56 protein-coding genes and 2 tRNA genes (2 of these 58 cut by a window edge) are annotated in these 55435 nt (G+C 66.8%); 15 read left to right on the plus strand and 43 right to left on the minus strand.

All coding sequences use genetic code 11. The features are described 5' to 3' along the window. The 13 genes from K1T73_RS10010 to K1T73_RS10065 all read right to left on the minus strand — a co-directional run. A protein-coding gene (locus tag K1T73_RS10010) for an amidase (RefSeq protein ID WP_220600576.1) crosses the window boundary here: on the minus strand, window positions 1-127 show its 5' portion. 1319 nt of this gene lie to the left of the window's left edge; only the first 127 of its 1446 coding nucleotides appear in the window; its start codon is at window positions 125-127; the stop codon falls past the left edge of the window. Window positions 128-266: 139 nt separating this feature from the next. Next, window positions 267-1394: a peptide chain release factor 2 gene (gene prfB / locus K1T73_RS10015; RefSeq protein ID WP_220600577.1), complete on the minus strand. Its 1128-nt coding sequence runs from the start codon at window positions 1392-1394 to the stop codon at window positions 267-269. Between the two features lie 137 nt (window positions 1395-1531). Continuing rightward, window positions 1532-1608 (minus strand) — tRNA-Arg (locus K1T73_RS10020). A 127-nt stretch (window positions 1609-1735) separates the two neighbouring features. Next, complete coding sequence (locus K1T73_RS17910; RefSeq protein ID WP_259400212.1) at window positions 1736-1870, minus strand: hypothetical protein; 135 nt, start codon at window positions 1868-1870, stop codon at window positions 1736-1738. A gap of 125 nt (window positions 1871-1995) precedes the next feature. Beyond that, window positions 1996-3216 carry a cysteine desulfurase gene (locus K1T73_RS10025; RefSeq protein WP_220600578.1) on the minus strand — a complete coding sequence of 407 codons (1221 nt, stop codon included), beginning with the start codon at window positions 3214-3216 and terminating at the stop codon, window positions 1996-1998. A gap of 3 nt (window positions 3217-3219) precedes the next feature. Then, a complete protein-coding gene (locus tag K1T73_RS10030) occupies window positions 3220-3822 on the minus strand; it encodes a Yip1 family protein (RefSeq protein WP_220600579.1) in 603 nt (200 codons plus the stop codon). Continuing rightward, complete coding sequence (locus K1T73_RS10035) at window positions 3819-4310, minus strand: YIP1 family protein (RefSeq protein ID WP_220600580.1); 492 nt, start codon at window positions 4308-4310, stop codon at window positions 3819-3821. Before K1T73_RS10035 ends, K1T73_RS10030 begins: the two co-directional genes overlap by 4 nt. Continuing rightward, the gene (gene sufD / locus K1T73_RS10040; protein WP_220600581.1) at window positions 4310-5614 is read right to left on the minus strand and encodes a Fe-S cluster assembly protein SufD; all 1305 of its coding nucleotides are present in this window, start codon (window positions 5612-5614) and stop codon (window positions 4310-4312) included. Before sufD ends, K1T73_RS10035 begins: the two co-directional genes overlap by 1 nt. A 2-nt stretch (window positions 5615-5616) precedes the next feature. After that, a complete protein-coding gene (gene sufC / locus K1T73_RS10045) occupies window positions 5617-6372 on the minus strand; it encodes a Fe-S cluster assembly ATPase SufC (protein ID WP_220600582.1) in 756 nt (251 codons plus the stop codon). A gap of 29 nt (window positions 6373-6401) precedes the next feature. Then, a complete protein-coding gene (locus K1T73_RS10050; RefSeq protein WP_220600583.1) occupies window positions 6402-6998 on the minus strand; it encodes a hypothetical protein in 597 nt (198 codons plus the stop codon). A 47-nt stretch (window positions 6999-7045) separates the two neighbouring features. Beyond that, window positions 7046-8569 carry a Fe-S cluster assembly protein SufB gene (sufB, locus tag K1T73_RS10055; RefSeq protein WP_220600584.1) on the minus strand — a complete coding sequence of 508 codons (1524 nt, stop codon included), beginning with the start codon at window positions 8567-8569 and terminating at the stop codon, window positions 7046-7048. 18 nt (window positions 8570-8587) lie between these two features. Continuing rightward, window positions 8588-9631: a cysteine desulfurase family protein gene (locus K1T73_RS10060; RefSeq protein WP_220600585.1), complete on the minus strand. Its 1044-nt coding sequence runs from the start codon at window positions 9629-9631 to the stop codon at window positions 8588-8590. Between the two features lie 118 nt (window positions 9632-9749). Continuing rightward, window positions 9750-10211, minus strand: a complete 462-nt coding sequence (locus tag K1T73_RS10065; RefSeq protein ID WP_220600586.1) for an Rrf2 family transcriptional regulator — start codon at window positions 10209-10211, stop codon at window positions 9750-9752. 155 nt (window positions 10212-10366) lie between these two features. Here K1T73_RS10065 and K1T73_RS10070 point away from each other — a divergent pair, with 155 nt between their 5' ends. Together K1T73_RS10070 and K1T73_RS10075 are read left to right on the plus strand one after the other, a co-directional pair. Further along, window positions 10367-11020, plus strand: a complete 654-nt coding sequence (locus tag K1T73_RS10070; RefSeq protein ID WP_220600587.1) for an alpha/beta hydrolase — start codon at window positions 10367-10369, stop codon at window positions 11018-11020. A gap of 3 nt (window positions 11021-11023) precedes the next feature. Continuing rightward, a complete protein-coding gene (locus K1T73_RS10075; RefSeq protein WP_220600588.1) occupies window positions 11024-11272 on the plus strand; it encodes a hypothetical protein in 249 nt (82 codons plus the stop codon). Between the two features lie 86 nt (window positions 11273-11358). Here K1T73_RS10075 and nhaC read toward each other — a convergent pair whose 3' ends face one another. The 3 genes from nhaC to K1T73_RS10090 form a co-directional block, all read right to left on the minus strand. Next, window positions 11359-12885 carry a Na+/H+ antiporter NhaC gene (nhaC, locus tag K1T73_RS10080; protein ID WP_220600589.1) on the minus strand — a complete coding sequence of 509 codons (1527 nt, stop codon included), beginning with the start codon at window positions 12883-12885 and terminating at the stop codon, window positions 11359-11361. 103 nt (window positions 12886-12988) lie between these two features. Next, window positions 12989-16510, minus strand: coding sequence for a transcription-repair coupling factor (mfd, locus tag K1T73_RS10085; RefSeq protein WP_220600590.1), 3522 nt, complete (start codon window positions 16508-16510; stop codon window positions 12989-12991). A gap of 5 nt (window positions 16511-16515) precedes the next feature. Next, entirely contained in the window at window positions 16516-17040 is a 525-nt protein-coding gene (locus K1T73_RS10090; RefSeq protein WP_220600591.1) for a component of SufBCD complex, read from the minus strand. 135 nt (window positions 17041-17175) lie between these two features. On the opposite strand from K1T73_RS10090, the gene hemB reads away from it, so the two are divergent. Continuing rightward, complete coding sequence (hemB, locus tag K1T73_RS10095; RefSeq protein ID WP_220600592.1) at window positions 17176-18174, plus strand: porphobilinogen synthase; 999 nt, start codon at window positions 17176-17178, stop codon at window positions 18172-18174. Between the two features lie 137 nt (window positions 18175-18311). Then, entirely contained in the window at window positions 18312-18872 is a 561-nt protein-coding gene (locus K1T73_RS10100) for a YSC84-related protein (RefSeq protein ID WP_220600593.1), read from the plus strand. A 120-nt stretch (window positions 18873-18992) separates the two neighbouring features. Here K1T73_RS10100 and K1T73_RS10105 read toward each other — a convergent pair whose 3' ends face one another. Then, the gene (locus K1T73_RS10105) at window positions 18993-19274 is read right to left on the minus strand and encodes an usg protein (protein ID WP_220600594.1); all 282 of its coding nucleotides are present in this window, start codon (window positions 19272-19274) and stop codon (window positions 18993-18995) included. 222 nt (window positions 19275-19496) lie between these two features. On the opposite strand from K1T73_RS10105, the gene gyrA reads away from it, so the two are divergent. From gyrA to K1T73_RS10120, 3 genes are read left to right on the plus strand one after another with little or no spacing between them, the layout of a single operon-like run. Beyond that, window positions 19497-22241: a DNA gyrase subunit A gene (gene gyrA / locus K1T73_RS10110; protein ID WP_220603695.1), complete on the plus strand. Its 2745-nt coding sequence runs from the start codon at window positions 19497-19499 to the stop codon at window positions 22239-22241. 1 nt (window position 22242) lies between these two features. Further along, a complete protein-coding gene (locus K1T73_RS10115) occupies window positions 22243-22821 on the plus strand; it encodes a hypothetical protein (protein WP_220600595.1) in 579 nt (192 codons plus the stop codon). Window positions 22822-22827: 6 nt separating this feature from the next. Next, complete coding sequence (locus K1T73_RS10120) at window positions 22828-23370, plus strand: CIA30 family protein (RefSeq protein WP_220600596.1); 543 nt, start codon at window positions 22828-22830, stop codon at window positions 23368-23370. Between the two features lie 20 nt (window positions 23371-23390). Here K1T73_RS10120 and K1T73_RS10125 read toward each other — a convergent pair whose 3' ends face one another. The 3 genes from K1T73_RS10125 to K1T73_RS10135 are packed head-to-tail and all read right to left on the minus strand — an operon-like array spanning window position 23391 to window position 26788. Beyond that, a complete protein-coding gene (locus K1T73_RS10125) occupies window positions 23391-24857 on the minus strand; it encodes a carboxypeptidase M32 (protein ID WP_220600597.1) in 1467 nt (488 codons plus the stop codon). Window position 24858: 1 nt separating this feature from the next. Then, complete coding sequence (gene ctaA / locus K1T73_RS10130) at window positions 24859-25992, minus strand: heme A synthase (protein ID WP_220600598.1); 1134 nt, start codon at window positions 25990-25992, stop codon at window positions 24859-24861. A gap of 52 nt (window positions 25993-26044) precedes the next feature. Next, window positions 26045-26788: an RNA methyltransferase gene (locus K1T73_RS10135; protein ID WP_220600599.1), complete on the minus strand. Its 744-nt coding sequence runs from the start codon at window positions 26786-26788 to the stop codon at window positions 26045-26047. A gap of 155 nt (window positions 26789-26943) precedes the next feature. Here K1T73_RS10135 and K1T73_RS10140 point away from each other — a divergent pair, with 155 nt between their 5' ends. Beyond that, complete coding sequence (locus K1T73_RS10140) at window positions 26944-27558, plus strand: thiamine phosphate synthase (RefSeq protein ID WP_220600600.1); 615 nt, start codon at window positions 26944-26946, stop codon at window positions 27556-27558. Between the two features lie 100 nt (window positions 27559-27658). On the opposite strand, the gene K1T73_RS10145 is transcribed toward K1T73_RS10140, so the two are convergent. From K1T73_RS10145 to K1T73_RS10155, 3 genes are all read right to left on the minus strand, one after another. Continuing rightward, window positions 27659-28492 carry a 1-acyl-sn-glycerol-3-phosphate acyltransferase gene (locus K1T73_RS10145; RefSeq protein ID WP_259400213.1) on the minus strand — a complete coding sequence of 278 codons (834 nt, stop codon included), beginning with the start codon at window positions 28490-28492 and terminating at the stop codon, window positions 27659-27661. Continuing rightward, window positions 28489-29262 (minus strand): GNAT family N-acetyltransferase, encoded by a 774-nt coding sequence (locus tag K1T73_RS10150; protein WP_259400214.1) that lies wholly within the window; start codon window positions 29260-29262, stop codon window positions 28489-28491. The genes K1T73_RS10145 and K1T73_RS10150 overlap by 4 nt, the downstream gene beginning before the upstream one ends. A gap of 118 nt (window positions 29263-29380) precedes the next feature. Continuing rightward, complete coding sequence (locus tag K1T73_RS10155; protein WP_220600602.1) at window positions 29381-29563, minus strand: DUF3553 domain-containing protein; 183 nt, start codon at window positions 29561-29563, stop codon at window positions 29381-29383. Window positions 29564-29593: 30 nt separating this feature from the next. Here K1T73_RS10155 and K1T73_RS10160 point away from each other — a divergent pair, with 30 nt between their 5' ends. Beyond that, window positions 29594-30190 carry a histidine phosphotransferase family protein gene (locus K1T73_RS10160; protein WP_220600603.1) on the plus strand — a complete coding sequence of 199 codons (597 nt, stop codon included), beginning with the start codon at window positions 29594-29596 and terminating at the stop codon, window positions 30188-30190. Here the strand turns inward: K1T73_RS10160 and K1T73_RS10165 are convergent, their stop codons facing one another. The 9 genes from K1T73_RS10165 to K1T73_RS10205 all read right to left on the minus strand — a co-directional run bounded on the left by K1T73_RS10165 (window position 30191) and on the right by K1T73_RS10205 (window position 37789). Further along, entirely contained in the window at window positions 30191-31456 is a 1266-nt protein-coding gene (locus tag K1T73_RS10165) for a glutamate-5-semialdehyde dehydrogenase (RefSeq protein ID WP_220600604.1), read from the minus strand. A gap of 14 nt (window positions 31457-31470) precedes the next feature. Next, window positions 31471-32577, minus strand: a complete 1107-nt coding sequence (proB, locus tag K1T73_RS10170) for a glutamate 5-kinase (RefSeq protein ID WP_220600605.1) — start codon at window positions 32575-32577, stop codon at window positions 31471-31473. After that, window positions 32565-33605 carry a GTPase ObgE gene (obgE, locus tag K1T73_RS10175; RefSeq protein WP_220600606.1) on the minus strand — a complete coding sequence of 347 codons (1041 nt, stop codon included), beginning with the start codon at window positions 33603-33605 and terminating at the stop codon, window positions 32565-32567. Before obgE ends, proB begins: the two co-directional genes overlap by 13 nt. Window positions 33606-33636: 31 nt before the next feature. Then, a complete protein-coding gene (locus tag K1T73_RS10180) occupies window positions 33637-34176 on the minus strand; it encodes a GNAT family N-acetyltransferase (protein WP_220600607.1) in 540 nt (179 codons plus the stop codon). After that, window positions 34173-34781, minus strand: a complete 609-nt coding sequence (locus K1T73_RS10185) for a LysE family translocator (RefSeq protein ID WP_220600608.1) — start codon at window positions 34779-34781, stop codon at window positions 34173-34175. The genes K1T73_RS10180 and K1T73_RS10185 overlap by 4 nt, the downstream gene beginning before the upstream one ends. A 105-nt stretch (window positions 34782-34886) precedes the next feature. Continuing rightward, complete coding sequence (gene rpmA / locus K1T73_RS10190; RefSeq protein ID WP_220600609.1) at window positions 34887-35156, minus strand: 50S ribosomal protein L27; 270 nt, start codon at window positions 35154-35156, stop codon at window positions 34887-34889. Window positions 35157-35167: 11 nt separating this feature from the next. Then, the gene (locus tag K1T73_RS10195; RefSeq protein ID WP_220600610.1) at window positions 35168-35911 is read right to left on the minus strand and encodes a 50S ribosomal protein L21; all 744 of its coding nucleotides are present in this window, start codon (window positions 35909-35911) and stop codon (window positions 35168-35170) included. Between the two features lie 217 nt (window positions 35912-36128). Continuing rightward, entirely contained in the window at window positions 36129-36947 is an 819-nt protein-coding gene (locus K1T73_RS10200) for a DUF2059 domain-containing protein (RefSeq protein WP_220600611.1), read from the minus strand. Continuing rightward, the gene (locus K1T73_RS10205) at window positions 36947-37789 is read right to left on the minus strand and encodes a DUF2059 domain-containing protein (protein ID WP_220600612.1); all 843 of its coding nucleotides are present in this window, start codon (window positions 37787-37789) and stop codon (window positions 36947-36949) included. Before K1T73_RS10205 ends, K1T73_RS10200 begins: the two co-directional genes overlap by 1 nt. 134 nt (window positions 37790-37923) lie before the next feature. Between K1T73_RS10205 and K1T73_RS10210 the strand changes: the two genes are divergently transcribed. Further along, window positions 37924-38013 (plus strand) — tRNA-Ser (locus tag K1T73_RS10210). Window positions 38014-38312: 299 nt separating this feature from the next. Here K1T73_RS10210 and K1T73_RS10215 read toward each other — a convergent pair. Together K1T73_RS10215 and K1T73_RS10220 are read right to left on the minus strand one after the other, a co-directional pair. After that, window positions 38313-39029: an RlmE family RNA methyltransferase gene (locus K1T73_RS10215; protein ID WP_220603697.1), complete on the minus strand. Its 717-nt coding sequence runs from the start codon at window positions 39027-39029 to the stop codon at window positions 38313-38315. Beyond that, window positions 39029-40144, minus strand: a complete 1116-nt coding sequence (locus K1T73_RS10220; RefSeq protein ID WP_220600613.1) for a Ppx/GppA phosphatase family protein — start codon at window positions 40142-40144, stop codon at window positions 39029-39031. The genes K1T73_RS10215 and K1T73_RS10220 overlap by 1 nt, the downstream gene beginning before the upstream one ends. Window positions 40145-40390: 246 nt before the next feature. Between K1T73_RS10220 and K1T73_RS10225 the strand changes: the two genes are divergently transcribed. Genes K1T73_RS10225 through K1T73_RS10235 form a run of 3 tightly spaced genes read left to right on the plus strand, consistent with a single transcriptional unit; the run spans window position 40391 to window position 42715 of the window. Beyond that, window positions 40391-40687 carry a virulence factor gene (locus tag K1T73_RS10225; protein ID WP_220600614.1) on the plus strand — a complete coding sequence of 99 codons (297 nt, stop codon included), beginning with the start codon at window positions 40391-40393 and terminating at the stop codon, window positions 40685-40687. A gap of 26 nt (window positions 40688-40713) precedes the next feature. Next, window positions 40714-41643, plus strand: a complete 930-nt coding sequence (locus K1T73_RS10230; protein ID WP_220600615.1) for a methylenetetrahydrofolate reductase — start codon at window positions 40714-40716, stop codon at window positions 41641-41643. Between the two features lie 10 nt (window positions 41644-41653). Then, complete coding sequence (locus tag K1T73_RS10235; protein WP_220600616.1) at window positions 41654-42715, plus strand: methyltetrahydrofolate cobalamin methyltransferase; 1062 nt, start codon at window positions 41654-41656, stop codon at window positions 42713-42715. A gap of 310 nt (window positions 42716-43025) precedes the next feature. On the opposite strand, the gene K1T73_RS10240 is transcribed toward K1T73_RS10235, so the two are convergent. Then, window positions 43026-43898 (minus strand): NAD(P)-dependent oxidoreductase, encoded by an 873-nt coding sequence (locus K1T73_RS10240; RefSeq protein WP_220600617.1) that lies wholly within the window; start codon window positions 43896-43898, stop codon window positions 43026-43028. Window positions 43899-43976: 78 nt separating this feature from the next. Here K1T73_RS10240 and K1T73_RS10245 point away from each other — a divergent pair, with 78 nt between their 5' ends. Continuing rightward, the gene (locus tag K1T73_RS10245) at window positions 43977-46454 is read left to right on the plus strand and encodes a penicillin acylase family protein (RefSeq protein ID WP_220600618.1); all 2478 of its coding nucleotides are present in this window, start codon (window positions 43977-43979) and stop codon (window positions 46452-46454) included. Window positions 46455-46464: 10 nt separating this feature from the next. On the opposite strand, the gene K1T73_RS10250 is transcribed toward K1T73_RS10245, so the two are convergent. The 5 genes from K1T73_RS10250 to trkA form a co-directional block, all read right to left on the minus strand. Beyond that, complete coding sequence (locus tag K1T73_RS10250; RefSeq protein WP_220600619.1) at window positions 46465-47403, minus strand: calcium/sodium antiporter; 939 nt, start codon at window positions 47401-47403, stop codon at window positions 46465-46467. 76 nt (window positions 47404-47479) lie between these two features. Beyond that, on the minus strand, window positions 47480-48757 hold the full coding sequence (gene hflX, locus K1T73_RS10255) for a GTPase HflX (protein WP_220600620.1): 1278 nt from the start codon (window positions 48755-48757) through the stop codon (window positions 47480-47482). Next, window positions 48754-48993, minus strand: a complete 240-nt coding sequence (gene hfq / locus K1T73_RS10260; protein WP_220600621.1) for an RNA chaperone Hfq — start codon at window positions 48991-48993, stop codon at window positions 48754-48756. Before hfq ends, hflX begins: the two co-directional genes overlap by 4 nt. Before the next feature lie 149 nt (window positions 48994-49142). After that, the gene (locus K1T73_RS10265; protein ID WP_220600622.1) at window positions 49143-50663 is read right to left on the minus strand and encodes a TrkH family potassium uptake protein; all 1521 of its coding nucleotides are present in this window, start codon (window positions 50661-50663) and stop codon (window positions 49143-49145) included. A gap of 9 nt (window positions 50664-50672) precedes the next feature. Then, a complete protein-coding gene (trkA, locus tag K1T73_RS10270; protein WP_220600623.1) occupies window positions 50673-52049 on the minus strand; it encodes a Trk system potassium transporter TrkA in 1377 nt (458 codons plus the stop codon). A gap of 103 nt (window positions 52050-52152) precedes the next feature. Between trkA and K1T73_RS10275 the strand changes: the two genes are divergently transcribed. Then, window positions 52153-52620, plus strand: a complete 468-nt coding sequence (locus tag K1T73_RS10275) for a hypothetical protein (RefSeq protein ID WP_220600624.1) — start codon at window positions 52153-52155, stop codon at window positions 52618-52620. A 9-nt stretch (window positions 52621-52629) separates the two neighbouring features. Here K1T73_RS10275 and K1T73_RS10280 read toward each other — a convergent pair whose 3' ends face one another. The 3 genes in view from K1T73_RS10280 to K1T73_RS10290 are tightly spaced (at most 12 nt apart) and all read right to left on the minus strand, a layout consistent with a single transcriptional unit that may run on beyond the window. After that, window positions 52630-52950, minus strand: a complete 321-nt coding sequence (locus K1T73_RS10280) for a hypothetical protein (protein ID WP_220600625.1) — start codon at window positions 52948-52950, stop codon at window positions 52630-52632. Further along, window positions 52950-54356 carry a sigma-54 dependent transcriptional regulator gene (locus K1T73_RS10285; protein WP_220600626.1) on the minus strand — a complete coding sequence of 469 codons (1407 nt, stop codon included), beginning with the start codon at window positions 54354-54356 and terminating at the stop codon, window positions 52950-52952. Before K1T73_RS10285 ends, K1T73_RS10280 begins: the two co-directional genes overlap by 1 nt. 12 nt (window positions 54357-54368) lie before the next feature. Further along, a protein-coding gene (locus tag K1T73_RS10290) for a PAS domain-containing sensor histidine kinase (protein ID WP_259400215.1) crosses the window boundary here: on the minus strand, window positions 54369-55435 show its final stretch. 1195 nt of this gene lie beyond the right edge of the window; only the last 1067 of its 2262 coding nucleotides appear in the window; its start codon lies beyond the right edge, outside the window — the gene reads right to left on this strand; it ends in the stop codon at window positions 54369-54371.

Genomic DNA, 55435 nt, shown 5'->3' on the forward strand with positions numbered 1-55435 from the left:
CGATGCGCTCCAGCGTCGCCTCCATCAGGGCGACGGCGGTCAATCGACCGGCCGCAATGCGATCGCGTTGGTCTGCGGCGCCGATCCTCAGAATATCTTCCACAATGGCTCCTGTGCGTTGCTGCATTGATCTCGAGACAAGAACGATCACAGCGTTGATAGGACCAAATCGCCCGCGATGTCACGACCCGTGAACACGGACAAACATTCGACGCTCGGTATCGTCGGTGCGTGGTATGGTACGGCCGCTTCTGGGGGGGGGGTCATCAATCCTCGCCCTGCGCCTCGGCCCGGCTCTTGCCGCTCACATCCATGGCCAGGGTCGCCGCCATGAACTGATCCAGGTCGCCGTCGAGCACGCCCTTCGTGTCGCTCGTCTCGACGCCCGTGCGCAGATCCTTCACCATCTGGTAGGGCTGCAGCACGTATGACCGGATCTGGTTGCCCCAGCCCGCGTCGCCCTTGGCCTCATGCGCGGCGTTGATATCCGCGGTCCGGCGATCGAGCTCAAGCTGGTAGAGCCGCGATTTCAGCGCCTTCATCGCGATATCGCGGTTCTGGTGCTGCGACTTCTCGGAACTCGTCACGACGATGCCCGTGGGATGGTGCGTGATCCGCACGGCCGAGTCGGTCGTGTTGACGTGCTGCCCGCCCGCGCCCGAGCTGCGATAGGTATCCACGCGAATATCCGCCGGGTTCACCTCGATCTCGATATCGTCATCCACCACCGGATAGACCCAGACCGAACAGAACGACGTGTGCCGCTTGGCCGCGCTGTCGAAGGGGCTGATCCGCACGAGGCGATGCACACCGCTTTCCGACTTGAGCCAGCCATAGGCGTTGTGCCCGCTGATCTTGTAAGCCGCCGACTTGATGCCGGCTTCCTCGCCCGGGCTTTCGGATTGCAGCTCGACCGTGTAGCCGCGCTTCTCGGCCCACCGCACATACATCCGCGCTAGCATGCTGGCCCAGTCGCAGGATTCCGTGCCACCCGCGCCCGCGTTGATCTCGAGAAAGGTGTCGTTGGCATCCGCCTCGCCGTTCAGAAGCGCCTCGAGCTCCTTGGCCGCCGCGCGCTCCCTCAGCGCCTTGAGCGCGCTCTCGGCCTCGCGGACCACCTCGGCGTCATCCTCCATCTCGCCCAGCTCGATGAGCTCGACATTGTCGGTCAGCTCGCGCTGGATCGTGTCATGGGTCTCGAGCGCGTCGACAAGCGCCTGCCGCTCGCGCATGAGCTTCTGCGCCCGGGCCGGATCGTCCCAGAGCTTCGGGTCCTCCACCCGCGCGTTGAATTCCTCCATGCGGTGCCGGGCGGTGTCCCAGTCCATACGCTGCCGCAAAAGCTCCAGCGAGGTTTCGATCTCCTGCACAACCGTCTGAATTTCCGCGCGCATGGGGGCCTCTTCTTCGTGCTACAGGTGGGCCTGATACCGCAGCCACGACGCCCCGGCAAGCGGCGCCGCGCGCGCGGCCCGACGCATCCGGCGCAATGGTCATGCGACATAGGCGCAAGGGGCGGATGAAAGTGGAATGGCGCACCTGAGAGGATTCGAACCTCTGGCCTCTGCCTTCGGAGGGCAGCGCTCTATCCAGCTGAGCTACAGGTGCCGCGTGTGCGCTCTATACCGGGCGGCCCGGGGGCGTGCAATCTTGAAAATCCCGCATTCCGGCGAGACAAAAGAAAACCGCCGGCTCCGACAGGAACCGGCGGCGCAATCAAATCCAAGGCGTGGCCTTAGACCGGGTTGCCGTATTTGTCATAGACGGGCTCGGGCTCGACATAGACGGGCTCGGGTTCTGCTTGCTGCTGCGAGCATGCTGCAGCGACGAGGCTCAGCGCGATGACCGCGGGGATTTTGAAAAGTTTCATACGTTTGGCTCCAAGTTTAGCAACAGTTTGACCTTAGCAAGGCCAGTGCGGGTTTGTCGATGCCATGCAGCAGGAATTTCCTTCCACATGTGACACTCATGTCGCGTCCGACGCCCCATGTCTACTCAAACGAGCAAATCGTGGGCAAGTTCCAACGCATCCACAAGCGCATCGACCTCCGCATCTGTGTTATATAAGCCGAACGATGCGCGGCAAGTGGCTGTGACACCAAGGTGGTCCATGAGCGGACCTGCGCAATGGTGCCCGGCCCTCACCGCGACCCCCTTCTTGTCCAAAATGGTAGAAATATCATGGGGATGCGCGGCACCGTTCATGCTGAAGCTGAAGATCGCGGCCTTGTCCCGAGTGGTGCCTTGTTGCATCAGCCAGTTCAAACCTTGGAGTTTTTCGACCGCGCGGTCGCGCAAACGGTCCTCGTGGGCGGCCACATTTTCCATCCCGAGGCCCATCAGATACTCCAAAGCGGCGCCGAAACCGATGGTTTGCACGATTCCGGGCGTCCCGGCCTCGAACTTCATCGGCGGATCCGCGTAGGTCACGATGTCTTTCGACACATCGCGAATCATATCTCCCCCGCCCATGAAGGGCCGCATCTCGGCAAGGCGCTCGTTCTTCACGAAAATCGCGCCGGAACCCGACGGACCATAAAGCTTGTGGCCGGTGATCGCGTAGAAATCGCAGCCCAGCTCGTCCAGGTTGACCGGCCCATGCACCGCGCCCTGGCTGCCATCGACCAGCACCGGAACGCCCCGCTCATGCGCAGCCGCGATGATCGGCGGCAGGTCCACCCGCGTGCCCAGCACGTTGGAAAGCTGCGTCAGCGCAATGAGCTTGGTGCGCGGGCAGATCGCGTCGATCACCTTCTCGGGGTCGAGCGCGCCATCGGGCTCCGTATCCACCCATTTCAGCACCACCCCCTGCCGCTCGCGCAGGAAATGCCAGGGGACGATATTGGCGTGATGCTCCATCACCGACAGGATGATCTCGTCGCCCGCCTCCATCCGCGGCATGGCCCAGCCATAGGCCACCATGTTGATGCCTTCGGTGGTGCCCGAATTCAGCACGATCTGCCGTTCGTCCGCGACACCGAGGAAGCGCGCGATGATACCGCGCACGGCCTCGTATTTCTCGGTCGCGATGTTGCTCAGCGTGTGCAGGCCGCGATGAACATTCGCATATTCATGCGAATAGGCCGTGGTCACCGCGTCGATCACCACCTGCGGTTTCTGCGCGGATGCGCCGTTGTCGAGATAGACGAGCGGCTTGCCGTTCACCTCGCGGCTCAGGATCGGGAAATCCGCCCTGATCTTGTCGATGTCCCACATGGCCTACGTCCCCGTTGCCGTGATTCCGAGAAGACCCGCCAGAATGGCCGAGATCAAGGTCAGCGCGATGATCGTCGCGACGAGGACCCCGAGGGCCTTGAAGATGTTGTCGAACCCATGCGCCGCGTCGATGAGCGCGAGGGTGATGAAAAGCGCCCAGGCCAGGTAGGCCAGGATCGCGAATGCCCCGAGTGGCGGCAGGATGACCCCCACCACGATCACGCCGAGCCCGAGGATCAGCGCCACGATCTGCAGCCAGATCGTGACGGCCAGCATGTCCTCGACCCGCGCGGTGCCGCCGAAGGCGCGGCCCACCACCGTGAGCGCGAAGACCGACACGATCGCCTGAACCCATTGCAGAGCGGCAAAGAGCAGCGGGCTGTAGTAAGCCGGGCTGAGGCGCAGCATGTCGCCCATAGGGTCGTCGGGAAGCGGCGCGGCCTGCAGGAGCGCCGACATCAGAAGCGACATCACCACCGCGATGAGGCTCAGCGTGAGCCAGAGCACCTGCGCGGGCCAACCCATCGCGATGATCCGCCGCCCCGCCTCGCGCGGATCGGTCAGGGTTTGCCGCAACAGGTCTTTCAGAAGTCCGCTCGCCGTCATGATGCGACCCGCCCCCACTCCGCGGCACGCATGCCCGCGATCCAGAACCACAGGAAAACCGCGCACCACAGCACGCCCACGATCACGAGGCCGGGCCCCGGCCCGATGAACCCGGCGACCAGCCCGTGCAAGAGGATGAGCGGTGTCGAGGCCAGAAGCGCCCAGAAGAGGGCAAGGCGCGCGGCATAGCCACTGCCCTCGCCCCCGAAGGCCCGGCTCACCAAATGCGCGACAAGCGCCAGCGCATAGAAGAAGAGCGGCGCGATGAAGAGCCAGCCCAGAAGCGCGCCGCCCAGCAGCGGGTTCAGCTCGCGCTCGGCCAGATGCGCCTCCCGCGCGAGGCGCGGCCATTGCGCCACGAAGATGATCAGGCAGGCCGCCATCAGGATGGCGAGCGCCCGCCCCTCGTGCCCGCCGGACGCCAGAAGGCGCCGGACCACGCGGCCCGGCCCCCTGTAGGTCGCCACGATCTCGCGGGCGACCGACATCAGCCGCGCCTTCTCTCGAGCCAACCCTCGAGCAGGACGACGACCTCGTCGCGAAGCGCCTCGTCGGCGATCTCCTCGACCGCCTCGGCCAGGAAGGCCAGCGTCAGCAGGTCGGTCGCGATCTCGCGCGGGATGCCCCGTGCCTGCAGGTAGAAGAGCGCATCCTCGTCGATCGCCCCACTGGTCGAGCCGTGCGAACAGGCCACGTCATCGGCGTAGATCTCGAGCTCGGGCTTGGCGAGGAATTGGCTGTCCCCGTCCAGCAGGAGCGACTGGCTGATCTGGTAGCCGTCGGTCTTCTGCGCCCCCGGCTTCACGAGGATCTTGCCCTGGAACACGCCCGTCGCGCCGTTGCGCAGCACTTTCTTGAACACCTGCCGGCTTTCGCAGCGTTCGGCATCATGCGTGACGAAGACCGTGTCGTCCTGATGGAAGTCCCCATCGCCCATGGCCGCGCCCGCGATATGCGCCGAGGCGTCATCGCCGGTCAGTTCCAGCACCGCCTCGTTGCGCGTCATCACGCCATTCGCGGTCATGGTGAACGACTTGAAGGCGCTCTCCCGGCCCAGCCGCCCGAAAAGATGCGTGACCGCCCGCCGCTCGTGATCGCGGCCCTGGACGCGGACGTGGTGGAACGACGCCTCGTCACCCACGTCCACCTCCATCACCGCGTTGAACCGCGCCGCGGCCGGCCCGCTCTCGAGCAGGGTGATCTCGGCCCCCTCCTCCAACTTGACCACGTGATGCAGCATCGCGTCCGAGGTCTCGGATGCGTGGTGATAGATCAGGTGAACGGGCTTCGACGCGCGGCCCGTGACATGCAGCAGGATGCCGTCGGGCGCAAAGGCCGTGTTGAGCGCGGCAAGCGGACGATCCACATGCGACTGCCCCCGCTCCTCCAGCGCGCCGTAAAGATCGCGCGCCCAGTGAATGTCCTTCGCCATCGCGTCGGCGAACCGCTCGATGCGAACCCCCTCCAGCGTCGGATCGTCGCTCGCCTCGGCGTCGAACGCCCCGTCCACGAAGACGAGCTTCAGCGCATCGACCCCGCCGAAGACAGTCTCGTCGCCCGCATCGAACAGCGCCGCCCGCGGCGCCTCGGGCTCGACCAGGCTGTCGGGCCGGGTGAATTTCCAGTACTCGTCCCGCCGCGCGGGCAGGCCGGACTTGCGCACGCGCGCAAGCGCCGCCGCGCGCGCCTCACCGGCCCAGACACCGCCCTCGGGCATGCTCAGCGCCTTGATGCGCGCCTCGGTCGCCTCCTGCTTCTGCGGGGTTGGTGCGTGTTTGCGAACCGGCAACATGGTCATGCCTCCTCCGCGATGATGTCTGCATATCCGTTCGTCTCCACCTCGATCGCAAGCTCGGGCCCGCCGGATTTCACGATGCGGCCATCGGCCATGATATGCACGACATCGGGTTTGATATGATCCAGAAGCCGCTGGTAATGGGTGATGACGAGGAACCCGCGCCCCGCATCGCGCAGCGCGTTGACGCCCTGCGCCACCAGCTTCATCGCATCCACGTCAAGGCCCGAATCCGTCTCGTCGAGGATGCACATCTTGGGCTCGAGCATCGCCATCTGAAGGATCTCGTTGCGCTTCTTCTCGCCGCCCGAGAAGCCCACGTTAACGGGCCGCTTGAGCATGTCGGCGTCGATCTGGAGGCTCTTGGCCCTGGCACGGATCTCCTTGAGGAAATCGGTCGCGCTGATCTCCTCCTCGCCGCGCGCCTTGCGCTGCGCGTTCACCGCCGTGCGCAGGAAGGTCATGTTCCCCACGCCTGGGATCTCGACGGGATACTGGAACGCCAGGAAAAGCCCCGCCGCCGCGCGCTCCTCGGGCTCCATCCCGAGGATGTCCTCGCCTTCGAGCGTCGCCGACCCTTCGGTCACCTCGTAGCCGTCACGCCCCGCCAGCACGTAGCTCAGCGTCGACTTGCCCGACCCGTTCGGCCCCATGATCGCATGGACCTTGCCACCCTCGACGGTGAGGTCGACCCCTTTCAGGATGCGCTTGTCCTCTTCCTCGAGCTTGACGTGCAGGTTCTTGATTTCCAACATCTTCTTCATCCTTTCATCCCGATCGGCGCTCAGGGCCGGATCATCATTTCTATCGTCGTGAGCAGGTCGGCGGGGTCGAGCGCCAGCGGCCGAACCTCGAACTCGGCCAGGCGCCCGTGATACCGGGGCTCCCCGAGAAGCCGCTCGACCTTGTGATACTGTCTGCGCGGCGCGTAATCGTCGAAGAGAAGCGTGACCGGCCTCGCCGTCCGCAGCGCCGTCGCCATCGCGCAGCCGGTTCTGAACCGGCCATCCACGAGCACCACGTCGGGTTGCTCGAACTCGTCGAGATCCCAGACACCGAGGGGATAGCGCGCGAACTTCATGTAGTCGTCCGCCCGCTTCGGATAGCCCCACGCCTTCGTCTCGCCCACGTCCGACCAGATCACGTCGACCTCCGAACGCGGCGGATTGGCATCGAACCAGCCCTGCATCATCGCCGCCCAGTCCTCGTCGCTCTCGACCGAGAAGACGCGCTTGCCCGGCATCTCGCCCGCCATCACAGTCGACCCGCCCGAACCGTATTCGAGGATCACGCGCGCCTCTTCATAGGCCGCGCGCACCCGCCCGGCCTCTGCCTCGGGCAGCGTCAATTCGGGGCGTTTCATGGAAACCACGTCATCCATCTGCAGACCCTCGGTCGGAGCCGCGGGGTGGGCATCGCGCCCACCGCCTAGCCGACGCTTCCCTCGAGCGAAATGGCCACCAGCTGCTGCGCCTCCATGGCGAACTCCATCGGCAGCGCCTGCAGCACGTCCTTGCAGAACCCGTTCACGACAAGCGCCACGGCCTCCTCCTCGTCCATGCCGCGCTGACGGCAATAGAACATCTGGTCATCGTCCACCTTCGATGTCGTCGCCTCGTGTTCCACCCGGCTCGAATTGTTGCGGACCTCGATATACGGCACCGTATGCGCGCCGCACTTGTCCCCGATCAGCAGGCTGTCGCACTGGGTATAGTTGCGGCTGTCCTTGGCCTTCGGGTGCATCGAGACGAGCCCGCGATAGGTGTTCTGCGCGCGGCCCGCGCTGATCCCCTTCGAGACGATACGGCTCCGCGTGTTCTTGCCCAGGTGCACCATCTTCGTGCCGGTATCGGCCTGCTGCATGTTGTTGGCGATGGCGATGGAATAGAACTCGCCCTGGCTCTCGTCGCCGCGCAGGATGCAGCTGGGATACTTCCACGTGACCGCCGACCCGGTTTCCACCTGCGTCCACATCACCTTCGACCGGTCGCCCCGGCAATCGGCGCGCTTGGTGACGAAGTTGTAGATGCCGCCCTTGCCGTTCTCGTCGCCCGGATACCAGTTCTGGACGGTCGAGTATTTCACCTCCGCGTCCTCCTCGACGATGATCTCCACCACCGCCGCGTGAAGCTGCGCGATGTCGCGCTGCGGCGCGGTGCAGCCCTCGAGGTAGCTGACATAGGATCCCTTGTCGGCGATGATGAGCGTGCGCTCGAACTGGCCGGTATTCTCGGCGTTGATGCGGAAATAGGTGCTGAGCTCCATCGGGCAGCGCACCCCCGGCGGCACATAGACGAACGAGCCGTCCGAGAAGACCGCCGAGTTGAGCGTCGCATAGAAGTTGTCCGACTGCGGCACGACGCTCCCGAGATACTTCTTCACCAGTTCGGGATGCTCGCGAATGGCCTCGCTGATCGAGCAGAAGATCACCCCCGCCTTCCGCAGCTCCGCCTGGAAGGTCGTTCCCACCGACACGGAATCGAACACCGCGTCCACGGCCACCTTTCGGCCCTCCGCCGGCGCGGCCTCGGCCCCTTCGACACCTGCAAGGATCATCTGCTCCTTGAGCGGGATCCCCAGCTTCTCGTAGGTCTCGAGCAGCTTCGGGTCGACATCGTCGAGCGACTTGGGCTTCACCTCCATCGACTTGGGACGCGCGTAGTAATACTGGTCCTGGAAGTTGATCTCGGGGTAATCCACCATGGCCCAGTCGGGCTCTTCCTTGGTGAGCCACCGCTCATAGGCCTCGAGCCGCCACTCGGTCATCCAGGCGGGTTCTTCGTTCTTTTCCGAGATCAGCCGCACGATATCGGGCGTGAGACCCTTCGGCGCATATTCCATCTCGATATCGGTGTTCCAGCCATGCTTGTAGCTGCTCCCCACCTCGCGCACCGCATCGACCGTCTCGCGGTCGACACCTTCCTTGACCTGCACATCGTCCAGAGCCGCCATCTCGTCTCTCCTCTCAACTCACGCCGCACGGGCGCGGTGTTTCTCGCGAAGCTTCGCCCAGGCTTCGGCAAAGCGCGTGATCTCGTCCTCGGTCGTCGCGGGGCCCAGCGAGACCCGAAGCGCCGATCCGGCCTCCGTCTCGTCGAACCCCATGGCCCCCAACACGTGGCTCGCCTGCGTCTTGCCGCTCGAACAGGCCGATCCGGCCGAGACGGCAAACCCCGCGAGGTCGAGCGCCATCACCTGCGTCTCCCCTTTCCAGCCGGGGGTGACGAAGCAGGAGGTGTTGGGCAGCCGCTCCGCTGATTTCCCGACAAAAATAGTCTCTTTTGAGGATTCCTCAAGCAGGTTTTCTAGAATGTTTCTAAGTTTCTCCACCCCGGCCCAGGTTCCCTCGGCCAGATCGCGCGCGGCGGCCTCCGCGGCGGCGCCGAATCCCGCGATCCCCACGAGGTTCTCGGTCCCCGACCGCCGGCCCATTTCCTGCCCGCCGCCCCTGATCCGGGCCGCCACCTCCGTGCCGCGCTTCACGACCAGCGCGCCCACACCCTTCGGCCCCCCGATCTTGTGCGCCGAGACGAGCGCCATCCCGGCCCCGCTCCAGTTGAACGCGACGGGCAGTTTGCCGAAGGCCTGCGTCATGTCGCACACGGCGAGGCCCTGCGGCAGCCGCTGCACGATCCCCGTCTCGGAATTGGCGGCCTGCAATACCGCGCGCTCCGGCGTGCCCGGCACGACGAGACCGTCGCGCCCCACCGCCAGGCTTTCGCGGATCCAGGCCCGCACCGCGTCATGCTCGATGCCCGCGCCTTCCAGGTCGCGTCCCGCGCAGGCCAGCGCCGCGGCCTCGGTCGCACCGGAGGTGAAGATCACGTCCGCCCCCTCGGCGCCCAAAGCCGCCGCCACCTGCCCGCGGGCGCGCTCCATCAGGCCCTTGGCCGCGCGCCCCTCGGTATGCACGCTCGACGGGTTGCCGACGAGGTCCATGGCCGCGATCATCGCCGCACGCGCCTCGGGCCGCAGCGGCATCGTCGCGTTGTGATCGAGATAGACGCGCGTCATGCCCGCCCCTTCTTCTTGCCTGAAATATCCCGGGGTGAATTGGCCGCAGGCCAAGAGGGGCAGGGCCCCTTCCCCCGCGACGCCGACGGCGACGCGGATCCCCGCACCGGCGCGCCGCTCATTCCTCGTCCACCACCGCGAACAGGGTCGGCACCGCCGGACAGGGGGCAAGGCTGTTGCCGATCACGTCGCTCAACCGCGTCTGGTGCAGGAAGACATAGACATGCGCGCTCAGCCCTTCCCAGAGCCGGTTCGTCATCGACTGCGCCTTCGACCCGCTCGCCCCGCCCGTGGCACCTGCGCCCTTGTGCAGCGCATCGACCGTCTCGTCGACGGCGGCCAGCACCTCGGCCACGCGGATCTCCGAGGCGGGCCGCGACAGGCGGTACCCGCCGCCGGGCCCCCGCACCGACGTCACGAGGTCGGCGCGCCGCAGCTTGACGAACAACTGCTCCAGGTAGGGCAGCGAAATGTCCTGCCGGCGCGACACGTCGCCCAGGGTCACGAGTCCCCCCGCCTGCTCCATGGCGATGTCGGCAAGCGCCACCATCGCGTATCGCCCCTTGGTGCTCAGTTTCATGGGCGTCGCCCCCGCCGAATTGATTGACCTTGCCCCGACCATTGCGTATCTGCGGGACCAGCCGACCCAACGCGTCGAGAAACTTAGAAACGTTCTAAGGTGGCACGGCCATTCCGTCAAGCAAGGCCCGCCCCCGAACCGTCGAAGGAACGACCATGCCCGAGGTTATCTTTCCCGGCCCCGAGGGCCGGCTCGAAGGCCGCTACCACCCCCAGAAGGAGAAAGACGCCCCCGTCGCCATCGTCCTGCATCCGCATCCGCAATTCGGCGGCACGATGAACAACAAGGTGGTCTACAATCTCCATTACGCCTTCTACAACATGGGCTTCACCGTCCTGCGCTTCAACTTCCGGGGCGTCGGGCGAAGCCAGGGCGAATACGACCAGGGCGTGGGCGAGCTTTCGGATGCCGCCTCCGCGCTCGACTATCTCCAGTCGATGAATGCCAATTCCAAGCATTGCTGGGTCGCGGGCTTCTCCTTCGGCGCCTGGATCGGGATGCAGCTTCTCATGCGCCGCCCCGAGATCACGGGCTTCGTCTCGGTCTCGCCGCCGGCCAACATGTACGATTTCTCCTTCCTCGCCCCCTGCCCCTCGTCGGGCCTGATCATCAACGGCACCAACGACCGCGTGGCGCCGCCGCAGGATACCCATGCCCTCGTCGCCAAGCTGAAGGAACAGCAGGGCATCACCATCACGCACGAGGAGCTCGAGGGCGCCGACCATTTCTTCCAGGACCCCCACATGGAGCCGATGATCGAGACGGTGACGAGCTACGTGAAACGACGGCTGACCGAGGGGACGCGCTGAGCCATGGGCGTGACCGAGGACCTGGCCGACGAGCTCGCGCGCGACGTGATCAAGTTCATGGAGGCGACCGACGGCGACGAACAGATCATCGCCGACATCAAGAAGGTTCTCGGCGCGTCCTCCCAGACCGCCGAGGAAGCCTTCCTCACCGCCATCCGCGTCCGCCGCGCCAACATCAAGGCCCGCGCCCTGCTGGTCGAGCGCGCCCGCGAGTTCAAGGCGCGGAAGGCCGGGGATAGCCCGCCTGAATAGCCGCCCCGCCGCGTCTCATCCACACGAACGGGCCTGCCTCCCACCGGACGCAGGCCCTTCTGTTTTCCCGGGTGATGCGCGCCCCTTTACCGCGCCGGTTCGACCGGGGGCTCGAGGCCCTCGAAGGGATCGTCGTAGCCATATCCGCTCAGATCCGTCACGGCACGGTCATGCTCGCGCCAGTCGCGCCGCTGCTCGTCGCTCGCCATGGGCGAGAAGAAGCCCGTCCAGGCATAGAAAATCCCGATGATCGGCGACAACCAGCAGGCAAAGGCCAGGGGGATATACAGCAGGTTCTCGTAATTGCCCTCGACGATGCCGAGGCCCAGGGCGGTGATGACGAACGCCCCGCCCGCATTCCACGGGATGAGCGGCGAGACAAGCGTGCCGCCCTCCTCGATCGCGCGGCTGAGATTCAGCGTGGACCGTCTCATCCCGCGATAGACGGGCGAGTACATCCGGCCCGGAAGCGCGATCGACAGATACGGATCGCCCGCGACAAGGTTGGTCGCCGTCGAGGTCGCGATGGCCGCGGTCTGGACGCCCGAGAAGGAATGGACCTTGGACAGGATCTTGTCGATGATCGCCTGAAGGCATCTCGTCCGCTCCAGCGCCCCGCCGAAGCCGAGCGCGATCAGGATAAGCGAGATCGTCCACATCATCGACTGGATGCCGCCGCGGTTGAGCAGGCTGTCGATCTCGGCGACGCCTGTGTCGATGGCATAGCCCGAATTGGCGAAGGTGAAGGTGTCATGCAGCGAGGCCCCCTGGGCGATCATCGCCGTGATGGCGCCCGTGACCACGCCGGCGAAAAGCGACGGGATCGGCGGTTGCTTCAGGATGGCCAGCAGCAGCACGAGGATCGCCGGCAGCAGCATCCAGGGCGAGATCACGAAACTCGCGTCGAGCGCGCCGGTGATGCTCTCGATCCGCTCGAAAGACACCTCGCTCTGGCCGATCAGGGCATAGCCCGCCCAGATATAGATCACGAGCGCGATCAGCATCGACGGGATCGTCGTCGGAAACATGTTGCGGATGTGATCGAAGAGATCGACCCCCGTCACCGCCGGCGCAAGGTTCGTGGTATCCGACAGGGGCGAGATCTTGTCCCCGAAGAACGCGCCCGAAACCACCGCGCCCGCCGTCCAGTAAACGGGCACGTCGAAACCGGCGCCGATCCCCATCAGTGCAAGGCCGATCGTGCCCACCGTGCCCCAACTCGTGCCGAGCGAGACCGACACCACCGCGCACATGATCATTGCCGCTGCAAGGAAAATGCTCGGCGACAGGATCTTCAGCCCGTAATAGATCAGCGTCGGAACGGTGCCCGAGGCGATCCAGACGCCCACGATCATGCCGACAACGATCAGGATCGAAACCGAGGGAAGCGAGACGTTGATGACGCGAAAGATGCCCTCTTCCATGTTGCGCCAGTCATGACCCAGGTAAAGACCCACCAGCGACGTGATGGCGAGGCCGATGGCCAGCGGAATATGCGGGGTGAAATCGTCGAAGTAGAAAAGCTGAACGCCCAGCACCATCAGCGTCAGGATGACCGGAACGAGCGCCAGCCCGAAAGATGGTTGTCGCGGATCTATGGTGTCGCTTGCCATGACAAGTCTCCTCTAATCATTTCTCGGGACTGCGCGTCCCGCGCATCATGAGCGGCGGACCACGATCGCGCGGAAATGGAAAGTCCAAAGTGACCGGCCCGGCCTATTTTCGCCCTTTCGGCTCCGGGCGGGACGCGGGGCGCTTGTCGGACCGACCCTTCGCGACCACCTTCTCCGCCAGGTCCCGCGCGATGGCGAAGGCGCCCTTCACCCGGTCGCTCTCCTTCTTCCAGTCCCGCCGCACGACGATCTTGTTGTCGCGGACCTTCGCGAGGCCGTCCTGCGCCTTGATGAACTCCACCAGCCCCTCCGGCGACGCGAACTTGTCGTTGTGGAACTGGATCGTCGCACCCTTGGGGCCACCGTCCAGCTTGGCGATGCCGGCGCGCCGGCACATCGCCTTGATCCGCACGATGAGCAGCAGCATGTTCACCTCGCGCGGTAGCTTGCCGAAACGGTCGATCAGCTCGGCGGCGAACCCTTCCAGCTCCACCTTGGTCTCGAGCCCGCTCAGACGCCGGTAAAGCCCCAGCCGCACGTCGAGATCGGGGACGTAATCCTCGGGGATGAGCACCGGCACCCCGAGATTGATCTGCGGCGCCCATTGTTCGTCGGCCTCGCTCAGGCCCTCCATCTCGCCCGCCTTGATCTTGGCGATCGCCTCTTCCAGCATCGACTGGTAAAGCTCGTATCCCACGTCGCGCATCTGGCCGGACTGTTCCTCGCCCAGAAGGTTTCCGGCCCCGCGAATGTCGAGGTCCTGGCTGGCGAGCGTGAACCCCGCGCCCAGCGTGTCGAGCGAGCCCAGCACCCGCAGCCGCTTCTCGGCGGCCGGCGTCAGCTTCATGCGGGGCTTCGTGGTGAGATAGGCATAGGCGCGCAGCTTGGCACGTCCCACGCGGCCCCGGATCTGGTAGAGCTGGCTCAGCCCGAACATGTCCGCGCGATGCACCACCATCGTGTTGGCACGCGGGATGTCGAGCCCCGATTCCACGATCGTCGTGGCCAGGAGCACGTCGTATTTCCCGTCGTAGAAGGCGTTCATGCGTTGGTCCAGCTCACCCGCGGCCATCTGCCCATGCGCCACCACGTAGCTCACCTCCGGCACCTGCTCCTGCAGGAAGGCCTCGATCTCGGGCAGGTCGCTGATGCGCGGCACCACGTAGAAGCTCTGCCCGCCCCGGTAATGCTCGCGCAGGAGCGCCTCGCGGATCGTCACGCGGTCGAACTCGCTCACGTAGGTGCGGATCGACAGGCGGTCCACCGGCGGCGTGCCGATGATCGACAGGTCCCGCACGCCCGACAGGCTCAGTTGCAGCGTGCGCGGAATGGGCGTCGCCGTGAGCGTGAGCACATGCACGTCCGAGCGCATCTGCTTCAGCCGTTCCTTGTGCGCCACGCCGAACCGCTGTTCCTCGTCCACGATCAGCAGGCCGAGGTTCTTGAACCGGACCGATTTCGCCAGGAGCGCGTGTGTCCCCACGACGATATCCACCTGCCCCTTGGCCAGCCCCTCGCGCGTCTTGGCTGCCTGCGCGCTCGATACGAAGCGCGAAAGCGGCGCAACCGTCACCGGGAAGCCACGGAACCGCTCGGCAAAGCTCTGGTAGTGCTGCCGCGCCAGGAGCGTCGTGGGCGCGATCACCGCGACCTGGCTCCCCGACATGGCGGCGACGAAGGCCGCGCGCATCGCCACTTCCGTCTTGCCGAAACCCACGTCGCCACAGATGAGCCGGTCCATCGGCGTCCCCGACGAAAGGTCCGTCATCACGTCCTCGATCGCGCGCAGCTGGTCGTCGGTCTCCTGGTAGGGGAAGCGCGCCGCGAAGCTCTCCCACGCGTGATGCTCGGGCTCGAACACCGGCGCGGTCCGCAGCGCGCGCTCCGCCGCCACGCGGATGAGCCGGTCGGCCATCTCGCGGATGCGCTCCTTGAGCCTGGCCTTCTTGGCCTGCCAGGCGCCCCCGCCCAGCTTGTCGAGCAGACCCTCCTCGTGGCCGTAACGGCTCAGAAGCTCGATATTCTCCACCGGCAGGTAGAGCTTCGCGCCTTCCGCGTATTCCAGCACGAGGCATTCATGCGCCGCCCCCGCCGCCGTCACCACCTCGAGGCCGAGATACCGCCCGATCCCGTGATCGACATGCACGACGAGGTCGCCGGCACTGAGGCTCTGCGCCTCGCTCAGGAAATTCTCGGCGCGACGCCGCTTCTTGGGCGCGCGGATCAGCCGGTCGCCCAGGATGTCCTGCTCCGAGATGACGGTGAGCGAGCCCGCCTCCTTGCCCCCGCCCGGCGTCCACGGCCCCTCGAACCCGTGTTCGAGCGGCCAGACCGTCAGGTGCAGCCCCCGCTTGCCGATCCGCGTGGCATCCGTCACGCTCACCGCCCCCAGAAGACCCTCGTCCTCCAGAAGCCCCTCCAGCCGCTCGCGCGCGCCCTCCGAATAGGCAGCGACGCAGACGGGTCCGCGCTCCATCCGGTCGTCCACATGCGCCTTCAGCGCCTCGAAAAGGTTCACGTTCTCCTGCTGCCGCTCGGGCGCGAAGTTGCGGCCCACCCGCGCGCCCGCGTCGATCACCCCCGGCCCCGGTGCCCGTGGCAGCGGCGAGAAATGCAGCACCCGCCGCCCCGCGCCCAGGGCCGCCTCCCACGCCGCATCGTCAAGGTAGAGATGCGCGGGCGGCACGGGCTTGTAGATGGTATCGTCCCGCCCCTTGGTCTTCAGCGCGTGAACCCGCGCCTCGTACTGGTCCACGATCGAAAGCCACCGCGCGTCCCGCGCCGCGTCGCTCTGATCGTCGAGCGTCACGCTTGCCTGCGGCACGTAATCGAAAAGCGTCTCGAGCCGCTCGTGGAAGAAGGGCAGCCAATGCTCGATACCCTGGTGCTTGCGTCCCGCGCTCACCGCCTCGTAGAGCGGATCGTCGGTCCCGGCGGCGCCGAACTCGATCCGGTAATTCTGCCGGAAACGCGTGATCGCCGCATCGTCGAGGATCACCTCGCTCACCGGCGCCAGTTCCACGGCGTCGAGCTTCGCGGTCGTACGCTGCGTCGCCGGATCGAACCGCCGCACACCATCCAGCACGTCTCCGAAAAGATCGAGCCGCACCGGTCCGGCCTCGCCCGGCGGATAGATGTCGATGATCCCGCCCCGGATCGCGTAATCGCCCGGCTCCGTCACCGTGGGCGCCTGGGTGAACCCCATCCGCACGAGAAAGCCGCGCAGCGCCTCCTCGTTGATCCGCTCATCCACCCGCGCCGAGAACGCGGCCTCGCGCAGCACCTCGCGCGCCGGCACCTTCTGCGTGGCCGCGTTGAGCGTGGTCAGGAGCACGAACCGCTCCGGCCCGCCATGCACGAGCCCCGCCAGCGTGGCCATCCGCGTCGCCGCGATATCGGCATTGGGCGACACCCGGTCATAGGGCAGGCAATCCCAGCCGGGAAAGGTGATCACCGGCATGTCGGGCGCGAAGAAGCGCAGCGCCGCCTGCATCGCGGCCATCCGCTTGTCGTCGCGTGCCACGTGACAGACGGGCCCGCCGCGCCGCGCCACCTCCTCGAGGATGAGCCGCGCGTCGAACCCCTCGGGCGCTCCGCCGACGACGATATGCTCCGGCCCCGCCATCCCCGCTACCCCAGGGCCGAAGCCGTGAAATTCTGCAACATGCCCCACATCGCCGTGATGAAGATCGAGACGATCCCGATAAGCTGCGTCGCCATCCGGTGCCGCATCAGCCGCTTGATGAGCGCCTCGCCCGCAAGCTCCTCGCGCCGGATGATCCGGGCGGTGCGGGTGGTGAGGACACCCACGATCGACAGCGGAAAGCCCATCAGGAACAGCGCCTGCGCGAATTCCCGCCCGTAGACGAAGCCCAGAAGCAGCAGCGCCGTCAACACGAAGAAGGCGAAGCCGGTCATCAGCGTCGCCGACTGCTCCGAGATATAAAGGATGCGGTTCACGTTGATGCGCACGAGGTCCTGCATGTCCTCGCGCGGCTGCCCCTCGTGGCGGCGCGCGCGCAAAACCATGTCCCACGGCACGCCCAGCACCCAGTGGTTGATCGACGACCAGAAGACCGCAAGCGCGATCCAGAACCAGAGGTTCGAGAAGCTGCGCATGTCGATCATCTCGAAGACGGCGCTGTACCAGTCCACGTGCCTGCCCCGCGTTGCGTCCGGGCCGTTGCCCGGTCGGGTGCGTCTTAGCGGTGCCGCGCGGCAATTCCTACCCTTGAGGTGACGAATTTATCATGCGACACCCGTGCCGACGCCACGACCGAGGTTCCAGCCATGCGCCCGACCCAAGGCCCCTTCCCGACGACCCGCCTGCGCCGCCCCCGCGCCACACCCGCACTGCGCGATCTGGTGCGCGAGAACACCCTCTCGCCCGGTGATCTGATCTGGCCCATCTTCGTGCGCGACGGCGACGGCGTGACCGAGCCGGTGGCGTCCATGCCGGGGGTGAACCGGCTCTCGGTCGATCGCGCCGTCGAGGCCGCGCGCGAGGCTGCAGAGCTCGGCATTCCGGCGATCTGCCTCTTTCCCTATACCTCGCCCGCGCACCGCACCGCCGATTGCGCCGAGGCGTGGAACCCCGACAACCTCTCGAACCGCGCCACCCGCGCGATCAAGGACGCGGTGCCCGGGATCGCCGTCATGACCGACGTGGCGCTCGACCCCTATTCCGACACCGGCCATGACGGCTTCGTGCGTGACGGTCGCATCGTCAACGACGAGACCGTCGAGGCGCTCGTCCGCCAGGCGCTCAGCCAGGCCGAGGCGGGCGCCGACATCATCGGACCCTCCGACATGATGGACGGCCGCATCGGCGCGATCCGCGCCGCGCTCGAATCCACGGGGCACAGCCGTGTCGCGCTTCTCAGCTACTCGGCCAAGTATGCCTCCGCCTTCTACGGCCCCTTCCGCGACGCGGTGGGCGCCTCCGGCGCGCTCAAGGGCGACAAGCGCACCTACCAGATGGACCCGGCCAATTCCGACGAGGCGCTGCGCTGCATCGAGCGCGACCTCGCCGAAGGCGCCGACATGATCATGGTGAAACCCGGCCTGCCCTATCTCGACATCTGCCGCCGCGCCAAGGACACCTTCGCCGCGCCCACCTTCGCCTACCAGGTGTCGGGCGAATACGCGATGATCATGGCCGCGGCCGAGAACGGCTGGATCGACGGCGACCGGGCCATGATGGAAAGCCTCGTGGCGTTCAAGCGCGCGGGCTGCGACGGCGTGCTCACCTATTTCGCGCCGCGCGTGGCGCGCGCGCTTGCCGGCTGACCAGGCGGCCCGCGAATCGCGGCATCCCGCGCATCGGCGGAATGTCGCGTGACACATGGCGCCGCGGCGCCTATAGTGTCGGCAGATCGGTCGCCCGAACGACCGGCAGCAGTCAGGCAACAAAACAGGCAAATCCCATGAGCAAACTCTCACGACGCAGCTTCACGCTGGGCGCGCTCGCCGCCTCTCCGCTTCTCGCCGCCTGCGGCAACGGCATCGGCTCCAAGGGGTCGCAGCGGATCGACGCCCGTGTCGACACGACGCTGAACTACCTCTATTCCAACTACCCCGGAACGCGCACCCTCGCCGACAAGTCCACCGGCATGCTCGTCATGCCCCTCGTGACCGAGGCGGGCTTCGGGCTCGGCGGCGGCTACGGGCGCGGCGCGCTGCGCATCGGCGGCACCACGGTCGATTACTACTCGGCCACCAAGGGCAGCGTCGGCCTCCAGATCGGGGCCCAGCAATTCGCCCATGTGCTGTTCTTCATGACCGACCAGGCGCTGTCGGATTTCCGCCGGTCCTCGGGCTGGGCGGCGGGCGCGGATATCGAATACGCCTTCCGCGACCAGGGCGAGAACATCCGCGCCGAGACGACCACCTCGACCGCGCCGGTCGTGGCGGTGATCTTCGGCCAGGCGGGTCTGATGGCGGGGGTCACGCTCGAAGGCATGAAATACACGCGCATCATCCCCTGATCCGGCCTCGGACCGGGGGGCCGCGCCGCCCACCGGGCGCGCACCCTCCCGGGTTCCACCCGCGCCGCGTCAGACCGGAAAAACGCCTTTCCATTCCACCGCTTGCAGCGCGCATTTCACCTAGTGCAGCGTGAACTCCCCGGTGACATGCCGCCATTCGCCCGGCGCGATCAACTTGCGGTGCGTGAACTGCACCGAATGCAGCGGCCCGTCGATCTCGCGCTGCCAGAATTCCACGAATTCGAACAGTCGCGGGTGATCGGGCGCCAGGTCGTAATCCTGCCACACGAAACTGTTGAGCACATGGACGTGATCGGGCATCCGGTAGAAGAAATTCGCCGTGGTCAGGCCATAGCCTTTCAGCATCAATTCCGTCTCGGACATCTCTTTGTCTTTGCGCATTCCTGCCGCTCCTTTTCTGCCTCTTCGGGAAGCTTGCCACAAAAACATTACTTTTCAATAAAAACAGAGTGTTAGCAGGCAATTGCCGTGGCTGCCAAAAGCACGGGCCACGCGCCATTGCACCCCATATCGCGGCTCTGGTATACATTGCCGCACAAGATATTGAGCGCGAACAACAAACGGGCAGACCACGTGAGCGATACGCCGCAAACCCCTGAAGACATGGAAGAAACGCCGCCGGAACGCCCCGTGCATTCCGGTCCCGTGATCTCCATCGCCGACGAGATGAAGGCGTCCTACCTCGATTACGCCATGTCCGTGATCGTGAGCCGCGCGATTCCCGATCTGCGCGACGGGCTCAAACCCGTGCACCGCCGCATCCTCTACGCGATGCACGAAACCGGCAACACCCATGACAAGCCCTACCGCAAATCGGCGCGGCCGGTGGGCGACGTGATGGGTAAGTATCACCCGCATGGCGACTCGGCCATCTACGACGCGCTCGTGCGCATGGCGCAGGATTTCTCGATGTCCCTGCCGCTGCTCGACGGCCAGGGGAATTTCGGCTCCATGGACGGCGATAACGCCGCGGCCATGCGCTACACCGAGGTGCGGATGGACAAGCCCGCCTCCTACCTTCTTGCCGATATCGAGAAGGACACGGTCGACTTCCAGGACAACTACGATGGCAAGGACCGCGAGCCGACGGTCCTGCCCGCGCGGTTCCCCAACATGCTGGTCAACGGCGCGGGCGGCATCGCGGTCGGCATGGCCACCAACATCCCGCCCCACAACCTCGGCGAGGTGGTCGACGCCACCCTCGCGCTGATCGAGACGCCCGACCTCTCGAGCGAGGACCTCATCCAGTATGTCCCCGGCCCCGATTTTCCCACGGGCGGCATCATGCTCGGCCGCTCGGGCGTGCGAAAGGCCTATCTCGAAGGACGCGGCAGCGTCATCATCCGCGCGCGCACCCGCGTCGAGGAACTGCGCCGCGACCGCTGGGCCATCATCATCGACGAGATCCCCTACCAGGTGAACAAGGCCACGATGATCGAGCGCATCGCAGAGGCCGCGCGCGAGAAGCGGATCGAGGGCATCGCCCACGTCCAGGACGAATCCGACCGCTCGGGCGTGCGCGTCGTGGTCGAGCTCAAGCGCGACGCCACCGCCGAGGTGGTGCTGAACCAGCTTTTCCGCTTCACGCCCATGCAGACCTCGTTCGGCTGCAACATGCTGGCGCTGAACGGCGGCCGCCCCGAACAGCTCACGCTGCGCGGCTTCCTCACCGCCTTCATCGCCTTCCGCGAGGAGGTCGTCGCGCGCCGCACCGCCTACGAGCTGCGCAAGGCGCGCGAGCGCAGCCACATCCTGTGCGGCCTCGCCGTCGCCGTCTCGAACGTGGACGAGGTGGTCGCCACCATCCGGTCGAGCGCCGATGCGGCGCAAGCGCGCGAGAAGCTGATGACCCGCCGCTGGCCGGCGGGCGACATCCTCGAATACATCGCGCTCATCGACGACCCGACCCACACCGCCAACGACGACGGCACCTACAACCTGTCCGAGGCGCAGGCCCGTGCCATCCTCGACCTCAGGCTCCAGCGCCTCACCCAGCTTGGCGTCAAGGAAGTGACCGACGAGCTTCAGGACCTGGCCGGCAAGATCAAGGAATACCTCGCCATCCTCGCCAGCCGCGAGCGGATCATGGGCATCATCTCGGACGAGCTGCGCGAGGTGCGCGAGCAATTCGCCGTGCCGCGCCGCACCGAGATCGTCGACTGGTCCGGCGACATGGAGGACGAGGACCTCATCGAGCGCGAGGACATGGTCGTCACCGTCACCTCCGGCGGCTACATCAAGCGCACCGCGCTCGCCGATTTCCGTGCCCAGAAACGCGGCGGCAAGGGGCTCTCGGGCGGCGCGCTCAAGGAAGATGACGTCGTCACCACCCTCTTCGTCGCCAACACCCACACGCAGCTTCTCTTCTTCACCACCGACGGGATGGTCTACAAGCTCAAGACATGGCGCCTGCCGCAGGGCGGGCGCACGTCCAAGGGCAAGGCCATCGTCAACATCCTGCCCATCCCGGCGGGCGTCTCGATCGCGGCCATCATGCCCGTGGACCGGGACGAAAGCGAATGGGACGATCTCCAGGTCGTCTTCGCCACCTCCGCGGGCACCGTGCGCCGCAACAAGCTCAGCGATTTCACCAACGTCATGCGCAACGGCAAGATCGCGATGAAGTTCGAGGGCGAGCATGAGAATACCACCCTCATCAACGCCCGCATCGCATCGAACGATGACGACGTGATGCTGGTCACGCGGCTCGGCCGCGCGATCCGCTTCCCCGCCACGGATGTGCGCGTCTTCAATTCGCGCTCCTCCGTGGGCGTGCGCGGCATCCGCCTCTCGAAGGGGGACGAGGTCGTGTCGATGTCGATCATCCACCATTTCGAGGCCACGCCGGACGAGCGCGCCAGCTACCTCAAGATGCGCCGCGCCATGGCGGGGCTCACCGACGAGGCCGAGATCGCGGACGAGGACGGCGGCAACGCCGATTCCGCCCTCAGCCCGGAGCGATATGCCGAGATGTCGGCGGCCGAGAACCTGATCCTCACCATCACCGCCGGCGGCGCGGGCAAGCTCAGCTCGAGCCACGACTACCCGCTGCGCGGACGCGGCGGCATGGGCGTGATGGCGATGGACAAGGCCATGCGCGGCGGCCCGCTCGTCGCCTCCTTCCCGGTCGAGATGGAAGACCAGATCATGCTCGCCACCTCGCGCGGCCAGTCGATCCGCGTGCCCGTCGAAGGCATTTCCTTCCGCTCGCGCAGCGCGGGCGGCGTGAAGGTCTTCAACACCGGCAAGGGCGAGGAGGTCGTCTCGGTCGCCTGGATCGCCGATCGCGGCGACGACGAGGATGTCGAGGATGCGCCGGGCGCCGAGGACACGGGCAAGGAGGTCTGACATGCGCGTCATCGCCGGCCTCGTCGCCCTCGCTGCCTTCGCCATCGGCGCGGTATTCTTCTACGCCAAGATCGACGGGATTCGCGAAAACGCGCGGATCGAGGCCCGGAACGACCGCATCACCGCCTCGAACCGCGTGATCGAAGCCATCGGGACGCTGGACGACTATTCGCGGGAATGCACCGATTGGCTCGTCGGCCTGACCACCGGCACGTTCGAGCATCAGCAATTGACGCCGCGCACCGCCCTCACATTCGCGCAAACCTGCGACACGCAGATGATCTCGAGCGCCGACAAGGTGCAGGCGGCCATCGTCAAGTCCGAGGCCGCGACCGAAGCCGAGAACGCGCTGGCCTTCTTCACCGCCGCGCGTGATCTCACCGCCGCCTACCGCGCCCAGTCCGAGGATTTCGGCCGCGCCGCCGATCTGCTCACGACCGCGAAAGAAAGCGGCGCCGACCTCTCGGGCCACCAGGGCGCCGTGGCCGACCTGGTGAACCGTCGCCTGCCCGCCATCAACGAGGGGCTGGCAGCGCTCGATGAGGCGCGACGCGCCTTCATCTATCCCGACGACGCCTGAACGCCCATGCCCTCCCGCACCCTCGCCAGCCTCCTCGCCGCGACGGCCCTCACCGGCGCGTCCTCCGCCGAGCCGTTCGAGGATTTCGGCCCGGCGACGGCCGCCGACTGGCGTTTCATCGCGGATCGGGTGATGGGCGGCGTCTCCGAAGGTCGCATCGCCATCGTCGAGATCGAGGGCCAGCCCGCCCTCCGCCTCACGGGCCGCGTCAGCACCGACAATAACGGCGGCTTCATCCAGGCCCGCCGCGACATCGACGGCCTGCCACCGTCCACCATCGCGCTCACCCTCACCGTGCGCGGCAATGGCGAAACGTATCACGTCCTGCTGAAATCCCGCCACGGCACGCGGCCCTGGCACAATTACAAGGCCAGCTTCCCCGCGACCGACGATTGGACGCAGGTGACGCTTCCGCTCACGGAGTTCGCGCCGTCACGCGACGAACTGCCACCGCGTATCGCGCCCGAGGACATCACCGGCATCGGCCTCGCAGGCTACGGCCGCGACTTTACCGCCGACCTCACCGTCGCCCGGATCGTCCTCGACTGAACGTCAACCGGCGCCGCCGCTCACAGCGCGCCGAACTTCGCCTCGAGGTAGTCCAGAAGCGGCCCCTCGGCCGGCGCCGCCCCGCAGGCCCGGGTGATCACCTCGCGCGGCTCGTGAAGCGCCCCGTGCCGCTGCACCCGCTCGCGCAGCCAGGCCGTGGCGGGCGACGGATCTCCCTCGGCCAGCGCCGCGTCCAGGTCCGGCAGGTCCCGCCGCAGCGCCGCGTGAAGACACCCGGCATAGACATTGCCCAGCGTGTAGGTCGGGAAATACCCGAAAAGCCCGACCGACCAGTGCACATCCTGCAAACAGCCCAGCGACGCCTTCGGCACCGGGTATCCGAAATCCGCCAGGAACCGCGCGTTCCACGCCTCTTCCAGGTCCTCCGGCGCCAGGTCGCCCGCGATGAGCGCGCGTTCCAGGTCGAACCGCAGAAGCACGTGCAGGTTATACTGCACCTCGTCCGCCTCGGTGCGGATGAATCCCGCGCGCACCGCGTTGACCACGCGATAGAATTCGTCCTCGTCCGCCACGCCGAACGCGCCGAACCGCTCGCGCATCCGGCCAAAGAGCCAGCCACAGAACGCCCGGCTGCGCCCGAGCTGGTTCTCGTAGATGCGGCTCTGGCTTTCATGCACGCCCATCGAGACGCCCCGCCCCAGCGGCCCGAGCGCAAAGGCGGGATCGACCGCCTGCTCGTAACAGGCGTGTCCGGTCTCGTGGATGGTCGAATAGAGGCAGTTGAACGGATCGCGCGGATCGGTGCGCGTGGTGATCCGCACATCCGCCCCCGACCCGCTCGAGAACGGATGCACGGCCCGGTCGATCCGCCCCCGCGTCAGGTCATAGCCGAACGCCACGGCCACCTCGCGCGCAAGCGTCAGTTGCGCCGCCTCGTCGAAGGTCGCATCGAGTGTTTGCGCCTCGCTCGCGACGGTCTCCCGCAGCGCGACGAGGCGCGGGCGCATCGCCCCGAACATCGCCTCGAGCCCGTCGGCCGAGGCGCCGGGCTCGTAATCCTGCAACAGCGCGTCATAGACCTCCGCGCCATTCGCGAGCGCCGCGCCCTCCTCGCGCTTGAGCGTCAGCACTTCCGCCAGGACCGGCGCGAAGGCGGCGAAATCGTCTTCGGCCCGCGCCTGCGCCCAGGCCCCCTGCGCCAGCGCGGTGACACGCGCGAGCGCGGCGGCCAGCGGTCCCGGCACCTTCCGCGCCCGCTCCACCGCGCGGCGGATCTCGCGCAGGCTCGCCTGCACGACCTCGTCGTCGGGCGCGGCCTCTTCGGCGGCGTCGAGCCAGTCGGCGACCTGCGGATCGAGGCGCCGCGCATGAAGCACGGCCTCCATCGCCGCCGCCTCCTCCGCGCGCTGCGCGGCGGCGCCCCTCGGCATCACCGTCTCCTGGTCCCACGCAAGCCGTCCGGCCACCTGGCCAAGCGCCTGCGTCTCGCGCTCATGCGCCATCAGCGCCTCGAACGGACCGGCCATGTCAGGCACCGCGCAGGGATTGCGCGCGGGGATAGAGGCTCAGGAACCGTGCCCGCAGGATCAGCACCCAAAGCACCACGGCCAGGAGCTGATGCAGGATCGCGACATGCCAATGCGCCGCCATCAGGACCGTCACGATCCCGATCACGAGTTGACCCGTGAGCGCGATCATCATCGCGTTGAACGCCACTCGCGTATGCGCATGCGCGCTCCGTCGCCCCCTGAGCCACGCAACGATCCCGAAGATGAAAAGCAGGTAGCCGGACACCCGGTGGATGAACTGCACCGGGCCGGGATCCTCCCACCACGCGCCGAAGGCCGCGATCCGGTCGGGAAAGACCTGCCCCGCCATCAGCGGCCAGTCGGTGTAATGCCGGCCCGCGTCGATCCCGGCCACCAGCGCGCCAAGGATGATCTGGAGAAACGCGAAATGCAGCAGACCCGTGGACAGCCCGTAAAGCTTGCGCTCCTTCGCGCGCCGCGCCTGCATCAGGTCGCGCTCTTCCCGGCCCAGCATCATCGCGTACCACGCGATCACGCCCAGGATCACGAAGGCCAGGCCCAGGTGAACCGCCAGCCGAAGGTTCGACACGTCCGTCCGGCACTCGGTCACGCCCGAGGACACCATCCACCATCCGATCGCGCCTTGCGCCCCGCCAAGCGCGCCCAGCAACAGAAGCCGCCCGGTCCAGCCCGCCGGGATCCTGCGCGCCACGGCAAAGCCCAGGAACCCCAGGGCCCAGACCACACCGATGAACCGGCCAAGCTGCCGGTGGCCCCATTCCCACCAGTAGATCACCTTGAATTCCTCAAGGGTCATGGAATAATTCTGCTGCGTGAACTCGCAGATCGTCTGGTACTTCGCGAACTCCGCTTCCCAATCGGCAAGGTTGAGCGGCGGGATCGTCCCGGTGACGAGGTTCCATTCCGTGATGCTGAGCCCGCTGTCGGTCAGCCGCGTGAGCCCGCCCACCACGATCATCACCACGACAAGCGCGAAAAGACTGTAGAGCCAGAGCCGGATCGCCCCCCGCGCACCCCGCCGGCCCCGGTCGATCACGCCGGTCTCGGCCGTGCTGCGCTCGGTCGGTGCGTCGCTGCCCACCTCTTCGAAAATGCTGCGTTTGCCGCTCATCGCCGCCCCCTCATCTTGTCGCGCGAAACTGTAGGTCGCGCCTCGTGGCCCTTCAACCGCGATCCTTCCAGCGGACCATCTGCCGCAGCACGCCATGCATCATCCGCACATCCGCCTGGGTCATCGGCATCCGGGACCAGAAATTCAGCAGGTTGCGCCGCATGTTCGCGGCCTTGTGCTCGGGAAAGAAGAACCCGGCCTCGTCCATCCGGTCCTCGTAATGCCGCGCAAGCCGCGCCACCTCCTCGCGCGTGGCCCATCCCGTCTCGCCCGGCGCGTCCTCGACCTCCGTCACCCCGCCCTGCGCGCGCCGCCACTCGTAACCGAGGAGAAGCGCGCATTGCGCGAGGTTGAGGCTCGGAAAGGCGGGGTTGACCGGCACCGTGACGATCGCGCTCGCCCGCGCCACGTCGTCATTGTCGAGCCCCGCGCGCTCCGGCCCGAACAGCACCGCGACCTTCTCGCCGCGCGCCACGCGCTTCGCCGTCTCGCGCATCGCGGCCTCCGGGGAATAGACGGGCTTCGTCATCTCCCGGCTGCGCGCCGTCGTGGCCAGCACGAAGCTGCACTCGGCCACCGCCGCGTCCACGCTGTCCACCAGCCGCGCCTCGTCCAGAAGCCGCCCCGCCCCGCTCGCCATCGCCACCGCCTTCGGGTTGGGCCAGCCGTCGCGCGGGCTCACCACCTGCATCCGGTCGAGCCCGAAATTCCACATCGCCCGCGCCGCCGCGCCGATATTCTCGCCCATCTGCGGACGGACAAGCACGAAGCTCGGCTGAGGGGTATCAGTGGGCATGGGGCTCTCTCCTTCTGCCCCGCTCGATAAGCGCAAACCCCGCCTCCGAAAAGCCCCCGTCCCCCGATCGGCCCGAAAAATCTCGGGGAACGCCCCCCATGGACCGGCGCCGCGTTCCCTAGTATAGCACCGCCCATGATGAACAGGGGGGCGCCATGACAGACCGACCGCAGATCTACCTCGTCACGCCGCCCGAGCTCGAACTGTCGCGCTTTCCCGACGCGCTGGCCTCCGTGCTCGACGCGCACGAGGTGGCCTGCGTCCGCCTCTCGCTTCCCGGTCGCGACGAGGACCGCATCGCGCGCGCGGCGGATGCCTGCCGCGAGGTGACGATCGCGCGCGACGTGGCGCTCGTCATCGACAGCCACACCATGCTGGTCGAGCGGCTGGGCCTCGACGGCGTGCATCTCGCCGACGGCGCGCGTTCGGTCCGGGCGGCGCGGCGTGCGCTCGGCGCGGACGCGATCGTCGGGGCGCATTGCGGCACCTCCCGGCACGAGGGGATGAACGCCGCCGAGGCCGGCGCGGATTACGTGGCCTTCGGCCCGGCCGGTCCCAGCCTTCTGGGCGACGGGAGCCAGGCGCCCCGCGACCTCTTTCAATGGTGGTCCGAGATGATCGAGGTGCCGGTCGTCGCCGAAGGCGCGCTCGACGCCGATCACGTGGCGGCGCTGGCACCCGTCACCGATTTCTTCGCCCTCGGTGACGAACTCTGGAGCAGCGACGATCCCGCGGCCACCCTCGCCACGTTGCTCGCGGCCATGGGGTGACCGCGCGGTCCGTTGACGATCGCTGCGACTCACCTCTCACCGACATGATACCGACGCCGCACCGACGTTGCACCGACACGGGGCGCGCGCCGTTAACCTTTCACGCCGAAAGCTGTCGGTCGGGCGGCATCGCACCCCTCACCTCCGCTTCGAGGTATCGCGCCAGCGCCTTGCGATCCTCGAAATCCGACACCTTCACCGGGCGGTGATAGACGACCGTGGCACACCCCTGCCTCGGCGCCGCCAGCACCTTCAGAAGATGCGGCCCGAACTCCATCTCGCCCCACCAGCCATAGAATCGCGGCGGCTGCCCCTCGGGGGCCTCGTAGATGACCGTGACCGGCTGGACATGCAGATCCTCGCGCAACTCCGGGCTCAGGAACGCCTCGAAAAGCGTTGTTTTGAATGTCAAAACCCGCATCCCGTCGGTCGAGGTGCCCTCGGGGAAGAAAAGAAGCCTGTGCCCCGCCGCGAGCCGCTTGCGGAAAAGCTCGGTCTGCGCCCGCGCCGCGCCCCTTCGGCGTGCGATGAAGACCGTGCCGGTGATCCGCGCGAGGAGACCGATGCCGGGCCAGCTCGCCACCTCGGCCTTCGACACGAAATAGAGATCGCAGACCGAGTTCAGCACGAAGATATCCAGCCACGAGGCATGGTTGGCCACCATCGCCCCCGCCTCCCGAAGCGGCGTCCCCCGTGTCTCGACCCGAAGCCCCATGAGCGCAAGGCATTGCCGGCACACCGTCCGCGTGATCCAGGGCGTCACCGGCCGCCGCTCACCGCATAGCGGCCGCTCGACCAGCCGCATCAGCGACTTGATGATGACCCCCGCGACCAGGCTCGTCGACATGGCCAGAAGGCGCAGAACCACCAGGCACCAGCCGGCGAACCCGATGCGCAGCGGTGGATCCTGCGCATCGTCCCACCTGAGGCTCACCGTGCAAGCCCCCTTGTATAAATGGTTTTCCGGCTTGCGCTCATCTTGTCGGCGTCGATGATGAGGCACACATCGACCGTGTTGAACGCGTGATCGACGAACGCCCCCTCGCCCACGAAACCGCCGAGCCGCAGATACGCCTTGATGAGCGCGGGCACCTGCACCATCGCGGCGCGGCGGTCGATCTCCTCCTCCGCGATGAGGTCCATCCGCTGGAAATGCGCCTCCCGCGCGCGGGTGCGCAGGTTCTCGGGCGCCAGGTGGCGATGATGCAGAAGCGAGAGCGGAGCCGCCAGCTTGTCGAGATCCGTGCCGTGAAAGCTCGCCACGCCGAACAGGATGTCGATGTCGTGATCCTCGATATACTGCGCCAGCGCCTGCCAGAGCATGTGCATCGCCATCCCGCCGCGATAGTCGGGGTCGAGGCAGGACCGCCCCAGTTCCAACAGGTTGCGGCCCGATCCCTTCAGGCGGTCGAGGTCATATTCATCCTCGGAATAGAATTGTCCCGCCGCCTCGGCCTGTGCGCTGCGCAGCAGGCGGTAGACTCCCACGACCTGCCCTTCGCGCGCCTCGTCGATCAGCATGAGGTGATCGCAATGGGCATCGAACTCGTCCCGCTCGAGCCCCGCCTCGTGATCCACGAGCGCGCCGTCGCTGCCGAGTTCGTTAACGAAGACGCGGTATCTCAGGGCTTGGGCGGCGCGAATATCGGCTTCGCTCGCGGCCAGTGCCACGCGAAATTCCGGTGTGTGCGCCACGTAGTTCAAGGCCGTCCCCCGCGTTTTGCCGGTTTTAGGCGCGGCGCTCCGCTTTGGCAACCGATCTTGGGGCGCTTCGGGGGGCTGGTGTCCCGTCCAGGTTGTGTTAACCATTTCGTAACCATGTTCAGGGATCAAAGACCGGAAGCAGCGTCACCCGCGACGTCTCGACCACGACCTTGCCAAGATCGGGGAAATTCACCGTGACCCGCCCGCCGATATTCGATTGCACCTGCCCCACACCCCATTCGGGATGCGCGGGGTTCTCGACCCGCATCCCCGGCTCGAGAAAGGTATCGCCTTCGCTCATCTCGTCACCTTCCCTTCGGTTCGCAGCCACATGACCCTTGATAGCCTGAACATCGCGACGCTCCTAGGCTCGCGTATCTGCCACGACCTCATCAGCCCGGTGGGCGCGATCTCGAACGGGCTCGAACTCATGTCGCTCGGGGGCGGCTCGCCCGATGGCCCCGAATTCGCCCTCGTCGGCGACAGCGCGGCCCATGCAAGCGCGCGCATCCGTTTTTTCCGCATCGCCTTCGGCCAGGTCGGCCCGGATCAGCGGATCGCCGCGCGCGAGATGCGCGAGGTGCTGGCGCCGCTCTATACCGGCCATCAGCGGCTCGACTGGCGGGTCGAGGGCGATCTGCCCCGCGCCCGCGCCCGCGCCGCGTTCCTCGGGCTTCTCTGCCTCGAGAAATGCATCGGTCGGGGCGGCACGATCACCGTCACGGGCGACGCCTCCGCGCTCCGGCTCGTCGCGGCGGGCGATCCGCTCGCGCTGCCCGACACGTGGGATTGCCTGACCTCGGGCAACTGTCCGGCGGATCTTCCGCCCGCGATGGTGCAATTCGCGCTCCTGCCGCTCACCGCGCGTGACCTCGACCTGAAGATCGACGCGCAAGCCACCGAGTCCGAAGCGATTATCGCCTTCTAGCTAGGCGCGCACCGTCCCGTCGCCTTCGACGAGATACTTGAAGCTCGTGAGTTGCACCGCACCCACCGGGCCGCGCGCGTGCATCTTGCCGGTCGCGATCCCGATCTCGGCGCCCATCCCGAATTCGCCGCCATCGGCGAACTGGGTCGAGGCGTTCCGCATCACGATGGCGCTGTCCACCTCCGCAAAGAACGTCCGTGCCGCCGCGTCGTCCTCGGTGACGATGCAATCGGTGTGATTCGATCCATGGCGGGCGATATGCGCGATGGCCTGCTCCACGCCGCTCACGACCCGCGCCGCGATGATGCTGTCGAGGTATTCGCGTCCCCAGTCATCCTCGCGCGCGGCCACGGTTCCCGGCACCGCCTGCAACTGCGCATCGGCGCGCACCTCGACCCCTGCATCGACGAGCGCGCGGAGCAAATCCGCGCCAAGAGTGTCCGCCAACCCCTCGTGAATCAACAGGCATTCCGCCGCGCCGCAGATGCCCGTGCGGCGTGTCTTGGCGTTCAGAACCACGTCCATCGCCTTCTTCGGATCCGCCGCGCGGTCCACGTAGACATGCACGATCCCCTCGAGATGCGCAAAGACCGGCACCCGCGCCTCGCGCTGGACAAGGCCGACAAGGCCCTTGCCGCCCCGCGGCACGATCACGTCCACATGCTCGGTCATGGTCAGCAGCGCGCTCACCGCCGCGCGGTCCTGCGTCGGGACAAGCTGGATCGCGTCTTCGGGCAACCCGGCCTCGCGCAGGCCCGCGACGAGGCAGGCGTGGATCGCGCGGCTCGACTCGCGGCTTTCGGACCCGCCGCGCAGGATCACGGCATTGCCGGACTTGAGACAGAGCGCACCTCCATCGGCCGTCACGTTGGGCCGGCTTTCGTAGATCACGCCGACCACCCCCAGCGGCGTCCGCACCCGCGCGATGCGCAGCCCCGAGGGCCGCTCCCACCGCTCCATGACCTGGCCCACCGGATCGTCCTGCGCGGCCACCGCGCGCAGCCCCTCGCAGATCGCGGCGATGCGCGTCCGGTCGAGCATGAGCCGGTCCATCATCGCGCCCGACAGGCCCTTCTCGCGTGCCGCCTCCATGTCGCGCGCGTTGGCGGCGAGGATGTCGTCCTCCGCCGCCGCCACGGCCTCGGCTGCCGCGATCAACGCGCGGGCCTTCTGCTCGGCCGGCGCCACGGCCAGCGCCCGCGCCGCGCGCCGCGCGGCTCGGCCCAGGCCGTCCATCAGCGTCGTCATGTCAGAGGCTCCATCCATCCCGTCTCTCCCTCTCAGAACGCCATGTCGTCGCGATGCAGAAGCGCGCCCCGCCCCGGATAACCCAAAACATCCGCAAGAGCTTCGCTTCGCAAGCCCTTGATCAGATTTATCTCCTCCGCCTCGTAACGCACGAGGCCCTGGCCCAGCCGCGCGCCATCCGGGCCCTGCACCGTGACCGGATCGCCGCGCCCGAACCGGCCCTCGATGCCGGTCACGCCCGCAGGAAGCAGGCTCGCCCCGCCCCGGATCGCCTTCACCGCGCCCGCATCGACGAACAGCCGTCCGCGCGGTTTCATCCCCGCGATCCATGCCTTGCGCCGTGCCTGGGGGTCGCCCGTGCCGCGGAACCACGTCGCCGCCGCGCCGTCCTCGAGCGCGCGCACCGGGTTCATCCGGCTCCCCTCCGTGATCGCCATGTCGCACCCCGCCGCCATCGCGGCCCGCGCGGCCATCAGCTTGGTCTTCATGCCACCCTTGCTCAGCCCCGAGCCCGCATCACCCGCCATCGCCTCGATCTCGGGCGTGATCTCGGTGATCTCGTCGAAGCGCCGCGCGCCCGCCTCCTGCGCGGGATTGGCCGAATAGAACCCGTCCACGTCGCTCAGCAGGATCAACCGGTCCGCACCCGCCGTGACGGCCACTTGCGCGGCCATCCGGTCATTGTCGCCATAGCGGATCTCGTCTGTGGCCACCGTGTCGTTCTCGTTGACGATGGGCACCACGCCCAGGGCCAGAAGCTGCGCAAGCGTCGCGCGGGTGTTGAGATAGCGCCGGCGATCCTCGCTGTCCTCGAGCGTCAGAAGCACCTGCGCCGCCCGCAGCCCCCGCGCCTTGAGCGCGGCGTCATAGGCGGCGGCGAGGCGGATCTGCCCCACGGCGGCCGCGGCCTGCGATTGTTCGAGCGTGAGCGACGGACCCGCGAGGCCAAGCTCCGACCGCCCGAGCGCGATCGACCCCGACGACACAAGCATCACTTCCGCCCCGTCCGCGCGGAGCAACGCCACGTCATCGCAAAGCGAGGCGAGCCAGGCGTCGCGCAGCAATCCCGTTTCGCGGTCCACCAGCAGGGCCGAGCCGATCTTGATCACGACCCGCCGCGCCCCGCTCACGGCTCCCATGGCGCGTCCTCGTCATCGGTGGCCGCGCGCCTGCGCAGCTTGTCCTCCGCGATCTCGGCGCGCAGCGCCCTGAGCACCTCCGTCACCCCCTCGCCCGAGACGCCGGACATGGCGAGAACCGGCCCCTCGGCCACGTCGGCCAGGTCCGCACGCACGAGTTCGGTCAACTCCGGCCCGAGCGCGTCGATCTTGTTGAGCACCGTCACACGCGGCTTCGTGCCCAGCACGTCGCCGTAGGCTTCGACCTCGCGCAGGATGGTGCGGTAGTCGGCCACCACGTCCTCGGCGGTCGCATCGACGAGGTGAAGCAGCACCGAACACCGTTCGACATGGCCGAGGAACAGGTCGCCCAGCCCCTTGCCCTCGGTCGCGCCCTCGATGAGGCCCGGAATGTCCGCCACGACGAACTCGACCCCGTCGACACCCACGACCCCGAGGTTGGGGTGCAGCGTGGTGAAAGGATAATCCGCGATCTTGGGCCGTGCATTCGACGTGGCGGCAAGGAAGGTGGACTTGCCCGCATTGGGCAAGCCCAGGAGCCCCACATCGGCGATGAGCTTCAGGCGCAGCCAGATCGTGCGCTCGACCCCCTCCTGCCCCGGATTGGCCCGGCGCGGCGCCTGGTTGGTCGAGGTCTTGAAATGCAGGTTGCCCCACCCGCCATTCCCGCCCCGGGCCAGGAGCACGCGCTCGCCCACCTCCGCGAGGTCGGCGATGACCGTCTCCTGGTCCTCCTCGAGGATCTCGGTCCCCGCGGGCACTTTCAGGACGATGTCGCGGCCATCGGCGCCGGTGCGCTGGCGGCCCATGCCCTGCTGGCCGTTCTGGGCGAAGAAATGCTGCTGGTAACGGAAGTCGATGAGCGTGTTGAGCCCGTCCACCGCCTCGGCCCAGACCGATCCGCCGGTGCCGCCATCGCCCCCGTCGGGGCCGCCATACTCGACGAACTTCTCCCGGCGGAAGCTGATACAGCCGTTCCCGCCGGACCCCGAGCGAATGTAGACTTTGGCGAGATCGAGAAACTTCATGGCGCGTCCTTACGCGTTCCGGGGCGCGGCCTCAATCGCCTTTGCGGCAATAGGTCCACGTGGGAAGGGTCACGCCGCGCGCGACGCAGAACCCCTCGGCGTCGCCGACGTACTGGAATCCGGTATTGGTCAGCACCCGCGCCGACGCCGCGTTGCCTTGGAAAACGGTGGCGAAATGCGCCCGGCATTTGGACGGGTTGGCCGCGACGAGCGCCGCCACCGCCTCGGTCGCGATCCCGGTATTCCAGAACTGCGGCGCGACCCAGAACCCGATCTCGCGCACGTCGTCGTCCACATGCTTGAGCAGCACCAGCCCCAGGACCTCGGCGCCGCCCGCGCGGGTGGCGTCGATGACCCACGCATCCTCGGTCCTGTCGGGCGCGCGCACCCGCGCTATGTAACCTTCGGTCCAGCCCGGCGGAAGCGGATGCGGGATGGTGCCGGTGGTCTGCGCCACCCTCGCGTCGCCCGCATGCAGCGCGATCAGCCCCGCATCCGAGGGCCGCACGGGCCGCAGGTCGAAGCGCTCTGTCTCGATCACCGGTTGGGTGTCGATCTGGTTGTGTATCATGCGTCTCCTCCTCCCCTGAGCAGTGCATAGAGAACCGAGGCGACCGTCAGGGCCGCAAGGGTCCACATCAGGATCCGTTCCGCGCCCGTGCCGGCCACCACCTCCGCGATCCGGTCGCCCGCGAAGGTCCAGACCGGGTGCAGCAGGCATTGACAGGCCAGCAGAACGGCCGCGATCCCCAGCGTCGCGGTGAACGGATCGGTTCCCGCGTCGACGAACCCCGTAAACCCGGCCACGATCATCGCCCACGCCTTCGGGTTGAGCGGATGGATCGCGAGCCCCGCAACGAATCCCGGTGCCGCGTCGCCGCCCCTCTCGGTGCTCATCCGCAGGTTGGCGATCTTCCACGCCAGCCACATGATATAGACCACCGAGGCCCATTTCAGCATCTCGAACACCGCCGGATACGCGGCGAGCCAGCCCATGATCCCGAACCCGATGGGCCAGATGATGAGCTGCTTGCCGAGGATCACGCCCCCCACGAAGGGCAGCGCCCGGCGGAACCCATAGCGCGCACCCGTCGCCATCAGCGCCATGTTGGCCGGTCCCGGCGTGCCCACCTGGCTTGCCGCGAAGGCCGCGAAACTGGCTATGGCAAGACCCATGCTAGGGGCTCCCTGAATTTACGCAACGTCATGTGACACCGACGAAAAAGGGGGACCGGTCCGCGACCGATCCCCCCTGAGTATGCTGAAACTCTTTAGATCGGCTTACTCGGCGGCCTCCGCGGCTGGCAGCACCGAGATGAAGGTGCGGCCCTTGAGGCCCTTGTGGAACTTCACATGGCCTTCGACCGTGGCGAAGATCGTGTGATCGCGCCCCAGGCCCACGCCTTCGCCCGGCCACATCTTGGTGCCGCGCTGACGCATGATGATGTTGCCCGGAACGACGCTCTCGCCGCCGTATTTCTTCACGCCAAGGCGACGGCCGGCCGAGTCGCGACCGTTACGGGAGGAACCGCCTGCTTTCTTGTGTGCCATGGTGTCTCTCCTTACCCTTTGCTGAGTTTCTTGGCCTGGGCGACCCAGTCCTCACGTTCGATCCGGCCCTTGAAGTCGAGCTTCTCGTCCATCTCCTCGATGTCCGACTTGCTCCACGAGGCGATCTGGTCGAACGTCGTGATCCCGGCCGAGTTCAGTTTCTTCACGATGACCGGACCGACGCCGTTGATCTGCGTGAGGTCGTCACCCTTGTCGGCCTTGGCGGCCTTCTTGGGCGCGGCCTTGGTCTCCTCGGCCTTCTTCGTGTCAGCCTTCTTCGTGTCGGCTTTCTTGGTCTCGGCCTTCTTGGCCTTGGCCTCGCCTTCCTCGACGCGTTTCTTCATCTCGGCCTGCTCGGCACGGTTCATCGCATAGCGGCCATCCGATTTCACCGCGATCGACCCCGCGCCCACGGCGGCCTTCACGCCCGACTTGTCGGCACCCTTCTCGAGGATCTCCGTCACGCGCAGCACCGTGAGCTGCTGGCGGTGGCCCTTCGTGCGCTGGCTGCCATGCTTCCGGCGGCGCTTCACGAAATGGATGACCTTGTCGCCCTTGATCTGGTCGACGACCTCGGCCTGCACGGCCGCGCCTTCCACGAGGGGCGCACCGAGGACGGGCTTGTCGCCGCCCAGCATCAGCACCTCGTTGAACTGAACCTTTTCGCCGGCATCCGCCGCAATCTTCTCAACCTTCAGCGTGTCGCCGGATTGAACCTTGTATTGCTTGCCGCCGGTCTTGAGAACCGCAAACATCTCTTGCTTCCTTCGTCTTTGCCGCGTTCTGCGGTCCCCCTTGCGGGGCGTTCACGGACCGGACCGGCCCACCTCGAACAGCGCGCCCCCGCCGGGACGATATGTCATGAACCCCGCGCGGGGCATGGGCCTCGCCGGGTTGCGCGCTTATCAAGGAGCCGGGCGTCGAAGTCAAGAGCCCCCTGACCTGCCGGCCGCAGCTTTTCGCCATCCCGTCTCAAAGCTGCTCCGCTCCCACATGCCGGGCCAGCGCGCGCCCGGTCAGATAGCTCGTCTCGTCGATCATCCGGTTGAACGCGAGGAAAAGCGCATCGTTGAGCGCGCGGCCCTCGTCGCTGCGGAAAAACTCCGCGTAGCCGTCGAGCACGTCGGGATCGAGCGGCTGATAGGCCAGAAGCTGGAACGTCCCCAGCCAGTCGGCCAGTTCTTCGCGCAACTCGTCCTCCTGCGCCCAGACGTCGCGCGTCATGTCCGACAGATCGCCCTCGTATCCGCCGCCGTCGGCCATGCCGCGCAGGAACATCAGGTTGCTGTTGAGCGCGCCGGCCACGTTTCGTTCGAGCAGGTCACTATCCTCGGTCATCCGGTCGATCACCTCGAGGATCGGCGCCCCGTCCGCGCGCGCCTCGTAATAGGCGGCCCGCGCCGCCTCTTCCGCCACCGGATCGCCCATCACGCGCCGCGCGGCCAGTTCCAGCTCGATGATGCGCTGGCCCTCGGGGCGGTCGAAGAAGGCGATCATGGCCTCCACGTCCTCGCCCTCGAGCCGCGCCGCCAGCTCCTCGCGCAGCAGGGCGATCATCCGCTCGGGCGCGTTGATCCGCTCAAGCTCCGCGATCCACGTCTTGCTCGCCGGATCGCCGAGGTAACCAAGCGAGAGGTCATGGCCGTTCGCGATGGCTTCCTCGCGCATGATCTCCACGGTTTCGCCAAGACGCAGCGCATCGCTCAGCGCCGCGATGCGGTCCTGTGCCTCCACGGCGACCGCTTGAAGCGCGGTCCAGAGCACGACACCGGTGATCAGCAACGCCCGCATCAGATCTCCTGCCCTTTCTTCAGGTCGGCCAACCGCCATGCCAGCGACTCGAGCCGGTTCGCCGTGATCTCGAACTGCACCGCGTTCAGAAGCTCGTAGACCTGGCGCATCTTCGGCGTCTCGAGCGCGCGGACATAGGCCGCAAGCTCCTCGTTATCGAAATCGCGGTAGGTATAGGCGGCGCCGACAAGGCCCGCGCGGTCCATCTCGGCGCGCATTTCGTCGCGATTCTCGGCCATGAGCGCCCGCAGCGCCTGCTCGTCGAGCGGGCCGTCGAGCACTCCCGCCTCCGACGCGGCCATGAGGAATCGCACCTGGATCTCCTCGATCGCCCGGACCGAGATCCCCTCGGGGTCGATCGCGTCGCCCATCCGCTCGAGGATCTCGCGCCGCTCCGGGTCCGCCTCGTCCAGCAGGCGCGCGCCCTGGGCCTCCTCGGCCTCGTCATCGTCCGAGCGATGCGCGGCATTCTCCACCTCGACCAGCCGCTCGCCCAGGGCCGAGCCATAGAACGCCTCGGCGTGATCGAGCATCTCCTTGGTCAGCGTGGTCTCCAGCAGGTCGAGGGCGATTTCGTGCAGCTTCTCCTCCGAGTAGAGATCCGCCACCGCGTCCTTCCAGCCGGGACCGAAATCCTCGTCCGTCATGCCCAGCATGACGGGCGCGCTGTCCACCCCGTCGCCGATGGTGGCCAGGGCCACGTCGAAGCCGGTGACTTTCAGGAAATCGCGGATCTCGGCCCGGTCGGCGGCCCGTGCGGCCGGGACAAGAACCAGCGCCAGGAGAAGGGCCGCAACGACCCCCGCGATCCGGTGTCCGGTCATCCATGCAATCTGTCTCATCGCGCCTCTCTGCTCGTTTGAGTGGGTTTGCCTTCCTACTTAGGCGCTTTCGGAGACCCCGCAATGCAAAACACCGGAAATCCCCCTTGCCACCCCGCCCAAAGGCAATTAAACGCCACCCCCGTGACCCCCGCGGAGAGGTGCCGGAGTGGTCGAACGGGGCGGTCTCGAAAACCGTTGTGGGCGCAAGCCCACCCAGGGTTCGAATCCCTGTCTCTCCGCCACACTTCCCCATCCCGATCGCGGAATCGCCCGATCTTCGGACGATCTTAACGCCTTTCATCCAGTATCTCGCGGTGAACCGAGACCAGGGGACCGATGGATCCGCGTGCCGAGCATCGTCAGGGACGACCCGACCCGCGCCGCGCGCGGCTTTTCGAGTTGATCCGCCAGGGCACGCTTGCCCGCCATGTCACCGATCAGATCGAGGCGGCGGAGCCTGCGCCGGTCGAGGCGATGGAGGCCGTGCGCCGCGCCGCCCTCGCGTCGCTGCGGCCTCGCCCCACCTCCCGGCGGTCACATCCTAGCCCCTGAACCCGGTCGCCACGACGAATTTCTCCGAACTGTCCGACCGGCTGCTCGGCGGCTTCACGTTCGCCACCTTGTCGAAGCGCTGCTTCAGAAGCTTCTGCAGCTCGCCCTCGGCCCCGCCGGCCAGCACCTTGGACACGAATGTCCCGCCCTCCTCCAGAACCTCGAAGGCCAGATACGCCGCCGCCTCGCAGAGCGCGATGATACGCAGGTGATCGGTCTGCTTGTGCCCCGAGCTCGCCGCCGCCATGTCCGACATCACCACGTCGGCCGGCCCGTCGAGCCATTCCTTGATCCGCTCGTCCGCGCCCTCTTCCATGAAGTCGAGCTGGTGAAACTCCACCCCCGCAAGCGGTTCGATCTCCTGCAGGTCGACGCCGATGATCCGCCCCACCGCCTTGCCGCTCTTCTCGCCCAGGGCATTCACCCGCGGCACTGCCACCTGGCACCAGCCGCCCGGCGCCGAGCCGAGATCGACCACCCGCGCGCCCGGCAGGAGGAACCGGTACTTGTCGTCGAGCTCCATGATCTTGAACGCCGCGCGCCCGCGATAGCCTTCGGCCTGCGCCCGTTTGACATAGGGATCGTTCAACTGCCGCTGGAGCCAGCGGGTCGAGGAATTGCGCCGGCCGCGCGCCGTCTTGACCTTCACCGTCAGGTCGCGGCGCCCCCGTCCCGAGGTATTCTTGCCATCCGGCCCTTTCGCCATCATCCCGCCCCCCGGTCCAGCACGCCATCGGCGGCCATCTGCGCATAAAGCATCCCCTCGCGCAGCCCCCGATCCGCGACCGAAAGCCGGTCGGTGGGCCAGCAGCGCAGGAGCGCCTGGAGAATCGCCGCACCCGACATGATGAGCGCATGCCGATCGAGCCCGATGCGCGGGTCGCGGCGCCGCCCCTCGGGACCCAGGTCGAGATAGCTGCGGATCACGCGGTCGATCTCGTCGCTCGTCATCCGAAGCCCGTCCACCCGGTTGCGGTCATAGCGTCTGAGGCCCAGGTGGCTCGCCGCGACCGTGGTGACGGTGCCGCTCGTGCCGACGATCTGGAACCCCTCGCGCATCTGCTCTTCCTTGTAGGGCGCGAACTCGGCCAGGTTCTCCTCGAAGAACCAGCTCATGAGCGCGAAGCGCGCCGCGTCGTCCTCCACGTCCTGGAACTGGTCGCGCAGCGTCGCCACGCCAAGCGGCACGCTGATCCAGTCGACCACCCGCGCCCTCGGACCCTCGTCACAGGGGCCCTCGAACCCGTTGCAGAGCCGCATGATCGAGCGCACGCGCTCGTCGCGCGGCACCTCGGTCAGGTCGATCCAGACAAGCTCGGTCGAGCCGCCGCCGATATCCACCACCAGGAGCTGATCGGTGCCCGGGCTGACCAGCGGCGCGCAGGAGACCACGGCAAGCTGCGCCTCCTCCTGCGGGCGGATGATATCGAGCCTGAGCCCCGTCTCGCGCGCCACGCGGTCGAGGAACTGCGTCCCGTTATCGGCCCGCCTGCACGCCTCGGTCGCGACGAGGCGCATCCTCGTGACCCTGTGCCGCCTGAGTTTCTGCTGGCAGATGCGAAGCGCCTGGATCGTGCGCGCGATCGAGCCGCGCGACAGCCGGCCCGACTTCTCGAGCCCCGCACCGAGCTGCACCGATTTCGAGAAGCTGTCCACGACACGAAACTGCTCGCCCTGCGGTTCGGCGATCAGCATCCTGCAACTGTTCGTTCCCAGGTCCAGCGCCGCGTAAAGCGGCCCCGAACGGGGTTTCATCGGCGCGGTGCTCTCGACCGGCGGTTTCGGGAGTGCGCCCGCACCATCGGGACGCTTGGGCGCCATGACTACACGCCCTCCATTTCGAGTTGCCTCCAAGGTAGGGCGTATGACGCCTCCGCGCAAGCGCTGCCCCGCCCCGCTCATCTTCTTCATGAGAATTTCTCGACCCCGCCCGTCTGGAAATCGACGGCGCGATCGCGCATCGTCGGGCGCGTGTCGGTCAGTCGCGCAAAGTGGTCGAAAAATGACGAAGCGGCATCCGGCCGCTCCTTTAGAGAGAGCCAACGGCACCCGTGGGGGGAATCAATCATGGCGGATGTAACAATCGTATACTGGCGCGACATCCCGGCGCAGGTGATCGTCGGCAAGGGCCGGCGCGGCACCAAGAAGCCGCTCCCCGAGCGGTTCGAGCAGGCGATCGACCGTGCCGCCATGAAGGTCAACGCGCGCGACAGCGACGCCTATCTGGCCGAGTGGCGCAAGGCCGCGCCCTTCGAGGTCGAGGGCGATCCCGCCGAGATCGCCGAGGCCCAGGCGGCCCGGCTCGATGCCGAATACGATCAGGAGCGTCTCAAGCAACTGATCGGCAATGATGGCTGGGCATGACGCCCCGCTCGCTATGGGAGGCCGCGATGGCTCTGTTGAACTTCCGCAAGCGTGAGAAACCGGACACGCCCCCCGTCAACGGCCAGATCGAGGCGCTGCTCCGGGGCTACTCGATCGAGGTGATGCCCCGCACCGCCGAGAAGGTCGAGGATTTCCGCGCCCTTCTGCCCCAGGGCACCCGCGTCTACATCGCGCATATCGAGGGCACGCCCATCGAGGACATGGTCGCCACCGCCAGCCGCATCGCTGCCGAGGGCTACCCGGTCATGCCGCATTTCCCGGCGCGCATCATCCGCGACCGCGCCACCCTCGCCGACTGGATCGCGCGCTACCAGGGCGAGGCCGGCGTCGACCAGGCGCTCGTGCTCGCCGGTGGCGTGACGACACCCCACGGTGACTATGACAGCGCCATGCAACTCCTGGCCTCGGGCGAGTTCGACCGCGCGGGGTTCAAGCGGCTCCACGTCGCCGGCCACCCCGAGGGCAACCGCGACATCGACCCCGACGGGTCCATGACCAACGTGAGCGCCGCGCTGAAATGGAAGCAGGAGTTTTCCGAGCGCACCGATGCCGAGATGGCCATCGCCACGCAATTCGCCTTCGACGCCAAGCCCATCATCGCCTGGGCCGACGCGCTCCGGGAGGCGGGGATCACCCTGCCCATCCATATCGGCATCGCCGGCCCCGCCAAGCTCCAGACGCTCATCAAGTTCGCCATCGCCTGCGGCGTCGGGCCGTCCCTCAAGGTGCTGCAGCGGCGCGCGATGGACGTCACGAAACTGCTGTTGCCCTACGAGCCCACGGACGTCCTGGCCGAGCTTGCCGCGCACAAGGCCGCGAACCCCGATTTCAACATCACGAACGTGCACTTCTTCCCGCTGGGCGGGATCAAGGCCAATGCAACCTGGGCCATCGACCACGGTGGCGCGTCCACCCGGCCCGCAAACCCCGCCTGAAGGAACCCATATGACCCGCACCATCGTCGAGAGCAAAACGAAAACCGCCATCATCGGCTTCGATCAGCCGTTCTGCGTGATCGGTGAGCGGATCAACCCGACGGGCCGCAAGAAGCTCGCGGCCGAGCTCGAGGCAGGTGACTTCTCCACCGTCGAGGCCGATGCCGTGGCCCAGGTCGAGGCCGGCGCCACGGTGCTCGATATCAACGCGGGCGTGGTCTACAACTCGAACCCCAACCCCAACGAGACCGAGCCGCCGCTCATGACGAAGATCGTCGAGCTGGTGCAGGGGCTCGTCGATGTGCCGCTCTGCATCGACAGTTCCGTGCCCGCCGCGCTCGAGGCCGGGCTGCAGGCCGCTCATGGCCGCCCGCTCCTGAACTCCGTCACGGGCGAGGAGGACCGTCTCGAATTCGTCCTGCCGCTCGTCAAGAAATACAACGTGCCGGTGGTGGCCATCTCGAACGACGACACCGGCATCTCCGAAGACCCCGAAGTGCGCTTCGCGGTGGCGAAGAAGATCGTCGAACGCGCGGCCGATTTCGGCATCCCGGCGCATGACATCGTGGTCGATCCGCTCGTCATGCCCATCGGCGCCATGGCGACCGCGGGTCAGCAGGTCTTCACCCTCGTGCGCAAGCTGCGCGAGGAACTTGGCGTCAACACCACCTGCGGCGCGTCGAACATCTCCTTCGGCCTGCCCAACCGCCACGGCATCAACAACGCCTTCCTGCCCATGGCCATGGGCGCGGGCATGACCTCGGCCATCATGAACCCCGTGGCGCTCCCGGTGAAGCCTTCCGAGATCGAGGCCAAGAAGGCCGAGGTCGCCGCGCTCGGGATCGAGCTTCCCGCCGACATGGATGACGAGACCTTCTGCCAGCTTTTCGGCCTCGGCTCCACCAAGCCGCGCGCGGGCAAGGAGATGGAGGCGATCCTCGCCGCCAACTTCCTCACCAACAACGACCCGCACGGCTCGAACTGGATCCGGTTCAACAAGGCCCCGCCCAAGGCCGGCGAGGAAGGCCGCGGCCGCGCCGGGCGGACCGGCGGCCGCCGCCGCCGCGCCTGACATGAGGTCCGGCCCCGCCCCCACCCGGCGGGGCCGGACCTTCCGCTATCGGAGCCGCCCGCGCCGGTCATCCCGCCGGCTCGGCATCCGCGCGGTTCATCCCGCCTGATCCGAGCGGGGCGTGATGGCGGCCCGGCGGAGGATGTCCGGTCGCGCGACCGCGCCGGGATACCGTGCCACGAACTCTCCCGAACCTTGCCCCCACCGCGCGCCGCGTGAACGATTGGTGCGACTCACCTTCCACCGACGCGATACCGACATGGATACCGACGTGGATACCGACGTGGGGTTCGGGCCGTTAACCTTTCGCTCAACCCAGCTTGCGGAGCCGCGCGAAAAGGCTCGACGTGTCCCACCGCCCGCCGCCCATCTTCTGAACGTCCTTGTAGAACTGGTCCACCAGCGCCGTGACCGGAAGCGACGCGCCGTTCTCGTCGGCGGTATCCAGGCAGATGCCCAGGTCCTTGCGCATCCAGTCCACCGCGAACCCATGCTCGAACTCGCCCTCGAGCATTGTTTCGTAACGGTTTTCCATCTGCCAGCTTCCGGCGGCGCCCTGGCTGATCACCTCCACCACCGCGCGCCCGTCGAGGCCGGATTTCTCGGCGAAATGAAGCGCCTCGCTCAGCCCCTGAACAAGCCCCGCGATGGCGATCTGGTTGCACATCTTGGTCATCTGTCCCGCGCCGCTCTCCCCGATGCGGCGACAGATGCGTGCATAGGCCGCGATGATCGGTTCGGCCTTGTTATACTGGTCCTCGCACCCCCCGCACATCACCGACAACACCCCCTTCTCGGCCCCCGCCTGCCCGCCCGAAATGGGCGCGTCGACAAAGCCCAGGCCGGCTTTCTCGGCCGCCGCGTTCAACTCGGCCGTGACCCGTGCCGAGACGGTGGTGTGATCGACGAAAACGGCGCCTTTCTTCATCCCTTCGAAGGCCCCGTCATCGCCCAGGCAGACGGCCCTCAGATCGTCGTCATTGCCCACGCATGCCATCACGAAATCGGCGCCCGCCGCCGCCTCCCGCGGCGTCGTGGCCATGGCGCCGCCGTGTTTCTCGACCCAGGCTTCGGCCTTCGACGCGGTGCGGTTGTAGACGGTCACGTCATGCCCCTTGGCCTGCAAGTGGCCCGCCATCGGATAGCCCATCACACCAAGGCCCAGAAACGCCAGTTTCGCCATATCTCACACCCTTTCCATTGTCTCGCCACGGATTTCTGACTATGCCCTCACTCGATTGCAAGGGCAACGAGGCGGGGCATGGCGGCTGTGCTGAAATGGTTGGTGCGCGGTGTGGGGATCGTGCTGGCACTCGCGCTCGCCGCGGCGCTCGGGTTCTATTTCCTGCTCTCCCGGTCGCTTCCCGAGTATGACAAGGACCTCGCGGTCGAAGGCCTTGTCGCGCCGGTCGAGATCGTGCGTGACAACGCGAACGTGCCGCATGTCTTCGCCAGCCGCGACGCAGACGCGTTCTTCGGACTGGGCTATGCCCACGCGCAGGACCGGCTGTGGCAGATGACCACGCTGCGCCGCACCGCCCAGGGCCGGCTCTCGGAAGTGTTCGGCACGCGAACGCTCGCCATCGACAAGCTCTTGCGCAGGCTCGATCTCTATAGCGCAGCCCGCGCCTCGGTGGGCTCGCAGGACGCCGAGACACTGATCGCGCTCAATGCCTATGCGGCCGGGGTGAATGCCAGGCTGGCCGAGATCAACGAGGGCGCGCTTGGCCGCGGTGCACCTGAGATGTTCATCTTCAATGCACCCATCGCGCCATGGCAGGCGGCCGATTCCATCGCCATCGTCAAGCTCATGGCACTTCAGCTTTCGGCGCATCTCCCGGCCGAGGTGCGGCGCGCGCGGGTATCCCTCGCCCTCGACGATCCGGCGCGGCTCGAGGACATCCTGCCCGACGCACCGGGCGACGGGATCGCGGCCTTGCCAAGGTATTCCTCGCTTTTTCCCGACCATCCCCTGCCACGTTTCGCCGGCGGGACCGAAAGGTCCAGCGACCCGCTTTCGCCCTTTTATCCGCAGGAGCTGGCGGGTGCATCGAACGCCTGGGCCGCCGCCCCCGCCCGCTCGGCCTCGGGCGGGACGCTTCTCGCCAACGATCCGCATCTGGGGTTCTCGGCGCCCGCCATCTGGTATCTCGCACGCCTCGAACTGACCACCGGTGGCGTGATCGGCGGCACGATCCCCGGCGTTCCGGCCATTCTCGTCGGTCGCAGTGCCGAACTGGGATGGGGCATCACGTCGGCCTACATGGACGACCAGGACGTCTATATCGAGCGGCTCAATCCCGAGAACCCCGAGGAATACCTGACGCCCGGCGGCTACAGACCTTTCGACACCCGCCAATCCATCATCGAGATATCGGACGCGGACCCGGTGACCCTGACACTGCGCTGGACCGAGAACGGCCCTGTCCTGCCCGGATCGCACTACGATCTCGAAGAGGTCACACCGAAAGGCCATGTGGCCAGCATCGCCTGGACCGCCCTCAGCCGACGCGACACCACGATGAGCGCAGCCATGGCATTGATGCGCGCGGAAAGCGTCTCCGAAGCTCTGGAAGCGGGCGAGCGCTACGTTGCGCCGGCGCAGAACCTCACGCTCGTCGACCAGGAAACCATCGCGATGAAGGTCATCGGCGCGATGCCGAAGCGTGACGAGAACCACGAAAGCAAGGGGCGCATGCCGTCGCGCGGATGGATTGCCGCGAACCGCTGGGACGGGCGCCTTCCCTATTCCGACAACCCCGAATTCGTCTCTCCGGTGGGCGGCATTCTCGGCAACACCAACAACAAGACCGTGGACCGCCCCTTTCCCCGCCATGTGAGCTATGTCTGGGGCGACACGCAGCGCATCAATCGCTGGCAACGCCTGATGCAGAACCGCGAGGTGCATACCCGCGACAGCTTCATCGAGGCACAGCTCGACACCGTGAGCTTTACGGCACGGTCGATCCTGCCGCTCATCGGCGCGGACCTCTGGTTCACCGGCGATCCGGCCACCGAGGGCACACCCGAGCGGCTTCGGCAAGATGCGCTGGCGCTACTGGCCGACTGGAACGGAGAGATGAACGAACATCGCCCCGAACCGCTCATCTACGCCGCATGGCTGCGGGCCCTGCAACAGAGGCTCACCAAGGACGAACTCGGTCCGCTGGCCGAAGAATTCACACACGCCGACCCGGTTTTCATCGAGAGGGTCTATCGCGATGTCGACGGCGCCGGGGTCTGGTGCGACGTGCGCCAATCAAGTCCCGTCGAGACCTGCACCGATGTCGCGCGCCAGGCGCTGGACGATGCGCTGGTGTGGATCTCGGATCGCTATGGCACCGCGCTCGAATCGCTTCGCTGGGGCGATCTGCACCAGGCGACGCATGACCATCCCGTGCTGGGCGAGGTGCCGCTGCTGCGCCATTTCGTGAACATCCGGCAATCCACTTCGGGTGGCGATCATACGCTCCTGCGGGGCCGCACGAGCGGCACGGGCGCAAACCCCTTCGCCAACGTGCACGGCGCAGGATATCGCGGCGTCTACGACTTCGCCGATCCCGACAGCAGCGTCTTCATGATATCGACCGGGCAATCGGGGCATTTCCTGAGCCGTCACTACGACGACATGGCACAGCTTTGGCGGCGCGGAGAATACATCCCAATGTCCCTCGATCCCGACCTCGCCCGTGCGGCATCCGTGGGCATCACGCGGCTGGCGCCGCGGACCCCGCAATAGCCCGGGGTCATCAGCTCAGCACGAAGAGCCACCCGAGATATCCCGCGTAAAGCGCCACCATGATCGCTCCGCCGGCACGACCGATCCCGCCAGCGGCCCGTGCAAACGCGAGCAGGAAAATCGTCACCGCAAGCATCACCCAGATGTCGAAACCCGCGATCTGCTGCGGCACTTGCATCGGCTGGACCAGGGCCGTGACGCCCAAGATTCCCAGGATGTTGAAAATGTTGCTTCCCAAGACGTTGCCGAGCGCAACGTCGCCATGCCCCTTGCGCGCGGCGACAAGCGCCGTGACGAGTTCCGGCAGCGACGTGCCGATGGCCACGACCGTGAGGCCGATCACCGCGTCGCTCAATCCCGCGGCGCGCGCGATGCCGCTGGCTCCGGTGACAAGCAGGTTCGCGCCTCCAACCAGCGCAACAAGCCCGATCCCGGCAAGGCCCAGCCCCGACCAGACAGCACCCGGCGCCGCGGGCACGGCCTCGACCTCGGTCACCGGCCCGCTGCCCGATCGCAGCGTCACGGTGAGATATGCGGCCAGCCAGATCACGAACCCCGCGCCGACGAGGCGGCCCATGTCCGCCCCGACCAGGACGACGGCCGCGAGGGCAAGCGCCGAGGCGAGCATCACTCCTCCGTCGCGGCCCAACCCGACGGCCGGCAGGACCACCGGCCGGAGCAACGCCGCCGCCCCGAGAATGAGCAGTATATTGCCGATATTGCTCCCGACCACGTTGCCGAGCGCGATGCCCGGCGAGCCCGAGAGCGCCGCACTCAGGCTTGCGGCAAGTTCCGGCGCGGACGTGCCGAAGCCCACGAGCGTCACGCCGATCACCATTTGGCTCAGCCCCAGCCTTTGCGCCACGCCGACCGCGCCCCGCACCAGCAATTCACCGCCGAGGACGAGACCCACGAGCCCGGAAATCACGAGTAATATGTCGGTGGTCATCTGTCGCCCCGTCGCCCCGCGAGGGGCCGAATGTGGTGCAATTGGGCGGGGGACGAACGGCTTTCAAGGTCCGGGATCACAATTCCCCGAAGGCCCCTTTTTGCCGCGCTGTCCAGCGCAGGTCGAGCTCCCAGCCATCCTCGCCCTGCCGCTCCGCCTCGACCACCCCCTGCTCGAAGAGCCAGGCCCTCTTGCGCCCCTCTTCGAAGGAAAGCGCGATCGTCTCGTCCACCTGCGCAGCCGTGAGCGCCTCGGTCGCCTTGTCGACGAACTGGGCCAAGCCTTCGCCCGTGACGGCGGAAAGCACGACCACATCCGGCCGCCGGGCCGCCCGCGCGCGGACGGTTCCCGCCTCCTCGGACGACAGGAGATCGATCTTGTTCCACACCTCGAGCCGTGGCGTCGCGTCGCTTACCTTCAGCCCTTCAAGGATCGCCTCGACATCCCGCGCCTGCTCCTCGGTTTCGGGATGCGCGATGTCGCGCACGTGCACGATCAGGTCGGCGCTCAGCACCTCCTCGAGCGTGGCGCGGAAGGCCGCGACAAGCTCGGTCGGCAGGTCGCTGATGAAACCCACCGTGTCCGACAGGATCACGTCCGGCCCACCATGCGGCAGCGAAACGCGGCGCATGGTCGGATCAAGTGTGGCAAAAAGCATGTCCTTGGCCATCACCTCGGCCCCGGTAAGCCGGTTGAAGAGCGTCGATTTCCCGGCATTCGTGTAGCCCACAAGCGCCACGATGGGGAATGGCACCTTCGCGCGGGCGGCGCGATGAAGGCTCCGGGTCTTGACCACCTTGTCCAGTTGCCGGCGCAGGCGGACGAGTTGGTCGTCGATGGCACGCCGGTCGGCCTCGATCTGCGTCTCGCCGGGCCCTCCGACGAACCCCAGGCCGCCACGCTGCCGCTCGAGGTGGGTCCAGGCGCGGACCAGACGCGTGCGCTGATAGCTGAGCGCCGCCATCTCGACCTGCAGGACGCCTTCGCGCGTGGCGGCCCGGTCGCTGAAGATCTCGAGGATGAGCCCCGTGCGGTCCAGAAGCTTGCAGCTCCACGCCTTTTCCAGATTGCGCTGCTGCACGGGCGTCACGGGTCCATCGATCAGGACCAGGCCGATCTCGTTCTCCTCGAGCCGCGCTTTCAGCTCCTCGATCTTGCCCGATCCGAAGAGTGCGCCCGGATGGGGGCGCGGCAGGCGCACGATCTCCGAGCCCACCACCTCGAGCCCAGGCAGCGCGTGGGCCAGTGCGACGGCCTCCTCGAGCGCGCGCGCAGGCTCGCGCGCGGCGTCTTGGTCACGGATGTCGGGGTGAAGCACCCAGGCGCGGGTTGCCTCGGACTCGGTCGAGGTCAATTGTCCTCATCACCATCGTAGAGGTTGATCGGCTGCGCCGGCATGATCGTCGAGACGGCATGCTTGTAGACGAGCTGCGACTGTCCATCCCGGCGAAGCAGGATGCAGAAATTGTCGAACCACGTGATGACACCCTGGAGTTTGACCCCGTTGATCAGGAACACCGTCACGGGTGTCTTGGTCTTGCGCACCTGGTTGAGAAACGCATCCTGCAAATTTTGACGGTCAGAAGCCATGTGTCCCCAAAGCCTTTGTTCTTGTCTGGTGCCGCGTACCGGCCCGTTGCGTGAATCTCGCCCGAGTATGGACAGCATTCGCCGGTGTTTCCAGCCCCAAAATCAATTCCTTGCCCGCCCCGCCGTTTCCTATCGGCGTCGCGTTCGTCCTAGGTGCGCCAGAGCCCGGGATTGAGAAGCGCGATAATCGCGAGCGTCTCGAGGCGACCCACCACCATCGCCATCGCCAGCACCAGCTTGGCCAGCGGTGCGATCTCGGTCAGCGTCAGGGGCACCTCCGCCGCGACCGTGATCAGCGGACCGGTCGTCGAGAGCGCCGCAATTGCCAGAACCACGGCGTTCTCGAAGTCGATGCCGAACCACGAGAATAGCACCGTCACCAGTGACAACGACAACGCGAAGAGCATGAAGAATATCCAGGCGACGAAAGCGCCTTGCCGGCGAATCCGGCGGCTCCGCGCACCTGCGCGTCCGACCGAGTTGGGATGCACCAGCCGCTCCATCTCGCGCTGACCGGCAAGGTAGAGCGTGTAGACCCGCAAGAGTTTCACCCCGCCCGCCGTCGTGGCGACACCCCCTCCGACAAGGGCGAGTCCCATCAGGATAAGCCCCGGTGTCCTCAGACCGGACCAGCCCTGCGCCACGTCCCAATGCGCGCTTTCGAAGCCGGTGGTGGAGAGAAACGACAACACGCTGAACGCGGCGCCCCAAAGCGCGCGCAGGGCATTGCCGAGGTTCTCGTCACCCGACACATCGAGCGCTCCGATCCAATGGCGCAGGAAAAGAAGCAGCGGCACGCCGAGCACCAGCGCCCCGCCCAACCGGAACTCGGGATCGTGGATCAAGCCCGGCCGCGCCTGTGTCATTGTGTCGGACGAAAAGGTGAGCCGCGAAAGCGCGAAGCTGAGAAAGAGAAAGATCACCATCTCGCCCGCCACGCCGGAGCGCGCCTCGGCAAGGCCGCCGACCGGCGAGATACCGCTTGTCGCCATGGTCGACATGGCGTGGACCAACCCCACGAGCGGCCGGTCGCCGCCCACCACGAGGCACAGCCACAGGACCATCGTCAGCCCGGCATAGACGTGCGCCAGCGTCGCCGCCGCGCGGCCAAGGCGCTTGGCGGCGTTTGCCCGCTCGAACCGGTCGAACCGCGCACCTTCCTGGCCAGGTTCGGCCGTCGCCGTGACCTCGAAGCCGCCGAGGTTCAGTTGCGCCAGCACCGCCGAGGCCGCAACCCACATCAGAAGACCGCCCATCCACCCCACGAGGCCCCGCCACAGGTGAAGACTGTCGGCCAGCCGCGACGGATCGGCGAAAAGCGTCGCGCCCGTGGTGGTGAGAGACGACACCATCTCCACATAGGCATTCAGGAAGCTCGTGGTTCCAAGCGCTTCCTGGAAGGGGAGCGCCAGAAAGACGGGAAGCAGCGTGAAGGTCATGAATAGCGACAGCAGGTTGGCCAGGTCCGACGAGCGGCGCTCGCGGTTCGCGCTGATGGCCAGCCCCACCAACCCGATCAGCACGAAGCCGATGAGCCCCCAATAGAGAAAGCTGCGCGCGATCGTGTGATCTTCGTTGAGAAGTGCATGCAGGGCCGGCACCATCATCGACAGCGACGCGATCGCCGCGAGGATCAGGAAAAGCGGAAGCCGTGCGAGATGCGCGATCATCGCCGGCCCCTAGAAGAAATCAATCGAGACCTGGAGCAAGCGCTCCACCGCCGGCACATCCGACGCGAGCGCGAAGATCACGAGCACGTCGCTCTCCTCGATCCTGAGACCGCCCCTCGGCTGATGGATCTCGTCGCCTTTCTTCACCGCGCCGACCAGCACACCCTCGGGAAAGTCGATGTCCCGGATGAGCGCGCCCGCCAACGAGGAGGTCGAAAGAACCTGCGCCTCGATCACCTCCGCCTCGCTGTCGCCGATGGAATAAACGCCGCGCACTCGCCCGTGCCGGATGTGCCGCAGGATCGAGCTGACCGTGGTGGCCCGCGGGTTGATATAGGCGTCGATGCCCATGGGCTCCATCAGGGGCACGAGGGTCGGATCGTTGATGAGCGAGATGGCGAGCGGGCATCCCACAGCCTTGGCGCGCACCGCGGCGAGAAGGTTGGTCTTGTCGTCATCCGTCACGGCGAGAACCGCATCGGCCCGGTTGACCCCCGCCTCGTTGAGCAGCGTCACATCGAGCGCATCACCGTTCAGGACGATGGTCCGCTCGAGCGCGTCCGCGGCCCGCTCCGCAATCTGGCGGTTGCGTTCGATCACCTTGGCACGGATGCCCCCGCCGCGCTCTTCCAGCGCCTGCGCGACCGTCAGGCCAACGTTTCCGCCGCCGAGGATCACGACGCGTTCCTGTCGCTTCGATTTCTTGCCGAAGACCTCGAGCATCCGTGGCACGTCCTCGTTCGGCGCGAAGAGATAGGCCTCGTCCCCGGCGAAAAGCTGATCGCCCGCCTCGGGCGCGAAGAGCCGTCCTTCGCGCCTCACGGCCAGCACGATCACCCGCAGCGTCGAGAAGAGATCGCTCAACTGCCGCAGCGGCGTGTAGAGAACCGGGCAATCCTCGTCGAGCCGCAGCCCCATGAGCTGCGCCTGATCGTCGAGAAAGCTCTCGCTGTCGAAGGCCGCGGGCGCCTTGAGCCGCCGAAGCGCCGCCTCGGCAACCTCGCGCTCGGGGCTGATGACGACGTCGATGGGCATGTGGTCGCGCCGGTAGAGGTCGGAATAGATCGCGTCGAGATAGGACTGGCTCCGCAGCCGCGCGATCTTGCGCGAGATGTTGAAGACCGAATGCGCCACCTGGCAGGTCACCATGTTGACCTCGTCGGAATGGGTGGCGGCGATGATCATGTCGGCATCCCGGGCGCCCGCCCGGTCGAGCACGTCCGGGTAGCTCGCGAACCCGGCAAGTCCCTGCACGTCGAGCGTGTCGGTGGCCCGGCGCACGAGATCGGCGTTGTTGTCGACCACGGTCACATCGTTCTTTTCGCCCGAAAGATGGCGCGCGATCTGCCAACCGACCTGCCCCGCGCCACAAATGATGACCTTCATGGAAGAAGCCCTAGATTTATCTTCGTTGGTGAATGACAGATGGGTCGGGCATGGTCAATCGCACAGACCGCGCGAGCCCGGCCCCCGTGCGGAGATGATTTCGATGCCAAAGCCCCTTTTTCTGCTTGCTCTGGTCCTTGGTCTCGGCAGTTGCGCGCCCCTTACCGTCTGGCACAAGCCCGGCGGCGCGGTCGCCGAGATGGAGCGCGCGCTCACGGCCTGCGAGGTCACCGCGCTGCGGCAGGTGCCGCGCGACATACGGCGCCGATACACCCCGCCCACCCGTGCGCCCTACACGGCCTGTGACGGCACGGGACATTGCTGGACCACCTGGCGCGTCGTGTCGCCCGGCCGCTGGGAAAGCTGGGACGCGAACGAAGGTCTGCGCAGCCGCGTGGCCCGTCAGTGCATGATGGACAAGGGATACCGCCGTGTCGAGGTTCCGGCCTGCGACCCCGAGATCACCCGCGCGACCGACCTCGCCGTCACCCGCGTCATGCCGCCGCTCACGTCGCAGAGCTGCGCAATCCGCTTCAAGACCGGCCGCTGGCAGATCGTGACGCCGGAATAGACCAGCGTGTCATCCGACCCAACCATAGAGCAGCACCAGCGCGCCCGCGGCCATCATGATCGCGATGAAACGCTCAGGTCCGAGGCTCCACTCGACAAAGGCCGACGCGAGCGCCTGCAACGCGAGGATGGACGCGATCCCGCCCACGACCAGACCGCCCCAGACCACCTTGTGCCAGATCGTGCCGCCTTCGGGCGGGTAGTAGAGTCCGCCAACGAAGAATAGCCCGAGGCCCACAAGCGCGAGGACGAGAAAGAAGAGGAAAACGAAAAGCCAACCGATCGTCTCCTCGCGTTTCTGTCTCGGATCGCGCGGAGGAAAAAATCGCATCAGCCGGCTTCGCTCTCGCTGACCTTGGCCATGCGCGCGCCCGCTTTCGAGCCGGTGACGACACCGAGCGACTTGAGCTTGCGGTGCAGCGCGCTACGCTCCATCCCGACGAATTCCGCGGTACGGCTGATGTTGCCTCCGAACCGGTTGATCTGGGTGAGCAGGTATTCCCGCTCGAACGCCTCGCGCGCCTCGCGCAGCGGCATCGTGGCCAGCGATCCCGACAGCACCACGCGCCCATCCTCCACCACGGCATCCGTCTCGCCGGGAAGCTCGTTCGCGTCGATCTCGTCGCTGCCGTCGCCCAGGATCAGCACCCGCTCGATCACGTTGCGCAACTGCCTCACGTTGCCCGGCCACGGCATCGTCTGGAGCAGCGCCGCCGCCTCCGCCGAGAGCTTGCGGAGCGGCAGACCCTGGCTCTTGTGAAGCGTCTCGATGAAATGCGTGGCCAGCAGCGGAATGTCGTCGCGCCGCTCCTCGAGCGCTGGCACCGCGATCGGCACGACGTTAAGACGATGATACAGCTCGCGCCGGAACCGTTCGGCGGCGATCTCGGCCTCGAGATCGCGGCTCGTGGACGAGATGACGCGCAGATCCACCTGCACCTTGTCGGCGCCGCCCACCCGCAGGAATTGCTGATCCACGAGCACGCGCAGGATCTTGGATTGCGTGCCGATGGGCATGTCGGCCACTTCGTCGAAATAGATCACGCCGCCATTCGCTTCTTCGAGCAGACCGGGCTCCACCCCCCGCTCCTCGCTCTCCCGTCCGAACAGGACCTCTTCCATACGGTCGGCCTCGATCGTCGCGCAACCCACGCTGACGAAGGGCCCGTCGGCCCGGTTGGAATTGGCATGGATGTAGCGCGCGGCCAGTTCCTTACCCGCCCCCGCCGGTCCGGAAAGCATCACGCGCCCGTTCGAGCGCGTCACCTTGTCGAGCTGACCCAGAAGCGCGCGGAAGACCGAGCTCTCGCCCAGCATTTCTGCAGGTCCGCTGTCGCGCCGCTTGAGCGTTTGAACTTCCCGCCGCAGCCGGCTCGTCTCCATGCCGCGCCGGATCACGACAAGAAGCTGGTCGATGTTGAAGGGCTTCTCGATGAAGTCATAGGCCCCCTGCTTGATCGCGGCGACCGCGATCTCGATATTGCCGTGACCCGAGATGATGACCACCGGGACGTCGGGATAGTCGCGCTTCACGGCCTTGAGGATGTCGATGCCATCCATGTGGCTGTCCTTGAGCCAGATATCGAGGATCAGGAGGCCCGGTTGCTCGGCTTTCACGGCCGCCATCGCCTCGTCCGAATTTCCGGCAAGGCGGGTGGTGTAGCCTTCATCCTCGAGAATGTCCGAGATCAGTTCCCGGATGTCCCGCTCGTCGTCGACAATCAGAATATCACTCATGTTCTTGCTCCCTCAAACCGCTTCTTTCTCCGGCTGCGTGACCATCGGCCGGCCGACAAGATCGAGCGTGATGATTGCCATCGCGCCCTGATGCGTGTCGGAGCCGAAGGCCGGCGCATCCTCGAGCACGAGCGTGCCGCCGTGCTCCTCGATAATTTTCTTCACGATGGGCAGGCCGAGCCCAGTACCCTCGTCGCGCGTCGTCACGTAAGGCTCGAAAAGCCGGGCGCGATCCTCGGGCAGGCCGATGCCGTTATCCGAGATCGTGATGCGGGCACACCCGTCCTCGATCGTGCTTTCGATGCGGATGATCGGCTCGAAATCTTCCCCGAGCTTTTCCTTTCGGGTTTCAATGGCTTCGCCCGCGTTCTTGATCAGGTTCGTCAAGGCCTGGCTGATCATCGTCGCGTCGAGATCGGCGCGCATGTCGTCCTCGGCCAGATCGACCTCGAACCTGACATCAGGCTGTCCCGCCTCCTGCAACATCGCGGCCTCGCGCAGCAATTGCGTCAGGCTTTCCTGCCGTCGTTCCGGCTCGGGCATGCGGGCGAATTTCGAGAACTCGTCCACGATGCGGCGCAGATCGTCGGTCTTGCGGACGATTACGTCGGTCATCTGGGTCAGCGCCTCGGCATTCTCGGCATCGAGCAGCTTCGAGAATTTCCTCCGCGTGCGTTCGGCGCTGAGCTTGATCGGCGTGAGCGGGTTCTTGATCTCGTGTGCGATGCGCCGCGCCACGTCGCCCCAGGCCGCCATCCGCTGCGCACTGACGAGGTCCGTCACGTCGTCGAAGGCCACCACGTAGCCCTCTCGCCTGCCCTCCTCGTTGACACGTTCCGACATGCGGACAAGCAAGTTCTCCTGCGCCCCGCTTCGGCTCACGCGGATTTCCTCCTGCAGGAAACCGCTTCGGCTTTCGCGCAGGCGCTCGAAAAGTTCGGCGAATTCGGGCACGGCGAGGGAGATGGGCACGCTCTGCCGGTCCTGCTGCCAGTCCAGAAGCCGCTCGGCCGCACGGTTCACGAATGTGACGCGTCCCTTCGCATCAAGACCGACGACCCCCGACGATACCGATCCCA

The sequence above is a fragment of the Roseovarius sp. SCSIO 43702 genome (assembly GCF_019599045.1).
Classification (GTDB): Bacteria; Pseudomonadota; Alphaproteobacteria; order Rhodobacterales; family Rhodobacteraceae; genus Roseovarius.

Excerpts from the sequence above, each read along its gene's own strand:
- proB (WP_220600605.1), bottom strand. The coding sequence starts at position 32,577 with ATGGGAGCCGTGAGCGGGGCGCGGCGGGTCGTGATCAAGATCGGCTCG.
- K1T73_RS10280 (WP_220600625.1), bottom strand. The coding sequence starts at position 52,950 with ATGCGATTTTTTCCTCCGCGCGATCCGAGACAGAAACGCGAGGAGACG.
- K1T73_RS10030 (WP_220600579.1), bottom strand. The coding sequence starts at position 3,822 with ATGACGGCGAGCGGACTTCTGAAAGACCTGTTGCGGCAAACCCTGACC.
- K1T73_RS10160 (WP_220600603.1), top strand. The coding sequence starts at position 29,594 with ATGACCCTTGATAGCCTGAACATCGCGACGCTCCTAGGCTCGCGTATC.
- K1T73_RS10165 (WP_220600604.1), bottom strand. The coding sequence starts at position 31,456 with ATGGATGGAGCCTCTGACATGACGACGCTGATGGACGGCCTGGGCCGA.
- K1T73_RS10140 (WP_220600600.1), top strand. The coding sequence starts at position 26,944 with ATGACAGACCGACCGCAGATCTACCTCGTCACGCCGCCCGAGCTCGAA.
- K1T73_RS10200 (WP_220600611.1), bottom strand. The coding sequence starts at position 36,947 with ATGCGGGCGTTGCTGATCACCGGTGTCGTGCTCTGGACCGCGCTTCAA.
- K1T73_RS10180 (WP_220600607.1), bottom strand. The coding sequence starts at position 34,176 with ATGATACACAACCAGATCGACACCCAACCGGTGATCGAGACAGAGCGC.
- K1T73_RS10250 (WP_220600619.1), bottom strand. The coding sequence starts at position 47,403 with ATGACCACCGACATATTACTCGTGATTTCCGGGCTCGTGGGTCTCGTC.
- K1T73_RS10235 (WP_220600616.1), top strand. The coding sequence starts at position 41,654 with ATGACCCGCACCATCGTCGAGAGCAAAACGAAAACCGCCATCATCGGC.
- K1T73_RS10120 (WP_220600596.1), top strand. The coding sequence starts at position 22,828 with ATGCCCTCCCGCACCCTCGCCAGCCTCCTCGCCGCGACGGCCCTCACC.
- K1T73_RS10125 (WP_220600597.1), bottom strand. The coding sequence starts at position 24,857 with ATGGCCGGTCCGTTCGAGGCGCTGATGGCGCATGAGCGCGAGACGCAG.
- sufC (WP_220600582.1), bottom strand. The coding sequence starts at position 6,372 with ATGTTGGAAATCAAGAACCTGCACGTCAAGCTCGAGGAAGAGGACAAG.
- K1T73_RS10230 (WP_220600615.1), top strand. The coding sequence starts at position 40,714 with ATGGCTCTGTTGAACTTCCGCAAGCGTGAGAAACCGGACACGCCCCCC.
- K1T73_RS10265 (WP_220600622.1), bottom strand. The coding sequence starts at position 50,663 with ATGATCGCGCATCTCGCACGGCTTCCGCTTTTCCTGATCCTCGCGGCG.
- K1T73_RS10115 (WP_220600595.1), top strand. The coding sequence starts at position 22,243 with ATGCGCGTCATCGCCGGCCTCGTCGCCCTCGCTGCCTTCGCCATCGGC.
- K1T73_RS10205 (WP_220600612.1), bottom strand. The coding sequence starts at position 37,789 with ATGAGACAGATTGCATGGATGACCGGACACCGGATCGCGGGGGTCGTT.
- nhaC (WP_220600589.1), bottom strand. The coding sequence starts at position 12,885 with ATGGCAAGCGACACCATAGATCCGCGACAACCATCTTTCGGGCTGGCG.
- K1T73_RS10155 (WP_220600602.1), bottom strand. The coding sequence starts at position 29,563 with ATGAGCGAAGGCGATACCTTTCTCGAGCCGGGGATGCGGGTCGAGAAC.
- K1T73_RS17910 (WP_259400212.1), bottom strand. The coding sequence starts at position 1,870 with ATGAAACTTTTCAAAATCCCCGCGGTCATCGCGCTGAGCCTCGTCGCT.
- rpmA (WP_220600609.1), bottom strand. The coding sequence starts at position 35,156 with ATGGCACACAAGAAAGCAGGCGGTTCCTCCCGTAACGGTCGCGACTCG.
- K1T73_RS10185 (WP_220600608.1), bottom strand. The coding sequence starts at position 34,781 with ATGGGTCTTGCCATAGCCAGTTTCGCGGCCTTCGCGGCAAGCCAGGTG.
- K1T73_RS10195 (WP_220600610.1), bottom strand. The coding sequence starts at position 35,911 with ATGTTTGCGGTTCTCAAGACCGGCGGCAAGCAATACAAGGTTCAATCC.
- K1T73_RS10245 (WP_220600618.1), top strand. The coding sequence starts at position 43,977 with ATGGCGGCTGTGCTGAAATGGTTGGTGCGCGGTGTGGGGATCGTGCTG.
- hemB (WP_220600592.1), top strand. The coding sequence starts at position 17,176 with ATGCGCCCGACCCAAGGCCCCTTCCCGACGACCCGCCTGCGCCGCCCC.
- K1T73_RS10285 (WP_220600626.1), bottom strand. The coding sequence starts at position 54,356 with ATGAGTGATATTCTGATTGTCGACGACGAGCGGGACATCCGGGAACTG.
- gyrA (WP_220603695.1), top strand. The coding sequence starts at position 19,497 with ATGGAAGAAACGCCGCCGGAACGCCCCGTGCATTCCGGTCCCGTGATC.
- K1T73_RS10135 (WP_220600599.1), bottom strand. The coding sequence starts at position 26,788 with ATGCCCACTGATACCCCTCAGCCGAGCTTCGTGCTTGTCCGTCCGCAG.
- sufD (WP_220600581.1), bottom strand. The coding sequence starts at position 5,614 with ATGTTGCCGGTTCGCAAACACGCACCAACCCCGCAGAAGCAGGAGGCG.
- K1T73_RS10035 (WP_220600580.1), bottom strand. The coding sequence starts at position 4,310 with ATGTCGGTCGCCCGCGAGATCGTGGCGACCTACAGGGGGCCGGGCCGC.
- K1T73_RS10225 (WP_220600614.1), top strand. The coding sequence starts at position 40,391 with ATGGCGGATGTAACAATCGTATACTGGCGCGACATCCCGGCGCAGGTG.
- K1T73_RS10060 (WP_220600585.1), bottom strand. The coding sequence starts at position 9,631 with ATGACGCGCGTCTATCTCGATCACAACGCGACGATGCCGCTGCGGCCC.
- prfB (WP_220600577.1), bottom strand. The coding sequence starts at position 1,394 with ATGCGCGCGGAAATTCAGACGGTTGTGCAGGAGATCGAAACCTCGCTG.
- K1T73_RS10100 (WP_220600593.1), top strand. The coding sequence starts at position 18,312 with ATGAGCAAACTCTCACGACGCAGCTTCACGCTGGGCGCGCTCGCCGCC.
- K1T73_RS10215 (WP_220603697.1), bottom strand. The coding sequence starts at position 39,029 with ATGGCGAAAGGGCCGGATGGCAAGAATACCTCGGGACGGGGGCGCCGC.
- K1T73_RS10025 (WP_220600578.1), bottom strand. The coding sequence starts at position 3,216 with ATGTGGGACATCGACAAGATCAGGGCGGATTTCCCGATCCTGAGCCGC.
- K1T73_RS10070 (WP_220600587.1), top strand. The coding sequence starts at position 10,367 with ATGCCCGAGGTTATCTTTCCCGGCCCCGAGGGCCGGCTCGAAGGCCGC.
- K1T73_RS10075 (WP_220600588.1), top strand. The coding sequence starts at position 11,024 with ATGGGCGTGACCGAGGACCTGGCCGACGAGCTCGCGCGCGACGTGATC.
- sufB (WP_220600584.1), bottom strand. The coding sequence starts at position 8,569 with ATGGCGGCTCTGGACGATGTGCAGGTCAAGGAAGGTGTCGACCGCGAG.
- K1T73_RS10065 (WP_220600586.1), bottom strand. The coding sequence starts at position 10,211 with ATGAAACTGAGCACCAAGGGGCGATACGCGATGGTGGCGCTTGCCGAC.
- trkA (WP_220600623.1), bottom strand. The coding sequence starts at position 52,049 with ATGAAGGTCATCATTTGTGGCGCGGGGCAGGTCGGTTGGCAGATCGCG.
- ctaA (WP_220600598.1), bottom strand. The coding sequence starts at position 25,992 with ATGAGCGGCAAACGCAGCATTTTCGAAGAGGTGGGCAGCGACGCACCG.
- obgE (WP_220600606.1), bottom strand. The coding sequence starts at position 33,605 with ATGAAGTTTCTCGATCTCGCCAAAGTCTACATTCGCTCGGGGTCCGGC.
- mfd (WP_220600590.1), bottom strand. The coding sequence starts at position 16,510 with ATGGCGGGGCCGGAGCATATCGTCGTCGGCGGAGCGCCCGAGGGGTTC.
- hfq (WP_220600621.1), bottom strand. The coding sequence starts at position 48,993 with ATGGCTTCTGACCGTCAAAATTTGCAGGATGCGTTTCTCAACCAGGTG.
- K1T73_RS10050 (WP_220600583.1), bottom strand. The coding sequence starts at position 6,998 with ATGGATGACGTGGTTTCCATGAAACGCCCCGAATTGACGCTGCCCGAG.
- K1T73_RS10275 (WP_220600624.1), top strand. The coding sequence starts at position 52,153 with ATGCCAAAGCCCCTTTTTCTGCTTGCTCTGGTCCTTGGTCTCGGCAGT.
- K1T73_RS10220 (WP_220600613.1), bottom strand. The coding sequence starts at position 40,144 with ATGGCGCCCAAGCGTCCCGATGGTGCGGGCGCACTCCCGAAACCGCCG.
- K1T73_RS10105 (WP_220600594.1), bottom strand. The coding sequence starts at position 19,274 with ATGCGCAAAGACAAAGAGATGTCCGAGACGGAATTGATGCTGAAAGGC.
- K1T73_RS10240 (WP_220600617.1), bottom strand. The coding sequence starts at position 43,898 with ATGGCGAAACTGGCGTTTCTGGGCCTTGGTGTGATGGGCTATCCGATG.